This window comes from Parafrankia soli (assembly GCF_001854695.1).
In the GTDB taxonomy this organism is placed as follows: Bacteria; Actinomycetota; Actinomycetes; order Frankiales; family Frankiaceae; genus Parafrankia; species Parafrankia soli.
Genome location: NZ_MAXA01000001.1, coordinates 230,685 through 288,355, shown reverse-complemented (window position 1 = coordinate 288,355; position 57,671 = coordinate 230,685). Strand labels below are relative to the sequence as shown.

The window sequence follows — 57,671 nt, the reverse complement described above, 5'->3', positions numbered from 1 at the left end:
GTCCCCGTCCTTCGGCCACTCGACCGTGTCAAACCAGTGGGCTCCCTTGAACCGCGGGTAGCCCGGCTTCTCCCCAGCCCTGACCCTGCGGAAAAACGCGGCGAACGCCTTGTCGAGCCGGCGCAGGGTGGCCTGCTGCGAGGAGAACGACCAGCGGGCATGATCCGGATCGGCCGCGCGGATCTCCGTGAGCTGGGCGGACTGGTCGCCGTAACGCACYGTCGTCGCGCTCGGATGACGGTAGGCGTCACGGCGTTCCTGCAAGGCGGCGTTGTACAGCGCCTGGTGGTCCTCGACCATCGCGGTCAGCGCAACCGCCTGCCGGACGGTCGGGCGGAGCTGAAACCTGAAGGTCCGTCTCACCGCGCACGCTCCCYGCGCCACGGCCGCTCGTACTGGGTGTCGATGTACCGGCGGATCCTGTCCGCGGACACCACACCGACGGTGGCCACGACATACGACCCTGACCACAGGGTGGGAAGCCGGGAACGCACGTGCGGGAACTTCTCACGCGGCACATGCGAGGAGAAGCCCTTGAGCTGGTTGGCGACATACGACGGGGAGTGCTTCGGGTGGGCTTGAACGAACAGACGCACATGGTCGGGCATGACGTCCAGCGCTCCAACGGTCCAGCCGTGTTCGGCGCGCTTCTCACGAACCAGCACGTCACAGCGGTCACGAACAGGCCCGGTCAGCACAGGACGCCAGTACTTCGGGCACCGCACGACGTGATACCCCAGGTCGCAGACGCCACCCGCGCCCACCGCCACCTGCCGACCCACAAAACGATCATACAAGCGCGACCCATCCGTCACGGTCGCGTCCCGTACCCGATACCCCTGACGCCTGAAGGCGTCAGCCCCCTCAGGGATCGCTGATGGCGCTCGTCCACCATGACCCGCGGGACGGCATCCTGATCACGAAGATCGGGCAGGCGGAGATCACCGTCCGGCCGGAGCCCCCCGCGAGCACCGGCGCCGCGCCGGTCGTCCTGCTGCGGGTCGACGCCCCCATGCTGGACAGCCTGGCCGCGGCGTACCTCGACCCCGACGAGGCCCGCTCGCTGGCCCGGGCGCTGCTGCGGGCAGCCGACCAGCTCCGGCCGGCCAGCCCCTGGCGCACTCCGGAGCGCCCGACCGGCTGAGCCACGCCGCTCCTCCGACCACCGCTTCGGTGATAATTCAGGTGCGAGAATCGGAAGTCCTTGTCACGCTTCCGGGGTGACGATCACGTCCTCCCGCACGGCCGACACGTCCCGCCCCGCGGCGAGCCCGGTCGCCGCGCCAGGCTCGGCGGCGGGCCGCAGCCCGCACGCCGGCCTGCGCTCCTACCTCGCGCACCTGATGACCTTCCGGTGGCGGGCGGCGGCGGTGCTGTGCGTGTTCGTCCTCGCGAACGCGCTGCTCGCCGTCGTACCGATCTTCGTGGGCCGGTTCGTGGCCGCACTCGCCGCCGTACCGGTCGACACCGGTGCCGCCTACCAGGCCGCCGCGCTGCTGATCTGCTGCGGGATCGGCCACGACCTGTCCTGGCGCAGCGGTGAGCTGCTGTGGGTGCGGCTGATCCTCGCCCGCGGCTACGACTACGAGAACCTCGTCTTCGACAAGGTGATCACGCAGCCCTACCCGTACTTCGTCGGCGCCTTCACCGGAAAGATCAGCAGCTACGTCGGCACGCTCGGCCGGGAGTACCGCGAGTTCCTCAGCGCGGTGTACTGGGAGTTCTGCGAACAGCTGGTCAGGGTGCCGGCGCTCGCGGTGATCATGTTCACCGTGAACGTCCCGACCGGCTGCGCGTTCACCGTGTCGCTGCTGATGATGCTCGCGCTGGGGCGGCTGACGATCTCGCGGGTCGCCGCCGAGGAGCGCAACACCGCCGACACCGCCTCCGACCTGGACGGCCGGATCATCGATGTGATCGCGAACTTCGTCGCGGTGAAGTCCTTCGGCCGCGAAGGCGCCGAATCCGCGCGGGTGCGCGCCGAGCGCCGGGGCGTCCTGCGGGCGGCGACGGGGTCCTACCGGTGGAACATCGTGTACTTCGCGTCGATGAGCCTGGTCGTGCGCTACCTCGTCGGACCCGGGACGATCCTGCTGAACCTGCACCTGTTCCTGGCCGGCGATCTCACCCTGGCGCAGCTGACCACCTTCCTGGCCGCCCTCGCGGTCTTCTCTGACTACATCTGGAACACGGTCTGGCTGGTCTCACAGCTGAATCTGCGATTCGCCCGGGTCGAGGAGGCCTACCACTACCTGTTCGGCGGCCGCGACATCGTCCGGGAGGACCGGCACCAACAGCCCACCGCACACGGACGGCCTGCCGCCCTCGAACGACCCGACGTCCACGGAGCATCGCAGCTCCACAGGGCGCCCCAGCTTCCCGGGCCGGTCGGCTACACCCGGTCGCTCGGCATCCACGATCTGCGCTTCGCCTACCCGGACGAACCCGGGCGCCCGGTGCTCGACGGCATCACCCTGGAGATCGCCCGGAACGAGAAGGTCGGGATCGTCGGCCAGAGCGGCAGCGGGAAGTCGACCCTGCTGAAGCTCCTGCTCGGCTACTACCCGCTGCCCGCCGGGACTCTGGCGCTCGACGGCACCCCGATCGACGACCGCCAGCTGGCCGGCCTGATCTCCTACGTCCCGCAGGACGTCACCCTGTTCCACCGCTCGATCCGGGACAACATCGTCTACGGCAGCGCCGCCGGGGTGACCGACGAGCAGGTCATCACGGCCGCGCGCCGCGCCCACGCCCACGAGTTCGTCAGCCGCACCGGTCAGGGGTACGACACCCTGGTCGGCGAGCGGGGCATCCGGCTCTCGACCGGGCAGCGTCAGCGGATCGCGCTGGCGCGCGCGTTCCTCGGTGACGCGCCCATCCTCATCCTGGACGAGGCGACCAGCGCGCTCGACAGTGAGAGCGAACGGCTCGTTCAGGACGCCCTGGAGGATCTGTGGGCCACCCGGACGGTGATCGCCATCGCGCACCGGCTGTCGACCCTGCTGACCATGGACCGGATCGTCGTCCTGGACGGCGGGCGGATCGCCGAGCAGGGAACGCATGAGGCCCTGCTCGAGCTGGGCGGGCGGTATGACCGGCTGTGGCGCCGCCAGAGCGGCGGGTTCGTCGCGGTCGACTGACCGTCGCAGTCAACTGACCAGGACCGGCGGCGGCCAAAGCCGACGACCGGGAGAATCCCACCCAAACGCCGCCCAGTGGTCGATGGCCGACCGGTCGGGTCGGTTCCGCATCGGAAATACCCGCATAAAGAAATTCCCCCGAGAGAGTGACTCTCTCGGGGGAATTTCTTCTTTGTAGCGGGGGCAGGATTTGAACCTGCGACCTCTGGGTTATGAGCCCAGCGAGCTACCGAGCTGCTCCACCCCGCGTCGGTGTGTGTCTTTACTATACAGGGACGCGGAGCCCGGATGTCAAACGAGCGGGGAAGGAATTTTCCGTCCGCTCGCCGGGCGCCCGGGGTCTCCCGGGCGCCCGGTCTGGCTCAGCCGGGATGCGCGGTCCGCGCGACGGCCGGGCGGACCGCCGGTGGGTTCTCGGCGACGGCCGGCCGCACCGGTGGGCCCGGGTCCCCCGCCCCGTCCATGGCGGCGGGCGCGGCGGCTGGCGCCGCGCGGGTCGTCGAGGCGGGCGCCGCGGTGGCCGTCGTCGCCGGCGGTGTCGTCGGTGCCGTCGCCGGCGGTGCCGTCGTCGGCGCCGGGGTCGTCGGTGACAGCTGGCGCAGCCTGTCCAACGCCGCCTGGAGGTCCGTCTGGGCCTTGCCGTAGGCGGCGAAGTCCGGCGGGTTCTTGCCGAGAGCGTCCTGGCCCGCCTGGTAGGCGCGTTCGGCTTCGGCGACGGCGCCCGCCAGATCCCCGGCCGGCGGTGCCGACGGCGTGGGGCTCGACGGCGTCGGAGACGGCGTCCCCGGTTCGGTGCCCGGGGAGGGCGCGGCCGAGGTGCCCGCCCCGGCCGCGGACGCGCCGGCCCCGGCCCCGAAGACGGCGTCCAACGCCTCCGCGAGCGAGGAGCCGAACCCGATCCGTTCACCGAAGGCCGCCGCCACCCCCTGCAGGGTCGGATACCCCGTCGCCCCGCGGGCCTGGACGTAGTACGGCTCCACGTAGAGCAGCCCACCGGCCACGGGCAGCGTCAACAGGTTGCCCTCGATCGTCTGTGAGCCCGCGCCGCGCCAGAGGTTGAGCTGCCGGACGACGTCGCCGTTCGACTCGATGGCGGCCTGCACCTGGACAGGACCGTTGATCGTGTCGCCCGGCGGCAGCTGCAGCAGGGTGAACTGGCCGTAGTTGTCCGGATCCATCGAGACGGCCATGTAGGCCGCGAGCTTGGACGACCGCGCCGAGATCAGCGGCGAGGTCAGGTTGTAGGACGGTTCCTTGCGCCCGGGGAGCTGGCTGTAGACGTAGAACGGCGGCTGCGGCTCGCGGGTGTCGTCCGGGGACTCGGAGACCGTCCAGAAGTCCTCCTGGGAGTAGAAGTCCCGCGGGTTGGAGACGTGGTACTGCCCGAGGAGGTCCCGCTGGACCTTGAACATGTCCTCCGGGTAGCGGAAGTGCTCCATCAGCGCCGGCGGGATGTCGGCCTTGGGACGCACCGTGTCGGGGAAGGCCTTCATCCAGGTCCGCAGCACCGGGTCCTGCTCGTCCCAGGCGTAGAGCGTCACCGTGCCGTTGTAGGCGTCGACGGTCGCCTTCACCGAGTTCCGGATGTAGTTGACCTGGTTCTCCGGCTGCTGGGTGCGGTTGCGGCTCTGGGTGGTCACGGCGTCGGCCGTGACGTCACCGAAGGTCCGCCGGGCCGAGTAGGGGTAGCCGTCCGAGGTGGTGTAGCCGTCGAGGATCCAGGTGACCCGCCCGTCGACCACCGCCGGGTAGGGGTCGCCGTCCAGGGTGAGCCAGGGGGCCACCTTGCTGACCCGGTCCCGCGGGTTGCGCTCGTAGAGGATGCGCGACTGGCCGGTGATGTCGCCGGAGAGCAGGATGTTCGGCTCCCCGAAGCGCAGCGCGAACAGCGCCTGCCGGAAGGTCGAGCCGACGGAGACGCCGCCGTCGCCGGTGTAGCTGGTCGTGAGCTGGGTGTCGTTCGGCCCCGGGCCGTCGATCTCCGCCTGGCGGGTGCCGACGATCGAGTACTGCGGGGACATCTCACCGAAGTAGATCCGGCTCTCGGTGACGCCGAAGTCACCGGTCTCCGGCAGATTGCGCTCGGTGAACGCGGGGCGGCCCTCATCGGCGGTGTTGGACGGCGCCGCGACGAAGCCTCGCCCGTGGGTGTAGGTCAGGTGCTGGTTGATCCAGTTCCGCTGGTCCTCGCCGAGGCCGTCCTGGTTGAGCTCACGGACGGACACCACATAGTCCCGGGTCGTGGTCTTCCCGTCCGCGGTCGTGGTGTAGCGGTCGACGTCGAGGGTCTGCGGGAACCCGTAGTAACCGCGGATCTGCTGGAGCTGCTGGAACGTGGTGGACAGCTTGCTCGGGTCGAGCAGGCGGATGTTCGGGACGGTGCCCTTGTCGTCGGCTATCTGCTGCGCTGTCGCGCCCGTGGTCGCCGGATACGGGACCGGTCTGACGTCCTGGATGTCGTACGCGGACCTGGTCGCGGCTATGTTGCGCGCGATGTAGGGCTCCTCGCGCGACGCCTCGTTCGGCCGGACCTGGAACTGCTGGACGATCGCCGGGTAGATCCCGCCGATGACCACCGAGGACAGCACGAGGATGCCGGCACCGAGCAACGGCAGCGTCCAGCCCCGCTGGAAGATGTTGTAGATGAACAGCACGGCGCAGGCCAGCGAGATGAACAGCAGGATGAGCTTCGCCGGCAGCACCGCGTGGACGTCGGTGTAGGACGCTCCGGTCGACACGCCCCGGGCCGAGAACACCAGGCCGAAGCGGTCCAGGTAGTAGGCCCACGCCTTGAGTAGCGCGACCAGCCCGAGCAGCACGGAGATGTGCGCCTTCGCCGCCGGGGCCACCCGCTCGCCGGCGGACTGCAGCCGGATTCCGCCGAACAGGTAGTGGGTGAGCACCGCGACCAGCAGCGAGAGCATGACCGCGGTGAGCAGGAAGGCAAGCAGGAAGCGCTGGAACGGATAGCTGAAGGTGTAGTAGCTGATGTCCCGGCCGAACTGGGCGTCGGTCTGACCGAACGGCTCGCTGTTGATCCACAGCAGCCAGGTCCGCCAGCGCCCGGACGCCGACAGCCCCGCGATCAGCCCGAACAGGGTCGAGACCGCCAGCAGGACGAGCAGCATGTACGGTTCGATCGCAACGCGGTACCGCTCAAGGTTCTGCTGCTCGGTCGAGAGAGGCCGGATGGGCGGCCGCAGCTTGTAGGCGAGTACTATGTTCGTTCCCACCGCAATTGCCATGACCGCACCGAAGAGCACGAACAGAAGTATTCGTGTGAATACGACGGTGCCGAAGACGTTGCTGAAGTCCACCGAGCGGTAGAACAGAAGATCTGTGTAGAGGCGAGTGAAGACGCCGAGAAACACCACGAGCAGGACCAGAATGACCAGCACCGGCACGAGCAGGCGTGTGCGTGTCAGCAGCGGTCTGCGACTGGTTCCTGCCACAAGCTCCTCCGTCCGTTCCGGGCGCGGGTCGAGTGCCCGCCTTCAGGGCAACCTACGCCAGCCGAGTGTGGCTAGATCCGAGAGGATGGGTCGGTGACCAGTCCGAGCATCACCGAGTTGACCTCCGTCGTCCTGGAGGTCGAACGCCACGTCGCCGAGCTGGGCTGGGACCAGCCCAGCCAGGTCTACGCCCTCGCGGACACATCCGAGCTGCTGATGCGCGAACCGGGCCTCGCCCCCCACATCGGCGACGCCCCGCCAGGATCCCTAACGCCGGTGGAACAGGAACCGCTCCCGGCTGGGCGGCTCGACGAAGTCCTGTCCGGCATCGGCTGGCCGCCCGAGGTTCTCGGCTGCGTCCTGGTCACCGAGCTCGTCGTGCTGCCGCCCAGTGCCGAGGCCGAGGTGCCCTACGACGAGCGCGACATCGAGCACTGGGCCGCCAACCACCCGGAGCGCCAGGACGTCCGGCTCGCGGTCGGGGTGACCCGCGCCGGCATGCATGCCTCGTGCCTGCGGGTGCGCGGCGACGACGAGCTGGTCATCGACCCCGACCTCGCCGACAACCTCGTCGACGGCCTGCTCGAGACGTTCCGGTAGAGCCGCACCCAGGAAACCCGGAGGGGGCGGGTGGCCTCGGGGCCGCCCGCCCCCTCGCCGCTCCCGCTACACGGCCGTCCCCACATGCTGCCGCCCCTGGCGGCTGTCCCTGCTCCGCTGCGCTGCCAGCGCCTACCGAGCCGGCGTTCGTGCTACGCCGCGGAGCAGGTGGGCACGTTGGTGGCGTCGGGCTTGGCCCGCAGGGTGTTGAGCGCGTCCAGGGCTCCCGACAGGTTCGCCACCTGGACAAGCCGCAGGTCGGTGTTCATCCGGACGGCGTCCGCGCAGTTGCCCTTCGGGACCAGGAAGACCGAGGCGCCGGCCCGCTGCGCGCCGAGGATCTTCTGCTGGATGCCCCCGATGGGGCCGACCTCGCCGGCGGCGTCGATGGTCCCGGTGCCGGCGACCGTCTTCCCGCCGGTCAGCTCGCCGGGGGTGAGCAGGTCGACGATGCCCAGCGCGAACATCAGGCCGGCGCTGGGCCCGCCGATGTCGGAGATCCGAATACGGACGGTAAACGGGTATGACCGTTTCTCCGTCGTCGTCACCCCGATCATCGGCCGCGTCGGATCGTCCGTCGCCGGCCTGGTGGTGATCCGCCCGGTGCCGGCGGTGCCGTCCCGCCGGTAGGCGACCTCGACCACCTCACCGGGCTTCACCCGGCCGATCTGCTCCCGCAGGCCGTCCTGACCGGTGATGGCGACGCCGCCGACGGAGGTGATGACGTCACCGGCACGCAGCAGGCCCTGGGCCGGCGAGTCGGACAGCACCTCGTGTACGACGACCTCTGCCCCGGTCGGGGCGATGCCGAGCTCGCTCAACGCGGCCGCGGTCGCCTGGTCCTGGGAGTCGATCATCGCCTGGGTGTTCTCCTGCCGGATCTGCTCCTGGCTGGAGCCCGGCGGACGGACCAGCTCGCTGGGCACAACGGCCCGGTCGGAGGCGAACCAGTCCTGCAGGGCGCCGAGCAGGTTCAGCCGGGGCGTCTCCTCGACGGTGGTCAGCTCGAGGCTGCCGGCCGTCGGGTAGGTCTTGCGACCGTCGATCTCGATCAGCGGCGCCCCGTCGACCTTACCGAGAGTGTCGGTAACCGGACCGGGCGCAAAGGTCACAAAAGGCACCGGCAGCCACAGGCCCGCGACGGCGAGGATCAGCGTCAGCACCGACGCAACGAAGAGTGTCTGCGCGCGGCGGCCCATTCCCGCAGTCTACGTAGATCGCCGCCGGCAGTTCGGACGGCCGCCCGCCGACCGGCCCACCTGCCGGCCGCCCCGGCCGGGCGGCACCAGGGCACCGCTCGGCCGGGAGGGACCGGTCAGGCGTCGGCCGGACGGGCCAGGTCGCGGGAATCGCGGCCCTGCTCGCCGTCCGCCGGGTCGGGCTCGCTGCCAGCGGGCCGTGCCGACGGGACAGAGACGGGCATCATAGTCACCGAGGGTGACACCTTGACAGTAGTGGCCTCACGCGCGGACGGGATGGGGCGGGCGAGGGCAGCCATGCTCCGGCGGTAACCCTCGACGGTGATCATGGCTTCGGAGGTGCGGTCGGGTCGGCTGCGCAGGGTGAACCAGGCAAGAGCCAGGAGCACCGCGACAGGTGGGATCAGCAGGAACCACATGGCGGCCTCGACGTCGAGACGGGGGAAGGAAGATGACCAATATCTATCCTAGGTGCCCCGCTCAGCAGGCGCCTACCCATTCTGTCGCGCCATCGGCGAATGCCTGGCGCTTCCAGATGGGCACCTGCTCCTTCACGTCGTCGATGAGGCGCCGGCAGGCCTCCAGCGCCTCCGCGCGGTGCACGGCGCCAGCGGCCACGACGACCGCGATGTCCCCGATCGCCAGCCGACCCGTCCGGTGCAGCACTGCTATGGCGTGAACGCCCAGCTCAGCGGCCACATCGCCGGCCACCCGGGCCAGCTCGCCGGCGGCTCGGGGATGCGCGCTGTACTCGAGGTCCACCACCGACCTGCCATGATCATGATCGCGGACGGTGCCGATGAAGAGACCGATTCCACCAACCTCCGGCAACCGCACGGCAGCCAGGCATTCGTCGACAGAGAGCGRCAATTCACGCATCTCCGCAAGAACGACGACACCCCTGGCCACACCGTCGACAACGGGCACCGGATCCGAGCAGGTCACATCCACCCCCCGACGGTAACGCCCGACCGACTCCGTTTCACCGGTCGGCCGGAAAACGCACTACCGTGGGTTCATGTCCCTACGGCACGCCCACAGGCCCCACCCATGAGCGGCGGCGGCTTCCCCTTCGGCTTCGGCCCCACTCCGGGTGGCGACCCGGAGCGCCCCGCTGGCGGGGCCCCGTTCTTCGCCGAGCTCGAACGGCTGCTCTCCTGGCAGGGCGGTCCGGTCAACTGGGAGCTCGCCCGCCAGGTGGCGGTGCGGACTCTGGGCAGCGACGACCGCGCGGTGCGGGCCACCGAGACCGGTGAGGTCGAGAAGGCGCTGCGCATCGCCGACGTGTGGCTCGACCCGATGACCGCGCTGCCGGCCGGCGCGACCACCGCCGCGGCATGGTCCCGCGAGCAGTGGATCGAGGCCACGCTGCCCGTCTGGCGGACGCTGTGCGACCCGGTGGCGGGCAAGGTCGTCGAGGCCATGCGCACCGGGATCTCGTCCGGCCTGAGCCAGCTCGGCGGCGGCGACCTGCCGCCCGAGCTCGCGGGCGCGCTGCCGCCCGGCGTCGACCTCGGCCGGCTGATGGGCGCCGGCGGGCCAGTCGTGCAGATGATGAACCAGGTCGGCGGCATGCTCTTCGGCGCGCAGGTCGGCCAGGCCATCGGCAGCCTGGCGGCCGAGGTGGTCAGCTCGACCGAGGTCGGGCTGCCGCTGGGCCCCGCGGGCACGGCCGCCCTGCTGCCGGCGAACGTGGCCGCCTTCGGGCAGGGTCTGGGCGTCGAGGACGAAGAGGTCCGCATCTACCTGGCGCTGCGCGAGGCGGCGTCGAACCGGCTGTACGCGCACGTCCCCTGGCTGCGGGCGCACGTGCTGGGCGCGGTCGAGGAGTACGCGCGTGGCATCGCCGTCGACCCGGAGGCGGTCGGCCGCGTGATGCGGATGATCGACCCCACCGCGCTGATGAACCCCGAGCGGCTCACCGAGGCGCTCGGGGAAGATGTCTTCGCCGACGCGGACACCCCCGAGCAGAAGGCGGCACTGGCCCGCCTGGAGCTGATCCTGGCGCTGATCGAGGGCTGGGTGGACCACGTCGCGGACACCGCCGCGTCCCAGCACCTGCCGTCCGCGGCGAAGCTGCGCGAGATGGTCCGTCGGCGCCGCGCCGAGGGCGGCCCGGGAGAGCAGATCTTCTCGACCCTCGTCGGCCTGTCGCTGCGCCCGCGCCGGCTGCGCGAGGCCGCCGCGCTGTGGGAGGCGTTGCGCGAGGCCCGCGGGCACGACGGGCGGGACGCGGTATGGGCGCATCCGGACCTGTTGCCCGGCGGGGAGGACCTCGCGGACCCGTCCGCGTTCGTCTCCGGCGCCGGGGCGGGCTCCGACGTCGACATCATGGCGGAAATCGAGAAACTCGACGACACGGCGCCCGGAGAAGACACTCCGCCGGCCTCGGGTGACTCGCCTTCCTGAGCCGGCCTCGGGTGACTCGCCTTCCTGACCTCGGCGCTCCCGACCCAGCGTGACATGCACGGGTCTGAGGACCACACGAATTGACCGGCAAGGCGAATCAGTCGTAGCTTGACCTCGCGGCCCCCGGGTATGCGAGGCGCCTCCGGAAGGGGAAGCCGGAGGCTCCACGTTCCACCCGGGGGTTCGTCTTCCTCACCCGCCGGCCCGCGCCCGGCGTTGCGTGCCTCGCACCCGGCGTACTGTGCCCGCCCGTGGCGGCTGCCGCCGTTGCGCTGCACCCCTGTGATCGTTGGCGCCCGCCATCCGTTGCGGCCATCACTCCCGCGACTGCTCCGCGCCGCCGCCGTGACGCACGCCATGGCTCGCGCGGCGGGCCGCCAGCCTCGACCTACCGCAGGTGGGCCATATTTTCGCACCTTTTGCCCCGAATAGCCGGTGGTGAAATCCACAGCGACAAGGCCCGCCCACAGGTCAGGACCGTTCGGGAACGGGCTGTCCACAGGGCGCGATCATCCGCACTGTGGCATTTCGATCTCATGTCATCGTGGACCTGTTGTCATCGCCGCCGGCCCGCTCGGTGCCGGCTGACGCGAAGGGGGTCCCGTGCGCCCGGTCCTCAAACCCGGCCTTCGCCGCCTCTGGCGGGACAGCACCACCCTGCAGATCGGTGTCGATCCGCTTCGTGCCGTGATCATCACCGACCTGAGTCCGGCGGACGTCTCGGCACTCGACGCGCTGGACCAGCCGGGCCCTCACCTCGACCCCGGCGGCCAGGCCGACGATCCCGCCACCCAGGTGATGATCGAGATGCTGGCCCAGGCCGGGCTGCTCGACGACAGTGCCGACACCGAGCCGGCGCCCCAGGACGACGCCGACCACGGCCGCCTCGCCCCGGATGTCGCCGCCATTTCGCTCGCGACCTTCGGAGTGCGTCCGCCCAGCTCGGTCCTCGCCGCCCGTCGTCTGGCCCGGGTCGCCGTCCGCGGCGCCGGGCGGATCGGCGCCCAGATAGCGGCGCTGCTCACCGCGGCCGGCGTCGGGCAGGTCATCGTCGACGACCCCGGCTCCACCTCCGCGGCTGACGTCGCTCCCGGGGGGTTGCGGTTCGACGACATCGGGCGGCCCCGGGCCCTCGCCGCCCACTCCGCGATGGGGCGGGTCGGCGGCGGGGCGCCTCGGCCACCGCGGTCCAGCAGGCCCGCGAGGTCACCCAGGTCCCCCGAGATCGAGCCCTTTCGCCCCGATCTCGTCCTGCTGGCCCCGGTGGGGATCCCGCTGGTCCACCCGGACGAATGCCTGGGGCTGGAGCGGTCCGGGGTACCGCACCTGCTCGCCGGCATCCGCGAGACCACGGGCATAGTCGGGCCGCTCGTAGTGCCGGGGGTCAGTTCCTGCCTGCACTGCCAGCACCTGTACCGCGACGCCCGGGACCCCGACTGGCCGATCCTGGCGCTGCAGATGGTCCGACCGTCGGAGCGCGGCCCCGACCCCTGCGAGATCTCGCTGGCCACGCTCGTCGCCTCGATGGCGGCCATGCAGGCGCTCGACTACCTCGAGACCAGGCCATCGGCTGGCCGCGGATCGGCGGCAGGCCTGCCGGCCACCGCCGGCGGCACCCTCGAGGTCAGCAGATCCGAGCTACGGATCCGACGCCGCACCTGGCCGGTGCACCCGGAGTGCCCCTGCCGCACCGCGCGCGCCGCGGCGGACGGGCCGGTCCCCGGGGATCAGTCCGACCTGTCACCACCGGTGGCCGTCCCGTCCGCCCCCGCGGACGCCATCGCCCCCAGCCACGCAGTCTGAACACGGGTACGGCGCGGGCGGCGCGGCATCCGGCTTGAGAAGGCACGATGGAGCTGTGTCCGACATCCCACGGCGAGCGGTCGTCCGCACCGCCAAGCTCGCGACCCTCCCGATCGGCATCGCCGGCCGGGCGACACTCGGCGTCGGAAAGCGCCTCGGCGGCAGACCCGCCGAGGCCGTCGCGACCGAGCTGCAGCAGCGCACCGCGGCGCAGATCTTCCGGGTGCTCGGCGAGCTCAAGGGCGGGGCCATGAAGCTCGGGCAGGCGCTGTCCGTCTTCGAGGCCGCGCTGCCCGACGAGGTCGCCGGCCCCTACCGCGCCGCGCTGACGAAACTGCAGGAGGCGGCGCCACCGCTGCCCGCCGCCACGGTGCACAAGGTCCTCGCCGAGGAGCTCGGCCCCGAATGGCGGGCCCTGTTCGCCAGCTTCGACGACACACCCGCCGCCGCCGCGAGCATCGGCCAGGTGCACCGCGCCGTGTGGGCGGACGGCCGGCCCGTCGCGGTGAAGATCCAGTACCCGGGGGCGGGCGCGGCCCTGCTGGCTGATCTGAACCAGCTGGGCCGCGCCGCGCGGCTGTTCGGCGCGCTGACGCCCGGTCTCGACATCAAGCCGCTGGTCGCCGAGCTCAAGGCACGCATCACCGAGGAGCTCGACTACCGGCTCGAGGCCGCCTGGCAGCGGGCGTTCGCGCAGGCCTACGCCGACGACCCGGACATCGTCGTCCCCCGGCCGATCGCCGGGGCGGACCGGGTCCTGGTCAGCGAGTGGATCGACGGGGTGCCGCTGTCGACCATCATCGACCGGGGGACGCGGGAGGAGCGGGACCGCGCCGGCCTGCTCCTGGTCCGCTTCCTCTACTCCTGCCCCGGCCGGGCCGGGCTGCTCCACGCCGACCCGCACCCGGGCAACTTCCGGCTCCTCGCGGACGGCCGGCTCGGTGTTCTCGACTTCGGGGCGGTGAACCGTCTGCCCGGCGGGCTGCCCGAGCCGATCGGCCGGCTCGCCCGGCTGACCCTCGCCGGTGACGCCGAGGCCGTCGCCGAAGGGCTGCGGGCGGAGGGGTTCATTCCGGAGGGCGCCACCATCCCGGCGGAGGACCTGCTCGACTACCTGGCACCGATGCTCGCGCCGATCACCGACGAGGAGTTCACCTTCTCCCGCGACTGGCTGCGCGGGGAGGCGCTCCGCCTCGGTGACTGGCGCTCCGCCGCGGCGCAGCTCGGCCGCCAGCTCAACCTGCCACCGTCCTACCTGCTGATCCACCGGGTGACGCTCGGCGCGATCGGGATCCTCTGCCAGCTCGGCAGCTCCGGCCCGTTCCGGGCCGAGATGGAGCGCTGGCAGCCCGGGTTCGCCCCGCCGCGCAGCGCCGCCGCACGCCACGCGGCAGCCGCGAACCGGCCGAACCGCCGCCTTCCCAGACTCGACATCGAGGACGGCACCGGCGTCATCCGTCCGCTCCCCGGACCGGTGGTCCTCGCCACCGCCCCCGCGCAGCGCTCGGGGCGCTCGGGCCGCGCACGCAGCCGCGTCCGCCCGCCGGAGCAGGCCAGCCCGGTGGAACAAGCCGGTCCGCTGGAGCAGGGCGGGCCGGTGGAACAGGTCAGCCCGGCGAAGGCCAGCACGCCGGAGCAGGCTGGTCCACCGGAGACCAGCCGACCGTCGCGGCAGGCCCGACCAGCTCCAGGAAACCGACGCAAGTTCGAGAAGGAGGCCCAGCCCGAACCAGGGACCCAGCCCGAACCCGGCTGACTCATCCCGCCGACATGCACTATTGCCCTGACTGTCCTAAAGCAGGAGAGCCCAGGCCGAGCCCGGGGTCCAACCCGGGCCGGGCTGGCGGGCCCCGGTCCGGGCAGGAGCTCAGGTGCCTGGCGGCTGCGGCGGCAGGGAGGCCGTCGCCTGGGCCCCCGAGCCGCCCGGCCCACCCTGGCCCGCCGGGCCACCTGGCGTGGCCCGGTCTCCGAGGTTGGCCGGGCTACCCGGATCAGCGGAGTCGGCCGGGGCTTCGTCGTCGCCGGCGAGGCCCAGGTAGATGAAGCCGTAGCCCTCGTCCCGGAAGACCACCCCGGCGCGGTGCAGGGCGACGTCCCAGTCACCGCGGCAGTCGGGGTCGGCCGCCTCGAATCCGTGGTCGGCGGTGAGCAGGATGGCCGTCTGGTCGGTGAGGCCACGGCGCTCCACCAGGTCGAGGAACACCCCCAGCCGGCGGTCGGCGTCGGCCAGCGCGGCACGGGCCTCGGGTGAGTAGGGCCCGCCGCCGTGATGACCGGTGTCGGTGATGGTGGTGTTCCACCAGGTCAGCACGGGTGGTTCCCGGCCGTCGGCCCACAGGTCGATGATCTGGGTCAGCCCCAGCGCGTCCACCCTTGTCGACCAGGCGTAGTTCGGGTCGGCGGTGACCCATTCGGCGCTCGCGTGCGGGTCGCCCTCGGCGGCCGGCAGGTAGTCCTCCATCCCACCACCAGCGGCCTCAGCACCGGCACCGCCGGCGCCCGGCCCGACCCCGAGGGCTCGCACCAGGCCGAACGTCGAGTAGCTCGCCCCGCGGTCGATCGGCTCGTTCACGCAGGCCGTCTCGGTCCCGGGGCGGGAGCGGGCCACCGCCTCGAACACCGTCGACACGCCGTCCCGGAGCTGGTCGCAGGCGACGTGCCAGGTCGCGGCCTCGTTGGTGATCACCTGGCGGTCGGTCGCGCGGTCGAAGTAGACGTTGTGCAGAATGCCGTGCCGGCCGGGGCCGACGCCGGTGATCGCCGAGGTGTGGTTGGTGAGGGTCACGCTCGGGAACTCGGCCAGGGCGCCGCCGGTCAGCGCGACGCCGCGGGCCAGCAGGCGGGCGACGTTCGGGAGCTCTCCCCGGGCGGCGAGGTCGAGCAGGTCGTTGCAGTTCGTCCCGTCCCACAGCAGCCCGACCACATGCCGGGCTCCCGGCCCGGCGAGATCGTCGAGCGCGGTTCCCTCCGCCTCGGGCATCGCCGCCCCGGCGAGCGCCGCCAGGGTCGGAGCGACGTCGATCACCCGGGCGACCCGCGGCAGCAGACCACGGGCGGTCACACCTGCCCCGGACAGAACGAGCGGCGCCCGGGACTGCCCGGCGTCCAGCGAGCCGTGCTCTCCCAGATGGCCGCCCCGCTCGGGCCAGTAGTGCCGCGGGGTGTGGACGACGGCGATGTCCGGCGAGCGCGTCGGGTCGGCGAACATGGACAGCAGGCGCCGTCCCGCGAAGGGGTAGGCGTTGCGCGCGGCCGGCGGGGACGGGTCGGCGAGCGCGGCCACCAGCGGAACACCGTGCATGGGGTCCTGGTCGGCGACCGGGTCCCGGCCGCGCAGGATCTCCCACGGCCCGTCCGGATCGTCGACCGGCAGGCGCGACGCACCGTCGGCGTTCGCGACGTGCAACCAGCCGTCCTCGACCCACGCGACCAGGTCGACGACGTGGGCGAGGTCGGGCCGGGTGAGCACGGCCACCGCCTGTGCCAGCCCGGGCTCCGCGACCGCCCTGACCGACCCGGCCACCCCGGCCTCGATGGCATCCCCGGCCGCGGTGGTCGTCACGGCCGCAGTGGCCACTCCGGGCGCGGTGGTCGTCAGGGTGCCCGAGGGAGGCCCGCCGGCGGGGACGGCCTGCACGGGAGCGCCGGCCGGCGCCTCGGCGACGGTGGCAACGCGGTCGGGAGCGACACCGCTGCGGACCGGATACACGCGCTCGCTGCTGGGCACGCTCGCACACTACCGGCGCCGACCGCACCACCAGGAGAAGCACATGCCAACTCCACGGGGCGGGACGCCGACGAGTCGGCGTCCCGCCCCAGCCCCGCCTAACCAGGCCTCAGGCAGCCACCTCCTTGCGTGGGCGGCCACGCGGGCGCTTGCGGGGCACGACACGGCCCGTCACGACGAGTTCACCTCCCCAGACTCCCCACGGTTCGTTCCTGTCGATGGCGGCCGACAGGCAGGCGAGCCGCACCGGGCAGTCCACGCACACGGACTTGGCGGACTCGACGTCCGCCGGGGACTCAGCGAAGAAAAGCTCGGGGTCCACGTCCCAGCAGGGCAGGACGAGACGCTCCCGCTCGATCCGGGAAACGATCGAGGGGTCGAACACCGGGGTCACCTCCGACACTGGCGGTTTCTTCGGTTTGGTTTCTCGGTCTTGCATCCATCGACAGCGGTCAGCTCGGGTCTCGCGGTGCGGTGGCGGGTCGGCGCCGGCCCTGGAAAACACGAAGGCCGCGGACCCTGTCGGGTCCGCGGCCTCGGATTCGCTCCGTTTCGGCGCTATGCCAGGAGCGGATCTGGGACGGGGCCCCACGGGGCGAACGGGCGCAGCGAACGCGCGGCTGCCCGCGTGACGGTCGTGTTGCCGGTGGTGATGCCGGTGCCTTGCGCCGGGCCGCTGGGCAGGGTGGCGCCATGCGGAGCGGCCAGGTGCGCGCCGGTCACGCGCGCGCGGAGAACCTGATCGACACCGATGTGCGCACCGGACGCCCAGGCGCCGGGCCGCCGGGTGGCGTGGCCGACGAGGCGGGCCTGACCGGGCTGATCGCAGGAGGTGCCGAGAGAGGGTCGCGTACGCGTATAGGCCAACATGACGAGCCTCATCGAGATYCCTCCCTCACCCTGCGTAGGAGCGTGCTGCTGCCACCCCGCGAGCGCTGTTGATCGCGCCCCGGTGTTCATGGAACACGGTAGGAGCCATCGCCCACGCTGACAACTTATTTTCCATGTGATCACACAGACACCCTCAGCCACAGCGCGACTCACCCACCACCGGCGTGTCACATTCCGAGCACCAGGCGTCAGCCCGTGGACGGCGATCCAGCCGGTGGACGCCCCGTGACCAGCGCGAGGACGTCCTCGCCGTAGCGGTCGAGCTTGCTCTGGCCGATGCCGGGCAGCGCCACCAGCTCGGCGACCGTGGACGGGCGCCGCTCCGCGATCAGGCGCAGCGTCGCGTCGGTGAGGACCACGAAGGCCGGCGCGCCCTGCTCCTTCGCCCGGCGGGCGCGCCAGGCGCGCAGCCGCTCGAACAGCTCGCCGTCCACCGGCCCCCCCGGGCAGGCCTCGCACCGGCCGACGCGGGCCTCGGCGCCCGCCAGCGCGCGCCCGCAGACCCGGCAGAGCACGCTCGACCGGTTCCGTGCGCGGCCGTTGCCGCCGGTGCCGGGCTCCGCACGCGCCGAGCCCGGGCGGGCCGCGGACGAGCCGCGCCGGAAAACCGCCGCCGCGCGGCGCGGCTCGTCCAGGAACCGGGACGGCCGCCGCGAGCGGCGCGCGCCCTCCGCCCGCGCCAGCGCCCAGGACAGCGTCAGGTGGACCCGCGCCCGGGTGACCCCGACATAGAGGAGACGGCGCTCCTCGGCCAGTTGCTCGTCGGTCTGGGCGTGCACGATGGGCAGCGTCCCGTCGACGAGGCCGACCAGGAACACCGCGTCCCACTCGAGGCCCTTGGCCGCGTGCAGCGAGGCGAGCGTGACGCCCTGCACCGTCGGGGTGTGCTGGTGTGCCGCGCGCTCGGCGAGGTCGGCGGCGAAGGCGGCGAGGTCGGCCTCGGGCTCGCGCGCCTCGAGGTCGGCGGCGAGCCGGTGCAACGCGGCGAGGTTCTCCCAGCGCTCACGGTCGGCTCCGGGCCCGGCCGGCGGCGCCCCCGGCCGCCATCCGAGCCCGCTGAGGACGTCCGCGACCACGTCGGCGAGCCCGCCGGGGCGGTCGGTCTCGGCGGAGCGCAGCGCGGCGCGCAGCATCCGCACCGCCCCGGTCACCTCGGGCCGTTCGAAGAACTTCTCACCGCCGCGCACGAGATAGGGGATCTCGGCCCGGCCCAGCGCCGTCTCGTACGCCTCCGACTGGGCGTTGATCCGGTACAGCACGGCGATCTCGCTGGCCGGGACGCCTGTGCCGAGCAGGCCGCGGATCCGCCGGGCCACGGCGGCGGCCTCCTCGGGCTCGCTGTCGGACTCCAGCCACACGGGCTCCGGGCCGGACGGGCGCATCGCGACCAGCCGCCCCGCCGCGGACCGACCCTCCGCACCGCCCGGAACACCCGGGCCGGCCTGGACGGCCGATGCTCCCCGCGTATCCGGCGCGGGCCGGGCGGCGCCGTCGAGCAGCTGGTTCGCCAGCGCGACCACCTGAGGGGTGGAGCGGTAGTCCCGGACGAGGCGGACGACCGTCGCGGCCGGGAACCGACGCGGGAACTCCACCAGGTGCCGCGCGGAGGCGCCGGTGAACGAGTAGATGGTCTGGTTCGCGTCCCCGACGACGCACAGGCTGTCGCGGTCACCGAGCCAGGCGTCGAGCACGCGCTGCTGCAGCGGGTTGACGTCCTGGTACTCGTCGACGACGAAGTGGCGGTAGCGGGCGCGGAGCTCGGTGGCGACCCAGCCGTGCTCCTCGACCACGGCGGCGGTCAGCAGCAGCAGGTCGTCGAAGTCGAGAACCCCCGCCTCGCTCTTGACCTCCTCGTAGGCCTCGTAGAGGCGGGCGACGACGTCGGGCGCGAAGGAGGTCTCCCGGCCGTGGGCGGCGGCGAGGCGGACGTAGTCGGTGGGCGCCACCATCGTCGCCTTCGCCCACTCCACCTCGGAGGTGAGGTCGCGCAGCTCGGCGCGGTCCGGGCGCAGCCGGGCACGGTTCGCGGCCTTCGCCATCAGCGGAATCCGGCTCTTCTCCAGCCTCGGCAGCGCCGTCCCGGCGACGGAGGGCCAGAAGTAGGAGAGCTGACGCAGCGCGGCCGCGTGGAAGGTGCGGGCCTGGACGCCGTCCACACCCATCACCCGCAGCCGGCCGCGCAGCTCGCCGGCGGCCCGGTTGGTGAAGGTGACGGCGAGGATCTGCCCCGCCCCGACCTCCCGTTCCGTGACCATGTGCGCTATCCGGTGGGTGATGGTGCGGGTCTTGCCGGTGCCCGCGCCCGCGAGGATGCAGACCGGCCCGACGGGGGCGAGCACGGCGGCGAGCTGCTCGGGGTCGAGCCCCTGCTCCGCGCCGGCCGGGACCGGATCGGGTGACGATCGATGATCGGGCGGCGACGCCGCGCGACGGGCCTCGGAAGCGCTGGGTCCGGACATCACCGGACACGGTAACCGTGCGCGGCCCGGGGAAGCGAAGTCACCATGGCCTGGTTATGCAGTGCGTCATACGCAGAGCGCCGCCCACCGGACGTCGCTCACCGCAACCCGTCATCTGACGGATCGTCGCCAACGGAGGTCTCACCGTGCTCACGATGTACACCACCCCCTGGTGTGGCTACTGCGTCCGACTCAAGGGTCAGTTGGACCGCGCGGGGGTGGAGTACGTGACGGTCGACATCGAGCAGAACCCGACAGCAGAGCAACTTGTCCGCGATGCGAACAACGGCAACGCGACCGTGCCGACCGTCGTCTTCCCCGATGGGACGGTGATGACGAATCCGACCCTCCGCCAGGTCACCGAGAAGGTCACTTCCGCCGCATAACGGATACGCAGGGCGACGATCTTTCGGGAGTTCACTCCTTCCCGACGCACACGCGGCCGGCTCGTGGGACGGTGTCCGTCACTGCCCGTGAACTTTGTGGGAGAGTTCGGCCTGTGTCGTCAGCACCTTCAGGACTCCCGTGGAGCACGGTCGACGCCGCGCTGAGAGCCACGCACGCACTCCATCAGATGGAGCAGACGTGCCTCGTCGTGGTGTCGACGGATGTTGCCACCTACCTACGGGTGACCGGGCCGATCCCCGAGCTGGTTTCCGGGCTGAGTGTTCCGCGCGCCCGCTGTCTACCTGCCCGGATGCTCGATGGAGCGCCAGCCGCGGGCTCCCGGGCCGACCAGGATCCCGCCCTGGCCGACACCGTCGAGCCGGAGCGGTTCGGCATTCTCAGCTATGTCGCGATGCCCGTCGTCGGGCCGGACGGGACCGTTCTCGGCATTCTCACCGGCCTCGACCGCTCATCGCTCACCGTTCCCACCGAGACACTCAGTGTACTGAGGGCGATTGCGGACAGTCTGGGAGCGTCGGACGCACTCCGCGACCAACTCGTGCGGGAGGCCCTCTCGGGGGTTGCTGCCAGTAACGAGGCGGAGGGTGACGGAACGGGCTCCCGGGGCACCGAGAACGGTGCCCCGGCCGGCGAGGCACCACCCGGCGCCACCCAGACTGGCACCACCCCACCCGGCACCACGCCAGTCGGCACCACGCCAGTCGGAGCGGCCGGCGAGGCCGGCCGGACACCCACCCCGGAGACCGTCGCCCGCGCGATCAGGCCCGGCCCGCCGGGTCGGCCCGGCGCGCCACGACCCGGGCCACCCCGGTCAGGGCCGTCACGACCAGGCACCGCACGGGGGCCCGGCGGGACAGGCGCCGCCGGCGGCGCGCCCGCTCCCGGGGCCTCCGACATGCGGCTGCGCCGCGCGCCCACCGGCTGGATCGTCGAGGGGCCCGGCGCCGAGATCCGCCCGGTCGGCGATCTGATCTCCGCGATGGTCCTGGCCGACCTGCTCGCCGAGGACCTCAGCCCGCCCGGGCGGCCCCGGCGCGCCGATCGCGACCTCAACGAGACCGAGCAACTGAGGTTGTCGGTGATCCAGCTCGAGCACGCGCTGGCGTCCAGGGTGATCGTCGAGCAGGCGATCGGCGTGCTCGCCGAGCGCAACCACATCAAGCCCCGGGACGCCTTCGAGCGGCTGCGCCGCACCGCCCGCGGGATGGGCCGGCGGGTACACGACCTCGCCCGCCAGGTGGTGGAGTCGGTAGGCGACCCGCGGGTCACCCTGCCCGGGGAGCTCGGCGGCCGCGGCGGCGGACCGGGCACGGCGGGCGGGCCCGCGAGCGGTACCGGGGGCGGCCAGCCGCGCCCGACACCGCCGCGCGCCGCACCGAGCCGCCGCTGACCCCACCGCTGCCCGCCCCACTGCCGACGGCCCCACTGCCGCTGACCTCAGGCGGACTCGACGGCTCCGAGTGCCCGCACCGACTCGGTGATCTTCGAGGCGTCCCCCACCAGCACGGTCACCAGCCCCGACGGAGCCAGCAGCTGCGCGGAGACCGCCTGGACGTCCGCCGCGGTGACGGTCGCGAGCGCGCGCGGATGGTCGCGCAGGTACTCGACGCCGACCCCGGCGCCGGACAGCCCGGACAGGGTGCCGGCGAGACCGGCCGCGGTCGCGCTCGACAGCGCCAGCGTGCCGATCAGGTACTGGCGCGCGGCCTCGAGCTCCTCGGCCTCCGGCGGCAGGACGGCCATCCGGCCGAGCTCGTAGAGGATCTCGAGCAGCGCCGGGCCGGTCACGTCGGTGGAGACGTCCGCGGCGACGGTGAGGCGGGAGCCGGCCTGGTGGTGGTCGACCGAGCTGCGCGGGGAGTACGTGTACCCCTTGTCCTCGCGGATGTTGGAGACGAGCCGCGAGCTGAAGTAGCCGCCGAAGATCGTGCTCGCGAGCCGGAGCGCGGGATGGGCCGGCGCGGAGCGGTTCAGCGCGCGGCCGCCCATCCTGATGTTCGTCTGCACCGCGCCCGGGCGGTCGACGATCAGGATCGGGCCGGCGGTGGGCACGGGCGCGGGCGGGTGGCCCGGGGCGGCGGTGCCCGTCCACGACCCGAGCGCGGCCTCGACGGCGTCCAGCGCGCGCTCGGGGTCGACGTCGCCGACCAGGGTGAGGATGGCGCCGTCCGGGCAGACCCGGGCGCCGTGCAGCGACCGCACCCGCTCGGCCCCGACCTCGGAGAGCACCGACGGCGGGGTGATGGCGCTGCCGTAGGGGTGGTCGCCGAACATCCGGCGCACCAGCGCCTCACGGGCGATCACCGCCGGCTGGCTGAGCGCGCTCGTCGTCTCCTCGACGATCCGGTCGCGCTCACCGCCGAACTCGCTGTCGGGGTAGCTCGCGGTGGTCAGAACGTCGGCGATCAGCGCGAGCAGCGGCTCGAGGCTGGTCGCGAGCGCGGAGCTGACGATCGCCAGCCGGTCGGCGTCGACACCGGTCCGCAGCGACCCGCCCAGGGCGTGCACGGCGGTGGCCAGGCCGACCCGGTCGTACCGGCTCGAGCCGGTGAGGATGGTCTCCGCCAGCAGCTCGGCCTCGGCCAGGTGGACCAGCCCGGACCCGGCGAACGGGATGCGCAGCCGCAGCTCGACCAGCGGGACGCTGGAGCGGGCGACGACGTCCACGCGCAGGCCGTTGGGCAGTGTGCGCCGCACGACGGCCGGCAGCTCACGCGGAACGGTCGGGATCACCGCCGGGATCTTCGACCCGGCCTCGGCGGGCGCGGAGATCCCGGCCGTGGCCGCAGCGGTCGTCGTCACCATGCCTCCTCGTCCCCCGGACGGGGGATGCCACCGCGGATCATCTCGCTCACCGGCCCGGCGTGCGTCATCAGGCGGCTCCCGCCCGCAGCTCCAGCACGGACCGGCCCTGGGTACGCAGCGCGCCCGCGGCCGCGGCGACCGCGTCGGCGGTCACCTCGGACAGCAGCCCGGGCAGCTCGTTGAGCAGCTCGGGACGGCCGCGGTGCAGCTCGAACGTCGCCATCGCCAGCGCCCGGCCGAGCGCGTCGTCGGACTCGCGCAGGATCGCCGAGGCCACCTGGGCCTGCACCCGCTCGAGCTCGCCGGGCTCCAGGCCGTCACCGGCCAGCCGGTCGAGCTCCTCGTCGACGGCCGCGAGCACCGTGTCGGCGGTCGAGTCCCCGGCGTGCCGGGCCTCCAGCGTCAGCAGCAGCGGGTCACGCTGGTCGAACGGGTCCCCGAAGGTGCCGACGTAGCTGCTGACCGCGGTGACCGAGCGGTCCTTCTGGACGAGGCGCCGCTCCAGCCGGCTCGCGTCGCCGGTGGTGAGGACGTCCGTCAGCAGGTAGGTGGCGAGGAACGCCGGCAGGTCGGTGTCGGGGTCGGGCACCCGGTAGCCGACGGCGAGCGCGGGGCGCGGGGCCAGCTTGTCGGTGAGCGCCTCCCGGCGCTCCTCGGCGCGCACCGGCTCGGCGAAACTGCGCCGCGCCGGCACCGGGCGGGCCGGGATGGCGCCGAAGTACCGCTGGACGAGCTCGAGCGTCGTGTCGGGGTCGAACTCGCCGGCGACGGTCAGCACGGCGTTGCCCGGCGCGTAGAACTTGTCGAAGAAGTCAGCGGCGTCGTCGAGGCTGGCCGCCTCGAGCTCGGAGAAGTCACCGTAGCCGTTGTGGGCGTTCGGGAAGGTGTCGAAGGCGACCGGCGGGAGGGTGATCCACGGGAACCCGCCGTACGGCCGGTTCAGCACGTTGACCCGGATCTCCTCCTGCACCACCGCGATCTGGTTGTCCAGGTTCTCCCGGGTGATCCTCGGCGCGCGCATCCGGTCGGCCTCGAGGAACAGCGCCAGCTCCAGCGCGCCGGAGGGCAGCAGCTCGAAGTAGTCCGTGTGGTCGGGGTGTGTCGACCCGTTGAAGATGCCGCCGGCGGCCTGCACGTACTTCGGGTGCTCCGCCTTGCCCACGTTCTCGCTGCCCTGGAACATCAGGTGCTCGAACAGGTGGGCGAAACCCGTCCGCCCCTCCGGCTCCGAGCGGAAGCCCACGTCGTAGTGGACGGCGACAGCCACCACCGGGGCCGTCCGGTCCGGGGCGAGCAGCACCCGCAGGCCGTTGTCGAGCGTCACTCGCTGAACCGGGTACGAGGGGGCCGCCACGGTGGCCCTCACCGCGCTGGACGCGGGCGGGCCGGCGGCTGGGCGTGAGGACACATCGCCACGCTACTGCCCTCGCCGTCCGGCCGGCGACCTTCGGCGGGCTCCGTCGCCCCGCCAGGTCCCCCCACGCGGACCAGAGGACTACGAAAGGGCAACCCGAGCACCGTCAGGGATGACGGCGCCCACCACTGCCCGCGGCCGAGACCAGAAAGACGAGCACCGCGGCCACCGCCACCTGCAACAACAGTGTCAACAACCAGCCGCCGTCGACACTGGTGGCAACGACGAGACCGAGCGCCGCGCCCAGCAGACCGATCAGAACCGTCATGAGACAACCGATCGGCGCCCTGCGCCGCGCCGGGACGACCGCCCGACCCAGCAGGCCGACCACGGCACCGGTGAGCAGCACGCTGACGATGCCGGTAGGCGTGTCCACGGCACCGATTGTGCTCCCCGGGCCAGCCGGCACCCCCACCGACGGGCCGTGGGCGCAGACTGTCCCGGTGGGACAATTTCCGCCCGGGCTGGGCGGCTGCCTCGCCGGTGAGCTGCGCGAACTTGGTGACGAGATCATCGCCGCCATCGCGGGTGAGGTGCCCGCCTACGCCCGCCCACTCGAGGGGACGTTCGGGCAGGGCGTACGGCGCGGCGTGGACGAGGCGCTGGCCCGTTTCCTCGCCATCGTCGAGGCGGGCCCGGACGCGGCCCCCGACCTGGCGGCCGGGCGCGACGTCTACGTGCGGCTCGGGCGCGGTGAGGTGCGGGCCGGCCGCTCCCTGGACAACCTGCTCAGCGCCTACCGGGTGGGTGCGCGGATCTCCTGGCGCCGGCTCGGTGAGGCCGCGCGCCACGCCGGCCTGGACGCCGCCGGCCTCGTGTCGCTCGCCGAGATGATGTTCGCCTACATCGACGGGATCTCGGCCGCCTCTGCGGAGGGCTACGCGCTGGCCCAGTTCGAGGTCGCCGGCCAGCGGGAACGGCTGTGGGACCGGCTCGGCGAGCTGCTGCTCTCCGGCGCCGACACCGTCACCATCGAGCAGGCCGCCGCCGCGGGGGCGTTCCGGCTGCCCGACCGGATGGCGGCCGTCCTGGTGCCGACCGGGCCCGACGGGCAGCTCCCCCCGCGGCTGCCCACCGGCTGCCCGCGCACCGGCCACGGCGTCGACTTCTGGCTGTTCGTCGGGGACGCCGACGAGCCGGCCCGGCGCGGCTGGCTGGCCGACCGCCTCGACGGCACGGGGGCGGTGGTGGGCCCGACCGTCCCCTGGCAGGAGGTGACAGGCAGCGTGGAGCGCGCCGGACTCGCCCGAACCGCCCGGCTGGCCGGTCGGCTGCCCACCACGGCCGGGCAGGACCCACTGTTCACCGACGACCACCTGACCGCCCTGCTGCTGGCCCGCGACCCGGGGCTGCTCGACGACCTCACCCGCCGCCGGGTCGCCCCGCTCGCCGGGCTGCCCGAACGCACCCGGGCCAGGCTGGCCGAGACCCTGCTCTACTGGCTCGCCCTGCACGGGCAGCGCCGGCTGGTGGCCGAGCGGCTGCACATCCACCCGCAGACCGTCCGCTACCGGGTCAGCCAGCTGCGCGAGCTGTACGGCGACGCGCTGGACGACCCCGACACCCGCTTCGAGCTTGAGCTCGTCCTGCGCGCCCTGACCGGCCAGCGCCCGGGCGACCCGACAGCGGCGCCCCGGCCGGGGCCGCCGTCAATGCCACGCCAGGGCGTCCCCGCGGCCGCGAGGCAGGACGTCCCGACGGTGGCGCGGCAGGGCCCGGCGGGCACGGGAAAGCCGGTTCGGGCCGGCTGACGGGCGGTTCACGCTACCGTCCGTACTGTGCGGGTGGGCTCGTTCAACGTGATGCACGGCCTGTCTCTCGCCGACGGACGGGTCGAGGTGGACCGCTTCGCCGCGGCCGTCGCCGACCTCGACTGCGACGTCCTCGGCCTGCAGGAGGTCGACCTGGCACAGCCCCGCTCGGGCGGCGGGGACCTCGCCGCCGCCGCCGCGACGGCGCTCGGCGCCCCCGACACCGGATGGCGCTTCGCCCCCACCGTGTACGGCACCCCCGGGCACCACTGGCGCCCGGCGGAGGGCGAGCGCCGCGGCGACGAGCCCGCCTACGGAATCGCGCTGGTCAGCAGGTTGCCGGTGCACCGGTGGTGGGTGGTTCCGCTCGGCCGCGCCCCGGTGCGCTCCCCGATCCTCGCCCCGGGGGCGAACCGCCGGGCCCGACTCATCCTGCTCGACGACGAACCGCGGGTCGCGCTCGCCGCCATCGTCGAGACCACAAGCGGACCACTGACGGTGGTGACCACCCACCTGTCCTTCGCCCCGGGGTGGAACGCCTTCCAGCTTCYCCGGCTGGTGCGGAGGCTGCGCGGCGTCGACGGGCCGGTCGTGCTGCTCGGCGACCTGAACCTGCCGGGCCGGCTGCCGACCGCCCTCACCGGATGGCGCCGGCTGGCCGCCCACCGCACCTACCCCGCGCACGCCCCCCGGGTGCAGCTCGACCACGTGCTCGCCCGCGGCGCGGTGGGCACCGTCGCCGCCAGCGAGGCCCGCCGGACCCAGATCTCCGACCACCTCGCGCTCCTCACCGACATCCGCCGATAGCCGCGCGGGACCGAGCCGGACCAGGCCGGGCTAGCGGCGGCGGTCGGCGGTGCTGTCGGAAGACCACGCGCGGCCCGAGAGCAGGGCGGTGATCTCGTCCTCGCCAAGCAGCGGCGGGCGCACGACTCGCCCGGACGCGACGTAGAAGTAGGCCGCGTCGACGTCCGCCACGGCCACGCCGCGGACCCGCGCCCAGGCGACCCGGTAGACCGCGAGCTGGACGGGATCGGCGGCCTCCGAGCCGGTCTTCCAGTCGACGACCTCCCAGCGCCCACCGCCGAGCTCGTAGACGGCGTCGATGCGCCCCCGCACCGCGCGCCCGCCGATCATCACCTCGAACGGCGCTTCCAGGGCGAACGGGCGGCGGGCGCCGTACGGGCTGGCCAGGAAGGCCGCCTGCAGGCCGGAGAGGTCGCGGTCGTCCGTGAGGACGGCGGCATCTGCGGCATCGGCAAGGTCCTCGACGTCGATGAGCGGCCGCTGGTCGAACATCTCCTCCACCCAGGCGTGGAAGCGGGTTCCCCGCCGGGCCTGCGGCACCGGCCGGCGCGGCACCGGCCGGGCCAGGTCGCGGGCGAACTCGACCGGGTCGGCCCGCATCCGCACGATCTCGGAGGCGGTCAGGCTCGCCGGGATCGGGACGTCCCGGAACGGGGCCCGGGCCACGCGCTCCTCGGCGAGCAGCAGCGCGGCTTCGCGGTCGAGCTCGGCGAGCAGGGCCCGCTCGCGGGCGGTCATCCCGCCCGGCTCGTCGACCAACGGGGCCTGGCCGGAGCGGATCATCGCCAGGGCCTCGGCGACGCCCGCCGCCGCCTCCCGCCGGCGGGCGAACGCCACCGGCTCGTAGGGCGCCGGCCACGCGAACTCCACCGGGACGGCCAGCGCGGGGTTGCCGCCCCGCCCCGGTTCGGAGGTCCACACGTCCACCCGCCCGTTCCCCTCGGCCGCGTGGTCGTGCAGCTCGGTGAGGAACACCGAGGGGCCACGCCTGGTGCGCTGGGTCGGCCCCCACCAGTGGCCGCTGCCGAGCAGCACCGACTTCGCCCGGGTGAACGCGACGTAGGCCAGCCGCCGCTCCTCGCGCTCCTGGTACTCCCGGCAGTCCTCGGTGTAGGCCTCCAGGGCCGCCTTCGAGTCGTCGAGCTCGTAGGACGGCAGCTCGGCCACGTCGCCGCGCAGCGGGGTCGGCAGCACCCCGGTCGTGGTCGGCCACCTGTCCCGCACCGTCAGGTCGGGAAAGACCCCACGACTCAGGTTGGGCACGGCCACGACCTCCCATTCGAGGCCCTTCGCCCGGTGCATGGTCATCAGCGCGACGGCGTCCGCGCCGGACGGCCCGGTGATGTCCAGCCCGCGTTCGTGCTCGCGGGCCGCCCGTAGGAAGCCGAGGAAGGACGTCAGCGAGTTCGGCCCGTCGGGGTCGTCGAAGTCGGCCGCCGCGTCGAGGAAGGAGGCCAGGTTCTCCCGGCGGCGCGCCGCCACGGCACGCGGGCTGGCGGCGAGCTCGACATCCAGCCCGATCGTGGAGATCACCCGGTGGAGCAGGTCGAGCAGCCCGTCGCCGACGTGCGCGCGCAGCGCCGCCAGCTCCGCGCCGAGCCGGGCGGCCCGCTCCCGTCCCTGGGCCGAGATCTCCTCGCCGGGGTCGGTGAGGGCGTCGGCGAGGGCGACGACGTCGCACGGGTCGACCCCGGCGACGGCCTCCGCCAGCGCGCTCCCGTCGCCGTCCCCGCCGGCGGCCGTGGGTGCGGTCGTGCCGGTGGTGCGCAGCAGCGCCCGCGCGCGGCGGCCCAGCGCGGCCAGGTCGCGCGGGCCGAGGCGGACCCGCGGCCCGGTGAGCAGCCGGACGAGCGCCGCGTTGGCGACCGGCGAGTCCAGCACCTCCAGCACGGCGACGACGTCGGCGACCTCGGGCAGGTCCAGCAGGCCGGCGAGGCCCACCACCTCGACCGGCAGCCCGGCGGCCGTCAGCGCCGTGTGCAGCGCGCGGACGTCCGAGCGGGCCCGCACGAGCACGGCCATGTTCCCGGGCCGCTCCCCCGCCGCGACCAGCTCGGCCAGCCGGGCGGCGACCCAGGTGACCTCCTGCGCCCAGCTCTCGTGCAGCGCCACCAGGGTCCGCCCGGCGGCGACGACGTCTGCCCGGGGACGCAGCTCGACGACGTGGTGGCGGGCCCGCAGCGGGGCCGCCACCGCGTTGGCCAGCGTCAGCAGCCGGCCGCCGCTGCGCTGGTTCACCGACAGCAGGTACCGCGCGGACGGGGTGCCGTCCGCGTGCGGGAAGTGATCGGGGAAGTTGTCCAGGTTGGCCACCGACGCGCCCCGCCACCCGTAGATCGCCTGGCAGGGGTCACCGACGGCGGTCACCGGATGGCCGCCGCCGAACAGCCCGGCCAGCATCGTGCGCTGGGCGACGGAGGTGTCCTGGTACTCGTCGAGGAGCACCACGCCGAACCGTGTCCGCTCGGCGGCGCCGACCTCCGGGGAGTAGCAGGCCAGCCGGGCGGCGAAGGTGACCTGGTCGCCGAAGTCGAGGACGTCCCGGCCGCGCCGGGCCGCCCGGTAGTCGGCGACGAGGCCGGCGAGCTCACGCCGCCCCCGGGCCGTGGCCGCCATCCGGCGCAGCTCCTTGCGCAGACCCTTCGTGCCCGGTCGCAGCGCCGCGCTCGCCAGGGCCGCCATCGCCCGGTCGAACAGGTCCGCGTCGAAGGCCATCAGGTCGTCGGCGGAGACGAGGTGCTCGCTCATCTCCCCGTCGAGCGCGACGAGGTCGGCGACGAGCGCGGGCATCGACTTCGTCAGCGCCTCGACGCGGCCGCGGTGGGCGCGGGCGACGCGGGCCGCGAGCTGGTAGCGCGCGGCCGCGACGAGCATCCGGGTGTCGGGCTCGAGGCCGAGCCGCAGCGCGTGCTCGCTGACGAGACGCCCGGCGTAGGCGTGGTAGGTGCCGATCGTCGGCTCGTCGGCGTCGTCCGCGGCCGGCTGGCCGGGGACGTTCTCGCGGGCGCGGCGCAGCGCCGTCCGCACCCGACCGGCCAGCTCGGCGGCGGCCTTGTTCGTGAACGTCAGGCCCAGTACCCGCCCCGGCTCGACCTGACGGGTGGCCACCAACCAGACCACACGGGCGGCCATCACGGACGTCTTGCCCGACCCGGCGCCGGCGATGACGACAGCCGGCTCCAGCGGCGCGGTGGCCACGGCCAGCTGTTCGTCGGTGTACGGGACGCCGAGCAGCTCCCGCAGGTACTCCGGCTCCGGCACCGGGCCGGTCATGGCACCGCCCGCGCCTGCCGGCTCCGGGTCGAGACCGGGAAGCACCTGCTCGGCGGCCCCCGCCACGCCGGTCAATCGATCACCTGCTCCCCCTCCGGCCGCCCCGGGCAGCACCGACGGAACGAACACATGGTGCACCCCTCGCCGGGGGTGGGCCGGAAGGACTCGGTCGTCACGGTCCGCACCGCGTTCTCGACCATGTCGTCGATCCACGCCCGGCCGCCGGGGAGCGCGTCCTGACGCTGCACCTCGGGCGGCCCCGGTTCCTCCGCCGGCAGGCGCGGGCCGGTGTTGTCGCCGCCCGCGTCCCGCCGGAGCTGCACCAGCTCCGCCCCGCCGGGCACCGCCGCCGGCCGCTCACCGGCGGTGGACGGCGCCCCGCCGGTGGACGGCTCCCCGCCCCAGGACGGGTCCCCAGCCCCGGGCACCTCGCCGGGCGCGGGCACCTCGCCGGGCGCGGTCGGATCGCGGCGGCGGGCGGCCTCGTCCAGTACCGGGTCGAGGGCGCCCTCGCGGACGGCGAGCTGGTAGCTGCCCAGCTGTGCGTGGGTCGCCAGGTCACGCCGGCTCGGCGGCGTCCGGCCGGTCTTGAAGTCGACGACGTGCACCCGGCCGGTGTCGTCGAGCTCGACCCGGTCGATGAAGCCGCGCAGCCGCACGACCCGGCCCGCCACCTCGATGTCGCAGGAGAAACGCACCTCGGACGCGACGACCTCGCGGCCGCGCTGCGCGGCGTGCCACTCGAGGAACCGGCCGAGCGCCTCCCGCGCCGCCGCGCGTTCCTGCTCGGAGCGCCACCGCGAGTCGAACTCCAGATGCCGCCAGACCAGGTCGAGCCGCGCGTCGAGGGCCTCGAGCCGCGCCTGCGTCCGGCCCGTCGTCACCTCGTCGGCCAGCGCGTGCACGACCTTGCCGAAGCCCTGCGCGGGCGACGCCGGCTCGGCCGCGTTCGCCTCGTGCTCCAGGAACCAGCGCAGCCCGCAGGAGCTCAGGCCCGACAGCGAGGACCCCGAGAGCCGGATCGGCGCGTCGGGCGCGACGACCGGGACGTCCGAGCTCGTCACGTCCAGCAGGCCCCACCAGCGGTCCGGATGGGCGGCGGGGACCAGCGCCCGGCCGGTCTCGTCGGAGGCGGCGGCCAGGGCCGCGAGCCGGACCCCCGCGGCTTCCCGCATCGCCGCCGAGGCCTCCGGGTCGACTGTCAGCCGCCGCAGCGCGGCGACCAGGCCGACCAGGGTGAGCGGACGCGGCGGGCGGGCCCGGACGCTCTCCACCTGTACCCCGAGCTCGGCCAGGAACCGACTGGGCTGCTCCCCGTCGTCGTCGGCGCCGTCCACCGCGGTCACCACCAGGCGGCGGCGCGCCCGGGTGAGCGCCACATAGAACAGGCGACGCTCGTCGGCGAGCAGCTCCTCCCTGGTCCGCGGCGGGCGGACGCCGCCGTTGCGCGGCGAGTCGAGCTGCTCGGCCCCGAGCAGGGTGTGCCGCTGGCGCAGGTCCGGCCAGACGCCGTCCTGCACGCCGCAGACGACCACGACCTCCCACTCCAGTCCCTTGGAGCGGTGCGCGGTGAGCAGCCGGACGGTGGCCGGGCGACCGGCCCGGGCCTGCGCCGTCTCCGGCGCGATCTGCTGGCGGGTCAGCTCCTCGACGACGGAGCTCACCCCGAAGCCCGGCCCGCGCCGCTCACCGAGACGCCCGACGGCGTCGAACAGCGCGACGACGGCGTCGAGGTCACGGTCGGCCGACCGCCCGGCCGGCCCGCCGACCGCGGACGCCCGCTCCAGCCTGGGGCCCCACTCGCTGGCCGTCCACAGTGTCCACAGCGCGTCCTCCGGGGCCGCCCCCCGCCGCAGCTCGGCGCGCACGGTTCGCAGCAACCGCCCGAGCCGGCGCGCGGGCGCGGCGAGCTCGTCCGGGACGGCGAGCAGAACCCGCTCCGGATCGGCGACCGCCTCGCGCAGCAGCTCGGCCGAGGACGCGGGCAGACCGAGCACCGACCCGTCCGCCTCCGGTGCCGAGCGCGGCTCCGGCAGGGCGATCGGGCCGACGGCGTCGTGGGCAGTGCTGTCGCGGGCAGTGCTGTCGCGGGCAGTGCTGTTTCTGGCAGTGGTGCTCCGGGCAGCTGTGTCCCGGGCAGCGGCGCGGGCGGCGGCGTCGTGGGCGCGCAGCTCGCGGCCGAGGGCGCGCAGGCCGGCCGGGTCCGCGCCGCCCAGCGGGGAGGTCAGCAGCGCACGCGCCGTCTCCGGCGTCAGCTGGACCGCCGGGTCGTCCGCGCAGCGCAGGGCCGTGAGGAGCAGCGCCGCCGCCGGCTCCCGCGCCGGCGGGAGCTCCCCACCCGCCACGCTCACCGGGACGCCCGCCGCCGTCAGCACCCGGCGCAGCAGCCCGAGCGGCGCGGTGGAGCGGACCAGGACGGCCATGTCGTCCCAGTCGACGCCGTTCTCGAGATGCTCGCGGCGCAGCAGCTCGGCGATCGCCTCCGCCTCGGCGCCGGCCGTCGGATAGGTGCGGGCCGCGACCTGGCCCGGCCCGACGGCCCCCACGGAGACAAGATCGCGGTGCGCGCGGACGTGGCGGACCGGCAGGCCCGCCGAGGGAAGCGACGCCGCGACGCGGCGGGAGGCGGCCAGCGGCGCCGGGGCCATCCGACGGCACCGCCGCAGCGCGGCGACGGGCGCCGGTGAGCCGTCGGCGCGGGGGAACCGGTTCGGGAAGTCGAGCAGGCCCCGGACCTCCGCCCCGCGGAAGGCGTAGATCGACTGGTCCGGGTCACCGAAGACGACCAGGTCCCCCCCGCCGCCGGCGACGGCGGTCAGCAGCCGCTCCTGCGCCGGGTCGGTGTCCTGGTACTCGTCGACGAACACCGCCCGGTACCGCTGCCGCAGCTGGGCGAGGACGTCCGGCTCGGCGGCGAGGTTCGCCGCGGCGTGCACCAGGTCGGCGTAGTCGAGGGCTCCCTCCGCGCCGAGCGCGTCGAGGTAGTCGCCGTAGAACTCGGCGACGGCCGCCCAGTCGGAGCGGCCCACCCGCCGGGCGATGCGCGCCAGCGCCGGCGGATCGACGCCGATCTCCCGGGCCCGCGTGAGCAGCATCCTGATCTCCTCGGCGAAGCCGCGGGTGTTCAGACAGCCGGCGAGTGGATCAGGCCAGACCGGACGTCCCAGCTCGCGGGAGCCTTCGATGAGGTCGCGCAGCCGGGCGTCCTGCTCGGGGCCCGACAGCAGGCGGAAGCCGCCGAGCGGGGTGGCGGCGCCGTACGCGCGCAGCAGCCCGAGGCACCAGGCGTGGAACGTCCACGCCGCCGGCCCGACGGCGGCCGCCCCGAGCCGGACGGCGAACCGTTCGCGCAGGTGGCGGGCGGCCCGCCGACTGAACGTGAGCACCAGCAGGGACGCCGGATCCGCCCCGGCCTCGATCCGCCGGGCGACGGCCTCGACCAGGGTTGTGGTCTTTCCCGTTCCCGGACCGGCGAGGACTAGTAGCGGACCACCGGCGTGTCCCACCACGTCGGTCTGCGCCGTGTCCAACACGATGGGTCCGGCCACCGGGACGAAGGGCGACACCAGGCGAAACGACGGCCGCCGGGCAGGGCGGGCAGGCGTCGGCACGGTGACCACGCCGCACAGCACATCACGACACTCTGACAAGATCGCCAAAGCACGGACGAGGTCGGCGCCGATGGCACGGAAGTGCTGTCAGCGCGACGACACCGGCACCCTTTGGAGCAGCACAAAGATGAGTACGAATACCACCAAAAGTGTCGAAACAGCTGCGAGTCGACGTCGGAACGTGGCAGTTTCACCGAGCATGACGGACGACGACGTCCCGGCCGGTCATTCCACGCGGACCGCGCCGGAGGCCCAGGGGGCATCCACCGGACGACGGGCACGACGGCCACAGGCCGACGCCTCGGCCCCGGCGCGGGCGGTCACGGCACCACGCCCACGAGCCGGCACGGCGGACGGCCCCGGCGATGACGGTAGCGTCGCGACGGTGACCGGCCCGTTCGCCAGGACGGCCGGCGACGCCGTCGCGGGCGGCGGCGAGTACGCCGGCCGGGTCGCCTTCGTGACCGGATCCGGCTCGGGAATCGGCGCCGCCTGTGCCCGCCGGCTGGCCGCGGCCGGCGCCTTCGTCGTCCTGGCCGACCGGGACACCGTCGCGGCCAAGGAGGTCGCCGGCGAGATCGAGGCGGCCGGCGGCACCGCACTGGCGGTGGCGGTCGACGTCGCCGACCCGGAGTCGGTCGCCCAGGCCGTCGCCACGGCGATCGAGGCCGGTGGACGGCTCGACCTCGCGGTCAACAACGCGGGCATCGCCACCGACCGGGCCCCGCTGGAGGACATCTCCCTCGCCGACTGGGACCGGGTTCTCGCGGTCAACCTCTCCGGCGTCTTCTACAGCATGCGCGCCGAGATCCCGGCGATGCTCGCGGCCGGCGGCGGCTCGATCGTCAACATGGCCTCCGTGCTGGGCACGGTCGGCCTACAGGGCACACCGGCCTACGTCGCCGCCAAGCACGGCGTGATCGGACTCACCAGGGTGGCCGCGCTGGACAACGCGACGCGCGGAATCCGGGTCAACGCGGTGGCACCCGGGTTCATCGACACCACGATGGTCAGCTCACACCGCGGGGCGCGCTTCTTCCAGCCGATGAACCGGCTGGGGACCGCCGACGAGGTCGCCGAGGTCGTCCACTTCCTGCTCTCCGACCGCGCGTCCCTGGTGACCGGCAGCGTCTACTCAGCTGACGGAGGGTTCACCGCCCGCTGATCGCACAGGCGGGCCCCAGCCGACCGGAGTCGGTACCGGCCCGGGCCCCAACGCCGACTGAACCCCGACGTCGACCGGGGATCAGCGCAGGTGGAGGCCCAGCGGCTGGTGGAGATCGGCGCCAGCCGAGGATCAGGCTGGCGCAGAATCAGGGCCGGCACGGAATCAGGGCCGGTCAGGGCGGGTGACGCCGTCCCAGCGGGCTGCCGCGAGATCGACCCGATCACCGCCGGGCCGCAACGGGGTGCTGTCCGCGCGCAGGCGTCGCAGTGCCTCGGCGGGCGCGGCGGGGTTCGGCTCCCCGGACGCGCGAATCACCCGGTGCCACGGGACGTCGTCCTCGTGACCGTGCCGTGAAAGCACCGCGCCCACGGTGCGCCCGGTGCCGGCGCCGACGAACTCGGCGACGTCACCGTAGGTCATGACCTTGCCGGCCGGTATCCGGGTGACGGCCTCGAGGACGGCCATCGCGTGGGGGCTCGGCCTTCCCCCGATGTGGATCCGCGTCGCGACACCCGCCGAAACGGTGTCGGGAGACCGCCCCCGCCGAGGCCCGCCGGGCCCATCCGTCGCCCGCGCCATGCCCACCGACCTCCCCAACGCGTTTTCTCCGGGGCTCGCCCTTCCCCGTGCTCGGCCAGCCTCCCCGAGGCTGGTCTCGCACAGCCCAGATTCCTCTCAGCCCGGAACCACGGATTCCCACCCGCACCACCAGATCGCCATCTAGCGGACAAACACCCCATCCGGCGGGGTTGCCTGCTCGCCCTTTGGCATCCTTCTCGCCCTTCGGGAGCGGAATCCGCCGAGATCGACCCCCGAAACAGCGAGGACGGAATCAAAGGGCGAGGACACGATGGTCCGCAAGGCCTCCGGCACGACCGTGGCGGGTGAGTGCGGCTGTGCCGACGCACTCACCCGCCACAGATCTTCCGGGCGCACGCCCACCCAGGAGACGCGGGGGCTGACGGTTGGGGAGACGGATCAGTAGACGGGGAGGGTCTTGTCCACCTGGGTGGCCCAGGCGGTCACGCCGCCCTGGACGTGGACGGCGGTGGCGAAGCCGGCGCCCTTGAGGGTCGCGAGGGCCTCGGCTGAGCGCACCCCGCTCTTGCAGTAGACGACGACCCGCCGGTCCTGGGGCAGCTCGGCCAGGTGCGCCGGCAGCTCCCCCTTCGGGATGAGGCGCGCGCCGGGGATCCGCACGATCTCCCACTCCGCGGGCTCACGGACGTCGATCAGCTCGATCGGCTCGCCGCCGTCCAGCATGGTCCTCAGCTCGGCGGCGGTGATCGTGGAGCCGGCCGCCGCGAGCTGGGCCTCCTCGGAGACCACGCCGCAGAACGCCTCGTAGTCGATGAGCTCGGTGATCGACGGGTTCTTCCCGCACAGCGGGCACTCCGGGTCCTTGCGCACCTTGATCGTCCGGTAGGACATCTCCAGGGCGTCGTAGACCATCAGCCGGCCGACGAGCGGGTCGCCCACCCCGGTCAGCACCTTGATGGCCTCCGTGGTCTGGATCGACCCGATGGAGGCGCAGAGCACACCGAGGACACCGCCCTCGGCGCACGAGGGGACCATGCCCGGCGGAGGCGGCTCGGGGTAGAGGCACCGGTAGCACGGGCCGTGCTCGGCCCAGAAGACGCTCGCCTGACCGTCGAACCGGTAGATGGAACCCCACACGTAGGGCTTGCCGAGCAGCACGCAGGCGTCGTTGACCAGGTAGCGGGTCGCGAAGTTGTCGGTGCCGTCGACGATCAGGTCGTACTGGGCGAAGATCTCCATCACGTTGGAGGTGTCCAGCCGGGTCTCGTGGATCACCACGTTGACCAGCGGGTTGATCTCCCGGACGGAGTCGCGGGCGGACTCGGCCTTGCTCCGGCCGACGTCGGACTGCCCGTGGATGATCTGACGCTGCAGGTTCGACTCGTCCACCACGTCGAACTCGACGATGCCCAGCGTCCCCACCCCGGCCGCGGCCAGGTACATCAGGGTCGGCGAGCCCAGGCCACCCGCACCGACGGCGAGGACCCTCGCGTTCTTCAGGCGCTTCTGCCCGTCCATCGCGACGTCGGGAATGATCAGGTGCCGCGAGTACCGGCGGACCTCGTCGACGGTCAGCCCCTCGGCGGGGGAGACCAGGGGCGGTAGTGACACGTTGCTCCTCGCCTTCTCTGTCGTACCACCCGACGATGCCACAGCCGCCCGGTCCGGCAGCCGTGATCGGCGGTTCGCGCGACCGCCGACAGCCCACCGATCTCCGGACGGGCCGCCGCAGCGGGCGCTCCACATGGTGCAGCGCGTCCCCGGGCCCGGGTGTTCCCCACCCCGCCCGGGACGTCCGGCACCCGCGCGGGGGTCAGGCCGAGCGGCGGGTGGGCCGGGAGCTGACGACCTCGTCGGCCGCCGTGTCCGCCTTCTCCTTCCGGCTCCGGCTCGGCTGGCCCTTCCGGGCCCCGGCCCGGGCGGAGCCAGCCCCGGCCCGGGCGGAGCCAGCCTCGGCCGGGGCCGCCTGCGCGGAGCCGGAGCTCTGGCCGTCACGGCCGGTCCGGGCCACCTCGATGCTTGCTCGCAGCGCCGCCATCAGGTCACCGGCCGCGTCGACGCCGGGCTGCTCGGAGGGAGGTGCGACGACGTCCCGGCCGGCGATCTTGGCGTCGATCACGGCCTGGAGCGCCTCGCGGTACCCGTCGCGGAACTTCGTGGGGTCGAAGTCGGCGGCGAGGGTGTCGATCAGTGAGCTCGCCATCGCCAGCTCCTGCGGCCGGACGTCCACCTGCTCGTCGAGGACGTCGAACTCGGGCTCGCGGACCTCGTCCGGCCACAGCATTGTTTCCAGGACGAAGACGTCGTCGCGGACCCGCAGCGTCGCGAGCTGCTCGCGCTGGCGCAGCGCGATCTTGACCAGTGCGACCCGCCCCGAGCCGGCGAGCGCGTCGCGCAGCAGGACGTACGGCTTGAGGCCGGTGCGGTCCGGCTCGAGGTAGTAGCTCTTCGCGAAGTAGATCGGATCGACCTGCTCGAGGGGGACGAACCCCAGCACGTTGATCGAGCGGGACGTCGTCAGCGGCAGGTTCGTGAAGTCGTCGTCGGTGAGGACGACCATCTCCCCGTCGGGGAGCTCGTAGCCTTTCGCGATGTCGGCGTAGGCGACCTCTTCGCCGTCGGTCGCGGCGACCCGCCGGTACCTGACCCGAGCGCCGTCCGAACGCCTGACCTGGTGGAACGAGACGTCACGCTCCTGTGCCGCGGGGTAGAGCCGGATCGGGATCGACACCAGACCGAAAGAGATCACACCCTTCCAAATCGAACGCATGTTCACCCCTCACGTCGACTCAACTCAATAGTGACCCACCAGAAGCCCACTGGGAAGCCACGCGGACGAAACGTCACCAGCGGCCCCGCCGACGGGAATCGACGCGGTCGGTGGGGGTATCGGTGACACGCACCATCGGAAGACACCAACCATCGGAAGACACCGACCAGCCCAAGAGACCGACCAGCCCGAGAGACCGACCAACGCCGAGGGAGACACCCGATGAGGTCACCGACCGACCCCCCGCTGGACGTCCCGGACGCCGACGCCGCCGAGCAGTCCCGGGAGCTTCGCCCGTCGGGGACGACGCAGGCGGGGCTCGTCGAGGGCGCTCAGGGCACCCAGGCCCGCGAGGTCGACGAGTTCGACGCGGTCGAGCAGAGCATCGTGGTCGACCAGGACGACGAGGAGGAATACAGGTAGGCCCCGGTCGGAGCCGGCATCCGGGGGGCGGCCGACCATCGCGGGTACTGTTGGCCACATGTCTGCGCGGCCGCGCACCGACGGCTCGCGCCTGATCGACCTAGCGTCTGATCGACCTAGCGTCTGATCGACGATGCCGGTGACCGACGGGGAGGTACGCCGGTGACAGCCGAGCCCGCGGCGCCACAGTCGCGGCCGGGCCGAACTCCTCGGCTCCCCCGCACAGCGCGCCGCTTCCAGCTGCTTGGGGCCGCCCGCGAGGTGTTCGTCGCCCAGGGCTACCACGCGGCCGCGATGGACGAGATCGCCGAGCGGGCCGGGGTGAGCAAGCCGGTGCTCTACCAGCACTTCCCCGGCAAGCTCGACCTCTATCTCGCGCTGCTCGACGAGCACTCCGAGAAGCTGGTCTCGGCCGTGCGCGCGGCGCTCGCCTCGACCACGGACAACCACATCCGGATCGAACGCTCGATCCGGGCCTACTTCGACTTCGTCGCCGACCCCAGCGGCGCGCACCAGCTCGTCCTGGAGTCCGACCTGCGCAGCGAGCCGGCCGTCCGGCAGCGGGTGGAGAACACCTCGGCGCAGTGCGTGCGCGCGATCGCCGCCACCATCGTCGCGGACACCGGGCTCCCCCAGGAGGAGGCCGACCTGCTGGCGATGGGGCTGGTCGGGCTGGCCGAGTCGGGCGCGCGCTGGTGGCTGCTGCGCGAGGGGCGGGTGTCGAAGGAACGTGCCGTGGAGTCGCTGGTCGAGCTCGCCTGGCGTGGCATCGCCGGCTACCCACAGCAGCCCGCCACCGAGGCGCCCTGACCCGGCCGCCGGCGCGGACGTGTGCCGGCAGCGAACAGCGCTCCACAGCACCCGAACGACGGCCCGCAGGCCATAGTGTGGGCGCTGATCGTCCGTCGGCGGCGGTGGTCGTCGCGGAGAAGTGCCCCTGGAAACTCGACCACGCGGAGGTTATCGAGTGGAGGTCAAGATCGGGATCAAGCACGTCGGTCGTGAGCTGGTACTGGAGAGCACCCAGTCACCGGACACGGTCGCCGCGCTGATCAGCGAGGCGGTCGACGGCAAGACCGGACTTCTCACCCTCGTGGACGAGAAGGGGCGTCGGGTCGTCGTACCCGTCGACGCGCTCGCCTACGTCGAGATCGCGGAGTCCGAATCGCGTCGGGTCGGCTTCGGCACCGCCTGACAGACCAGCAGACCGGCGCGGCGTCGGCCCCTCGAGGTGAGATGTGCCCTCACCGTCACACCTCACCTCGACGGCCGGCGTCCGCATCCGGGCGGCCCCATCCCGGCAGCCCGGTCAGGTCCCCGCTCCCGCGTTGGTCAGGTCTCCCCTAGGCGGAGAGGCCGAGCGCCGACATCCGCCGGCCGTGCGCGGCCATGATGCGGTTGAAGATGCCGGCGATCTCCTGCAGGTCCCCGACGCCGGCGAGCAGGCCGGTCAGCGCGTCCCGGTCCACCGCGACCCGCTGGGCCTGTGTCAGCGCCTCCCCCACCAGCCGGCGCGCCCACAGCGCGAGCCGGCCCGCCACCACCGGGTTGGTCGCGATGGCGGCCCGCACCCGCTCGACGGCGAACGCCGCGTGGCCGGTGTCGGCGAGCACGCTGAGCACCAGGGCACGCGCCTGCGGAGCGAGCCGGCCGGCGATCTCCCGGTAGAAGTCCGCCGCGATGTTGTCTCCCACGTACGCCTTGACCAGGCTCTCCAGCCAGTCCGACGGCGCGGTCAGGTTGTGGAACGCGGTCAGCGCCGGCACGAACGGCCCCATGGCCTGCTCCAGGTCGACCCCGAGCCGGGTCAGCTCGCGCTCGATGGCCTCGAAGTGCGCGAACTCGGCCGCGGCCATCCGGCCGAGCGCGATCTTGTCCGCGAGCGTGGGGGACATACGGGCGTCCGTCGCCATCCGCTCGAAGGCGGTCAGCTCGCCGTACGCGAGCAGGCCGAGCAGGTCGACGAGCGCCGGGTCGGCGGTGCCGGGCACGGCGAGCGCGGGGTCCGCGGCGACCGGCGCGCCGGTCGCCTCAGTTGCGTCGGTCACATCGGTCGCATCGATCGCCCCGTTCACATCAGCGGGAAGGGTTCCGGTCCGGGTCTGCGAGGTCTGCGCCACAGCGCGATTCTGGCACCCCGCGGCCCGCGCACCGCGGCGCGAGCCCGGCCCGGCGCTTGGTGCCACGGCTCGGCAACCGCACCCCAACAGCGTCGAGCGCCCTGGTAGCGGCTCCGGCGGCGGCCCGGAGTGCGGCCCGCGCGACGGCGCCGCCCGGTGCCCGCGCAGGGCGGCGCCGGCACCTGTGAGCCCCTCGACGAACCCCTTGGACGTCAGCGTTCGCGGAGGCTGTGGGCGAGAACGTTGCAATATCACACCCGCTCGGGGCGAGACACGGGTTATCCTGGGGCTAGCCGGTGGTCATCACACCACCCAGCCATCAGGCCGCTGATCGACTGGCGCCGCCCCGACACCGGGCCGCAGGCGCCGCGCGGCACATCGCGAGCGGGTTCAGCGTAGGACACCGCTCAGAGCAGACCAGGAGCGTCCCGCTGTCCGTCACAAGCACACAAACGCCCGACAACGAACCCATCAGCGACGGCTCTGACACCGCGAGCCCGGCCGAGACCCCGAGTTTGGCCGACACCCCGCGTCTGGCCCCCACCTTCGCCGAGATCGGCGTGCGGGCCGAGACAGTCGCCGCCCTGGCGGAGGTCGGCATCATCCGGCCGTTCGCCATCCAGGAGCTCACCCTCCCCCTCGCTCTCGAGCGCACCGACATCATCGGGCAGGCGCGGACGGGTACCGGCAAGACCCTCGCCTTCGGCATCCCCATCGTCCAGGTCGTCACGGCGCCGGACGAGGGCGCGGACGGCCGCCCGCAGGCGCTCGTCGTCGTCCCCACCCGTGAGCTGTGCGTGCAGGTCACCGCGGACATCGCCCGCGCCGGCCTCGGCCGCGGGCTGCGCGTGCTGTCGGTGTACGGCGGCCGCGCCTACGAACCCCAGCTCAGCGCGCTGCGCGCCGGCGTCGACATCGTCGTCGGCACGCCCGGGCGCCTGCTCGACCTCGCCCGTCAGAAGGCGCTCGACCTCGCGGGCGTGCGCGCCCTCGTGCTCGACGAGGCAGACGAGATGCTCGACCTCGGCTTCCTGCCCGACGTCGAGCGCATCCTCGCGTTCCTGCCGGAGCAGCGGCACACGATGCTGTTCTCCGCGACGATGCCCGGGCCCGTCATCTCGCTCGCCCGCAGGTTCATGACCCGTCCGGTGCACGTCCGCGCGGAGCAGCCCGACGAGGGCCGCACCGTCCCGAACACGCAGCAGCACGTCTTCCGTGCGCACGCGCTGGACAAGATGGAGGTGCTCGCGCGCGTCCTGCAGGCGGAGAGCCGCGGGCTGGCGATGGTGTTCGTCCGCACCCGGCGCACCGCCGACAAGGTCGCCGAGGACCTGGCCCGCCGTGGCTTCGCCGCGGCGCCGGTGCACGGCGACCTCGGCCAGGGCCAGCGTGAGCAGGCGCTGCGCGCGTTCCGCGCCGGCAAGGTGGACGTCCTCGTCGCCACCGATGTCGCCGCGCGCGGCATCGACGTCGGCGGCGTCACCCACGTCGTGAACTATCAGTGCCCCGAGGACGAGCACGCCTACCTGCACCGAATCGGCCGTACCGGCCGGGCCGGCGGCAGCGGTGTCGCGGTCACCTTCGTCGACTGGGACGACCTGCCCCGGTGGACGCTGGTCAACCGGGCGCTGGCGCTCCCGTTCGAGGAGCCGCTGGAGACCTACTCCACCTCGGAGCACCTGTTCGAACTGCTGGCCATCCCGGCCGGGGTGAAGGGCACGCTGCCGCACTCGGCGCGGACCCGGGCCGGCCTGGCCGCCGAGGAGATCGAGGACCTCGGTGAGAAGGGCCGCGGCACCCGCCGCCGCACCCGCGAGCGGGAGGACGAGCGTCCCGCCCGCCCGGCCCGCGCCCGGGTCCGGCAGCGCACCCGGGGTGCCGGGGCGGCCGCGGCTGCCACCGGCCTCACCGTCGCCGACGACTCGCAGGCCGACGGCCCGGCGCTCGACGGCCAGGCCGGCCTCGACGACGGCCTCACCGGCACTGTGGACGTACCCGTCGCGCCGGTCCGCGCCATCAGTGGCGACACGGCCCGCGGCGACGCCGTCCTGAGCGAGTCCGACGAGGACACCGCCACCGACCCGACAGCCGAGCCCGCCCGACGCCGGCGGCGTAGGCGCGGCGGCCGGGGGCGCGGCACGGGCACCGTGCGCGACACCGACGTGGAGTCGATGGACGACGACGCGGCCGGTCCCGGCGCCGACCACACTCCCCGGGCCGAGTCGGCCTGACCCGCCAGCCCGCCAGGGCCCGCGCGGCATGCTTCGGCGTGCCGCGCGCTGGTCACGGGTGGGACCGCAGTGTGAGCCGCACCCAGCTCGGCCGCCCGCAGGCGGGGCAGCGCAGCAGCGACGGGTGCCCTAGCGGCAGCGGGAGATGCACACTCGGCATCAGCACCCACAGCGCCCGCCGCAGGCCGATCGTGCTCGTCCGGCCGCAGCGGGAGCAGGTGACCGCGAGGCTCGTGCCGCGCGGGCCGGGCGGGCCGGGCGGGCGCACCCCGCTGTAAAGGGCCCGCTTGCCGTGCGCGTCCCGGCCGATCGCCGTCGTCGGCCGGCCGGAGGAGCCGGGGCCGCCGACCGGCGCCGGCCCGGACGGCCGGCCACCCGCCGGCTCCGGCCCGGCCAGTCCGGAGGCGCTGCGCAGGCCGCTTTTCGCCGTCCCACGGTGGCGGAGCCGGTCGAAGCCCGCAGACGCGCCCGCGCTCACACCGCCGCGCCCGAGACGGCGGTGTCCGGCCCGACGGCAGCAGAAGCGGCGGGAGCGGCGGGAGGTACCGGCACGCCCGCGATCGCCCGGGCGTGCGTGCGGTACGCCTCCGCTCCCTTGGAACGGCCGGCGGTGGTGAGAATCGACCGCCCCAGGCCCGGCGCCTCGGCGAACCGCACCGACCGCACCACCGGCGGCTCGAGGATCTTCACCTCGTAGCGGGAGGCGACGTCCACGACCACGGCCCGGCTGTGCGCCGTGCGCCCGTCGAACAGCGTGGGCAGGACCCCGCGAACCCGCAGCCGCGGGTTCGTCAGCCGCTGAACGTCCGCGACGGTGTCGAGGAGCTGACCGACCCCGCGGTGCGAGAGCGTCTCGCACTGCATCGGGATGACGACCTCGTCCGCCGCGGTCAGGCCGTTGATGGTCAGCACGCCGAGCGAGGGCGGGCAGTCGACGAGCACGAAGTCGTACCCGGCGGCGATCTCGACGAGGGCCAGCCGCAGCGCGTGCTCGCGCCCGGTGCGCGAGGGCAGGATGGCCTCGCAGCCGGCGAGTTCGATGGTGGCGGGCAGCAGGTCGCTGCCGTCAGGGGTGGACCGGATCACGATGCCCGCGGGCAGCCGTCCGAGCAGCACGTCGTGGACGGACAGCTCGAGGGAGTCCGGGTCGAGCCCGAGGGAGAACGTCAGGCAGGCCTGCGGGTCCAGGTCGACGAGCAGGACGCGGCGGCCGAGCTCGCACAGCGCGGCGCCGAGGCTGGCCACCGAGGTCGTCTTGGCGACGCCACCCTTCTGGTTGGCGACAGCGAGAACCCGGGCCACACCGAGCAGTGTGCCTACTTTGCCCGGCTGATCACAACACCCTGCGTGACCGAGTCGCGCGCCGGCGGTGACCTCCGGGGCGAACCCCCGCAAGCGGGCGGCATTTTCGCCCACCGAAGCCGACATGTCCGCCAGCCGGCGGTGCCCGGGCCGTGTTCTGGGCGTGTCGCGCGGGCAGGGCGTACCCGGGGCGAGGCGGACCCGCGTTGTACCGCGCGCGGCCGCCCGACCAGCCGGACCATGGACCGGATACGCCGGGCACCAGTGCGGCCGCGCCGACCAGAAGGAGTCACCTGAATGCTCGAGGCCGCCGGTTACCTGCTCGTGGCCGTCCTGCTGATCGCCGGTAACGCGCTCTTCGTCGCCGCCGAATTCGCGCTCGTCGCCGTCGAGCCGCACCAGGTCGAGGAGGCGGCGAACACGGGCGACCGCCGCGCCGGAATCGTCCTGCGGGCGGTGCGCTCGCTGTCGTTCCAGCTCTCGGGCGCGCAGCTCGGCATCACGGTGACCTCGCTGGTCGTGGGCTACATCGCCGAGCCCGCCGTCGCCACGCTGCTCGAACCGCTACTGGACGTCGCCCACATCCCTCCGTCGCCGCGCGAGGTCACCGCGATCGTGCTGGGGCTGGTAGTGGCCACCGTGACGCAGATGGTCTTCGGTGAGCTCGTCCCGAAGAACTGGGCGATCTCCGAGCCGGTGCGGGTCGCCCGGGCGGTCGCGCCGGCACAGGTCATGTTCTCGCGGGTGTTCCGGCCGCTGATCACCGTCCTGAACGGTTCGGCGAACGCCCTGCTGCGGGCGATGGGTGTGGAGCCCCAGGACGAGCTGCGCAGCGGCCGGTCGTCGGACGAACTGAGCTCGATCGTGGCGTCCTCGGCCGAGCACGGCACCCTGCCCGTCACCACCGCGGCCCTGCTGAGCAGGTCGCTGCGCTTCGGCGACCGGCGGGCGTCCGACGTGATGACCCCGCGGGTGCGGACGGTCTTCGCCGGGGCGGGCACCTCGCTGGCGGAACTGCTGCGCCTCGCCGAGCACACCGGGCACTCGCGCTTCCCCGTCCTGCGCGAGGACGACGAGATCGGCGAGGACGGGTACGACGTGGTCGGCGTCGTCCACGTCAAGGACGCGTTCGGAGTCCCGGCGCCGGAGCGGGCGCGGCGGACGGTGCCGGAGATCATGGTCGAGCCGCTGCTGGTGCCCGCGTCGCTGCACTGCGAGGTCCTGCTGCGCCGGCTGCGGCGCGGCGGCCTCCAGCTCGCCGTCGTCATCGACGAGTACGGCGGCACGGACGGCATCGTGACGATGGAGGACCTCGTCGAGGAGCTCGTCGGCGACGTCGACGACGAGCACGACCGCCCGGCACCACCCGATGTGGTGGCCCTCGGCGCCGGCCAGTGGATGTTGTCCGGGCTGCTCCGCCTCGACGAGGTAAGCGAGGCGACCGGAGCCCGCCTGCCCGCCGGCCCCTACGAGACAATCGGCGGGCTCGTCCTGGCCCGCCTCGGCCGGTTGGGAAGGCCATGTGACGTCGTCCAGGTCGAGGGCCATGAGCTCGTTGTGGCCTCGGTCGACGGCCACCGGATCGACCGGGTACGCCTCAGCCCCACGGAAGCCACGGACGGGACACCCGCCCGGGCGGACGCACCCGGGCATGCTGGTACGTCCGGGCATGCTGGTACGTCCGAGCGGGCGGGCGACCGATGAACCTGCTGGCTGTTCTCGCCGGCGTGCTGCTGCTCGCCGGGAACGCGTTCTTCGTCGGCGCCGAGTTCGCGCTGATCTCGGCCCGCCGCGACCGGGTCGAGCCGATGGTGGAGGACGGCGACAAGCGGGCGGCGGCCGTCCTGTCGCACATGGAGCACCTCTCCCCCATGCTCGCCGCCACCCAGCTCGGCATCACCGTGTGCTCGCTGGCCCTGGGCGCGGTCGCCGAGCCGGCGGTCGCCCACCTCCTCGAGACCGGGCTCGAGGCGGCGAACGTCCCCGTCGGCGCCCAGCACGCCATCGCCTTCGTGATCGCGCTGTGCATCGTGGTGTCGCTGCACATGGTGCTGGGCGAGATGGTCCCGAAGAACCTCTCGATCGCCGGCCCGGAGCGCGCGGCACTCTGGCTGGGCCCGCCGCTGTTCGCGTTCGCCCGGTTCACCCGGCCGTTCATCGCCTTCCTGAACCACTTCGCGAACGCGGTGCTGCGGCTGCTGCGGGTCACCCCGTCGGACGAGCTGGCCTCCGCCTACACCCCGGAGGAACTGGGGGCGCTGATCGGGCAGTCCCGACAGGAGGGCCTGCTGCCCGCCGGTGAACACGAGCTGCTCACGCACGCGCTCGAACTGTCCGGACGGACCGTCCGCTCAGTGATGATCCCGCTGCCGGAGATCGCCACCGTGCCGTGGACGGTCACCGCCGCCCAGCTGGAGGAGGCCGTGGCCGAAACGGGCTACTCCCGGTTCCCCGTCCGCGCCCCGGGCCAGGACGCCGGTGGCGAGCCAGGCCGTGGCGTGGGGCCCGTGGCGGAGCTGGCCGGCTTCCTGCACGCCAAGGACGTCCTCGGTGTTCCCGAGCAGGAGCGCGACGAGCCGCTGCCGCACCGCCGGCTGCGCCGGATGGCCGAGATCGGGGTCGACCTGCACTTGGACGAGGCGCTCCGCCTCATGCAGCGCACCAACAGCCACCTGGGCCGGGCGGTGGACGCAACCGGCACCACCCTGGGCGTCGTCGCCATGGAGGACGTCGTCGAGGAGTTCGTCGGCGAGGTGGAGGACGCGAGCCATCGCGAGACGGCCGACCCCCGACCATGAACGGTCGGTCCCGCGGGAACGCGGAGCGCCGGGGGCGCGGCCGCGCCCCCACGGGACCGAGCGGCGGGACGAGCGGTCAGCCGGCAGCCGGCGCGGCGGTCTGGATGACCTCGAACGACCAGAGCGTGGCGCCGGACGCGGCCGGCCCACCCGGAGCACCGTGCCCACCCGGGGCGCCGTGGCCGGCGGGAGCACCATGGCCGGCGGGAGCGGCACCCGAACCGCCGGGCTGGCCGCCGGGGTGGCCCTGGCCGGACGACGCCTCCACCCCGGCCGCCCGGTGGCCCTCACTGAACGCCATCGAGGACTGCCACTTCTGGAAGTCCTCCTCGCTGCGCCACCGGGTGTAGACGAGGTAGGTGTCGGTTCCCTCGAGCGGGCGCAGGAGCTCGAACCACTCGAACCCGTCCGCCTTCTCGACCATCCCGGCCCGCCCGGCGAACCGCGACTCCAGGGTCTCCCGCATCGCCGGGGGGACCGTGAGGACATTGATCTTCACGACGCTCATGACCGTCACGGTAGTGCGCCGTGCCGCGCCGTGACACGGTCGATCCCCACGTGTGGCGCATGGCCGCGGCCGGGGCCGGGGCCTCGGCACCATCCCCCACCCGGACGGGTACTACAGTCGGCGAGCGTGTCCCGACTTCCCCGGCTGGCCGTGGTCATCGACGCCGGTTCCGGTCCCGGCGCACCGCCCCCCGGTGCCGGCACAGCCGCGCTCATCGCCCTGGTGGACGGCGGACTGGACGGCATCGGCGTGATCGCGGGTGACCCGTCCTCCCCGCCGGCCCGGGAGGCCGCCCGCACGCTCGGCGAGTTCGGCATGGCCGACCGCCTCACCATCGTCCCCGGCCCACTGGTGCTACGCACCGGCCCGGACGGCGGTCGCCCGTTCGCACTGGACATTCCCGACCCAGCCGGTGTTGGCCTGGCTGGTGTCGGCCTGGGGCTCGCCCGCCAGGACGCGGTCGTGTTCGTCGGCGCTCCGCCGCCGGCCGTCCCGCCGGCAGGCGATGAAGGCGAGCCGGGCCAGGTGAGCGCCCCGCGGTCCTGGAGTGAGGAGTACTTCTTCGCCGGGGTGTTCCACCAGGAGGTGGAGGGGCTGTACCGGGTCTCGGCCGAACCTGAGCTGGCCGCCGCGCAGGGCCGCTGGATCGGTGAGTACCTGCGCGGGCGCTACCTGCTGCCCTCCCGCCCGGCGATGGTGAGCGCGTCGGGACGGTCCGCCGGCGGACCGCCGGCGGACCGCGCCGGACAGTTGCGCCGCCGTCTGTACCTGCGCGCGCTCACCCGGGAGGTGCGCCGGGGACACGCCCGCGCCGCGTCCGCCGGCTACCCGCTGCCGGTGCCAGCCCACCGGGACTAACGCGGACCAGTGCCACACCTGCGAGGGGTCGGAGTGGCACGGGCTTGATCCGTGTTACGGGTGGGCCGCCCGGGTGCGCTCGAGCAGTCGCAGGCGGTCCGTCGCCGCCCGCAGCGTCTCCAGCCGCTTCGGGAAACCGAACCGGACGATGTGCCGACCGTCGGCCGGATCGGCGTAGAAGGACGATCCCGGGACGGCTGCGACCCCGAGCTCGCTCACCAGCCGCCGCGCGAAGGCGACGTCGTCGCCGGCCGGATCCAGGTCGGTGGTGTCGCACATCACGTAGTAGGCGCCGTCCGGTGGACGGAGGGCGAACCCGGTGTTCTCCAGCGCGCCGCACAGGAGGTCACGGCGCACCCGGTACTCCTGCGCGAGCCCGGCGTAGTACTCGGGCGGCAGTCCCATCGCGGCGACGCCGGCGGCCTGCAGCGGCGCGGCGGCGCCGACGGTGAGGAAGTCGTGCACCTTGCGGATCGCCTCGGTGTAGGGAGCGGGGGCGACGGTCCACCCGACCCTCCAGCCGGTGACCGCGTACGTCTTCGACAGCGCGTTCACGGTGACCGTGCGGTCCTCCAGGCCCGGGACGGTCGCCGGCGGGATGTGCCCGCCCGGCCCCAGGTAGTGGATGTGTTCGTAGATCTCGTCGGTGAACACCAGGATGTCGTGCCGCTGGCAGAGCTCCGCGATGAGGGCGAGCTCGTCGGCGCTGAACACCTTGCCGGTCGGGTTGTGCGGGGTGTTGACGACGATCGCGCGGGTCCGGTCCGAGCAGGCCGCGCGCAGCTCCGCCGGGTCGATGGACCAGTCCGGGCCGTGCAGGCGTACCAGGCGGGGGACCGCGCCGGACAGGATCGAGTCGGGGCCGTAGTTCTCGTAGAACGGCTCGAAGAACACGACCTCCTCGCCGGGGTCGACCAGCGCCAGCATCGCGGCGATCATCGCCTCGGTGGAGCCGCAGGTCACGCAGATCTCGGTGTCCGGGTCGACGGTCCAGCCGGGATAGGTGCGGCCGATCTTCGCGGCGATCGCGGCCCGGAAGTCGGCCGCTCCCCAGGTGATCGCGTACTGGTTGACGTCGGCGTCGATGGCCGCCTTCGCGGCTTCCTTCAGCTCGGTCGGGCAGGCGAAGTCCGGGAAGCCCTGCGCCAGGTTCACCGCCCCGTGCCGCAGCGCGAGCCTGGTCATGTCCCGGATCACGGACTCGGTGAAGGTCTGCGCCCTCCCCGAGATCCGCATCGCCGGGCCGGACGCCCCGGCGGTCACGTCCCGCTCGCGGCCCACCCGCGGCGGCTGGTCTGTCGTCTCCTCGGCCACGGACACATGATGGCGCGCGGCCTCAGCGCGCAGCGCCCTCGGCCACGCCACGCAGCGCTGAGGCCGCAGCCGCCTGCGCCGGCCAGCTGGCCTGGCCGACGGGCGGCGGCACAGACGGCGACACAAGCGACGTCGCCCCGGTCCCCACCCCCCTTCCCGCCCCTGCCGCGGCCATGGCCGCGGCCGCCGCGGGGAAGAAGGCCGCGCCGAGCGGGAACGCCGGGTCGGACAGGATTGCCGGGTCGAGCGCGATGGCTGTGCCGGGCATGACAGCCGAGCCGAGCGACGCGGCCGGACCGGACGAGAAAGCCGAGCCGGACAAGAAAGCCGAGCCGGACGAGAAAGCCGGACCGGACGAGAAAGCCGGACCGGGCGGGGAACCGCCGGGGCCGGAGTGCGGGTCGGCCCCGGCCGCCCCCGGGCGCGCCGGGTCGGGCGCGGGGGCGCCGGGCGGCGGGCACACGCGGAACTCGGAGTGCCGCCGCCACACGGTGAGTTGGCACAGACCCGGCTCCACCGTCCAGGTGCGCCGGTCGAGATGGTCCTCGATGCGGACGGGCAGCCTGGTCACCGGCTCGGCGGCGCGCCAGTGACTCCAGGCGTGCGCGGCCTCCCAGCTCGCGAAGACGCCGACAAACCGGCCGTCGCCGTCGAAGACCTGGAAGCGACTGGCCTCCGCGGCGGTGCCACCGACGCCGGCGTGAGCGCCTCCCGCGGTCCCACCAGCGTGGATCTCCTCCCGGGCAGGGCCGCCGTGGCCGCCCGCGAACGCGGCTCCGGCCGGAGCCGGACCGTTCGGGCTCGCGGCGCGCGAGCTCGGATCACCCACCATCACGATCACCCCGTCCGATGGTTCGCCACCCGCCACGATCATCGGCGAGCCCGACACCCAAAGCAAGATACCGGACACTTAGTGTCAGACAGGGACGCGAGCGCCGCACATGCATTCACGATGATTGTGCATCCATTGTTCCCGCCCTCCGTCCACTTATGCTGAGATCATGACGCTCAGGCTACATTGCCACGCGAAAAGTTATATTTAGCGAACTACTTTAGTGAATACAAGCGCCACGTAGTGGTCCGGCCGCGAAAGCAGGCATCCTGCCCCGCGCGCACGCCGCCGGCCGAACGGTTCGGTGAACAGGCGGTCACAACGCGGACAGTGACCGCGAACGGTAACCGCGCGCGGCGACGACGCGCACCGCACCCACGCAAACAGTGACAGAGAGGCACCATGTCCGAGCACACCAGCGGGGGAAGCCCCACAGTGCGCCGTCGGCGGCTCGGCGCCGAGCTCCGCCGACTTCGGGAACAGGCCGGCCTGTCGGCGGACGACGCCGCGCGCCATCTCGAATGCTCGCCCTCGAAGATCAGCCGGGTCGAGACCGGGCGGACACCCGCTCGCCTTCGCGATGTGCGCGACCTGCTTGACCTGTACAAGCTGCAGGACACGCCCCGGCGGCAGGCGCTGCTCGACCTGGTGCGCCAGTCGAAGGAACAGGGGTGGTGGCAGTCCTTCGGCGACGCGGTGCCGGAGTGGCTGGAGACCCTGATCGGCCTCGAGGGGGACGCGCAGGCCATCCTCACCTACGAGTCGGCACTCGTCCCCGGCCTGCTGCAGACCGAGGAGTACACCCGGGCACTGGCCATGGACTTCGACCGTGACGGMTCGCCGTCCGAGGCCGAGCGGACGGTCGCACTCAAGCGGGAGCGCCAGAAGCGGCTGAGCCAGAGCGGCTGGCCGCAGGTCCGGGTGATCCTCGACGAGGCGGTGCTGCGCCGGCCGGTCGGCGGGCCTGACGTGCTGCGCGGCCAGTTGGAGCACCTGCTGGCCGAGGCGGACCGCGGCCGGGTCACCATCCAGGTGATCCCTTTCGAAGCCGGCGGCTACCAGGCTCAGGGCTTTCCGTTCACCCTCTTCGAGTTCCCGGACGCCCGAGACCAACCCGTGGTCTATCTCGAAGAACTTGCCGGCGCGATGTACTTGGAAAAGGCGCACGAGGTTCAGCGCTATAAGGTCGCCTTCGAGAAACTGCGGGCCTGCGCTCTCGGTCCTGACGAGGCAGGCGCCATGATCATGCGCATAGTCGAGAAGGTGAAACAGGAGTGAAGGCTTACACGGGCGGCATCGCTGCAGGCGACGTCGAGACCCTCCATTGGCGGACCAGCAGCTACAGCCAGCCGCGTGGCAACTGTGTCGAATGGGCGCCCGGAACCGGCTCGGCATACGTACGCGACTCCAAGGACCGCGCCGGCGGAACACTGGAGTTCTCCGAGCAGTCCTGGTCGTCGTTCGTCAGCGCTGTCCGCACCGGAACGCTGAACTGACCGCACGGACATCCCACGGGGTCGCCGCGCGGTGATCCCGGATTCGGTCGGAGGGACCGGCACCAATCTGTCCGGTTGGCGCCGGTCCCTCCTGCTGTTCAAAGGACAGGCCCTGAGTCAGGCAGGCCCTGAGTTCAGACAGGCCCAGTGTCAGGACGTCAGATCGAACTCGCCGTCGGTGAGCCCCGCGGTGAAGGCGCCCCACTCGTCGTCGGTGAACAGCAGGACGGGCCCGACCGGCTGGTCGGAGTCCCGCATGGCCATGCCGCCGGGGATCCTCGCCACCTCCACCCGGTTGGCCTCGCCGCCGTCGGCCTGGGCGGAGCGCCACGAGGCGGTGGCGAGATCGTGCTCGGAGAGGGCTAGTTTGCGCGGCACCATTACGGCTCCCGAACTGGTCAGAGCGGATGGGACGCACGGCCGTCAGGGCAGGCGACAGCACTGCCCCAGCCGCGCCACCCCCATCGGAAGCTTAGAAGCCACAGCCCCGGGCCAGCACTCAGAGACTACGGCGAGTCACCAAGATTGCAGCAAACTGCCAGCCTCCGGCCTGCCCTACTCGGCCAACGCCGCCCAGGGCTCCCGGTCAGGTGAGACCGCCCGCCCCTGCGGGCAGTGCCGCCGGAAGTCACACCAGGAGCACAGCGGCCCGGGGCTGGGTGGGAAGGCGGTGTCCCCGTCCGCGCCGGCGCGCAGCCGTTCGGTCGCCTCGGCCGCGTCCCGCGCGACGGACTCGGCGCGCCGCACGTGCCGGGCCGTCGACTCCTCGGTGTGCTCGGCGACGGCGACCGTTCCGGTCGGGAGATGGTGCAGCTCGACCCGCCGGCACGGCCGGCGCAGCATCCGCCCCGCGGCCAGGGCGTAGAGGGCCAGGGCCGAGGACCCGCGCGCGTCATCGTCCGTCGGCGCCCGCCGCCCGGTCTTGTAGTCGACCACAACGAGCTCACCGCCGCGCTCGTCCAGGCGGTCGACCCGGCCATGGAAGGCCAGCATGTCTGTCCGGGTGGCTACCTGGCGTTCCACCGCCCGGGGCTCCGCAGCCGGGTCGATACCGGCGGTGTAGGCCTCGACCATCCCCGCGGCCCGCTCCCGCCAGGCCGCGGACTGCGCACCGTCGCGAAAGCCGTCCTCGACCCAGCTGGTGCGCAGCAGCGTCCCGGCCCGCTCGGGGGTGCGCGCCGGCAGGGGGACGTCCCACCAGCGGTGCAGCGCGTTGTGCACGCTGACGCCGACCGAGGTGTGCGCCCACGGCGGCCCCTTCGGCGGCGCCGGCCGGTCAAGGTAGGTCATCCGGTACCGGCGCGGGCAGTCCTCGAAACTCGCCAGACGTGACGGGGTGCAGGAGAACAAGCGGCGGGGCATCTCGGCCAGCTCCATCTGGTCCATTCGGCGATCATCTCACCGCGCCGGCTCACGCCTGGCCTCACATCCGCCCGTTCTGGACTCCGCGGCCCCCGCGGTGGCATGCTCGACACATGGAGTGCGGTGGGCCACACGTGCGCACGGCTCAGCTGGCGAGGGTCGCCCGGCTGGCCGGGGTCGCGCGGCCGTGTCTCGGCCTGGTCGGCCTTCTTCCACCGCGACCCTTTTACGGGGGCCGGGTTCGGTCCCCGCTCGGCCGCTGATCCCACGCGGCTCCGCGCCAGACCACAGCCCGGCAACACCCGGGCCCCTAGTGGCGCGGGCTGCCGGGCCCGACCGAAGGGCCCACCTGTGACGAACGCCGTCGACGCCGCTTCCGGCTCCGCCGCTTCCAGCTCGGCCGCCGCACCCGCTGACGCCCAGGCCGCCATCCCCCAACCCGGCACCGACCCGTCCGCGCCGCTGACGATCGCCTCCATCGACGAGGGACGTCAGCTGATCGACGACATCGACGCCAAGCTGCGGGCGCTCGTGGCGGCCCGCAAGGAGCTGTCCCGGCAGGTCCAGGCGCTGCGCGCCGAGGAGGGCGGGCCGCGCATCCAGCACGGACGGGAGAACGAGATCATCGCCAGCTGGGCGGACGGCCTCGGCCCCCGCGGCGTCGAGATCGCCGTCGCCGTGCTGACCCTCTGCCGCGGCAACCTCCCCTAGCCTCCGGGCGGCGGGTCACCGCCGGGCGGTCGGGCTGGCGGGCTCAAGTGGTTGGCGCCGGCAGGCCCGACCGCTCCGTTCGGCACGGTGCCCAGGTCCTCGCGCCGGCGCCGGCGGTCCCGCCTGTCCCGCCGGCCGCTGTCGGCGCGGGTGCCGTCGAGGTCCGCGAGCAGCATCTTCAGCTCGGCCCGGAGGAAGTCCCGGGTGGCGAGGTCGCCGATGGAGACCCGCATCGCGGCCAGCTCGCGGGCCAGGTACTCCGTGTCGTCCTGGATGCGCACCGAGGCCTCGCGGTCCTGCGCGAGGTTCGCGCGGTCCCGGTCGTCCTGCCGGTTCTGCGCCAGCAGGATCAGCGGCGCGGCGTACGCGGCCTGCAACGACAGCGCCAGCGTCAGGAAGATGAACGGGTAGTTGTCGAACCGCAGCGACGGCGGCGCCGCGAAGTTGTAGACCAGCCACAGCACGACCACGACGGTCTGCACGGCGATGAACCGCGCGGTGCCCAGGAACCGCGCGATCCGCTCGGCGGCGCGGCCGAACGCGTCCGGCTCGTAGCTCGGCCGGATGTGCGCCCGGCGCGACGCCCGCGGCTGGTCGAGCCGCTCCCCCCGACGCCGCAGCAGCCCGCTCATGTGGCCGCGGGAGCGGTACCCACCTCACCGCGCCCGCCCGGCTCCGGGTCGCCGGCCGGCGGAGCGCTCATCGCCCCCGGCGGCATCTCCTCCTCGCCGTCCGGGTTGGGCTGGCTCTCCCGCCAGTCGGACGGCAGCAGGTGGTCCAGCACGTCGTCCACGGTCACCACCCCCACCAGCCGTCCCGCGTCGTCGAGGACGGGCGCCGCCACCAGGTTGTACGAGGCCAGGTGGCGCGTCACCTCGGGCAGAGGGGTATCCGGCCGCAGCGGGGTGATGTCGACGTCGATCACCCCGCCGACCAGGGTGCTCGGGGGCTCGCGCAGCAGCCGCTGGAAGTGCGCGAGGCCCAGGTACCGCCCCGTCGGCGTCTCGTGGGGGGGGCGCACGACGTACACCTGGGCGGCCAGCGCCGGCGAGAGCTCCGGCTCGCGGACGCGGGCCAACGCCTCGGCGACGGTCGCGTTCGGGGCGAGCACCACCGGTTCGCTGGTCATCATGCCGCCCGCGGTGTCGTCCGCGTAGACGAGCAGGCGGCGCACGGGTGCCGCCTCCTCGGGTTCCATCAGGCGCAGCAGCCGCTCGGCCTCGTCGGCGGGCAGCTCCCCCAGCAGGTCGGCGGCGTCGTCGGGGCCCATCGCCTCGAGCACGTCCGCGGCGCGCTCGGCGGCGAGGCCACCGAGCAGCTCGACCTGCTCGTCCTCGGGGAGCTCCTCGAGGACGTCCGCGAGCCGCTCGTCGTCGAGCGCGGCGGCGACCTCGGCGCGGCGCTTGCGGGACAGGTCGTGCAGCAGCGAGGCGAGGTCGGCGGGCCGCAGCTTCTCGAACGCGGCGAGCAGGTTCGCCGCGCCCTGGCCCTCCTCCGGCAGCGAGAAGCCGGTCACCTCGTCCCAGCCGACGGTGCGGACCTCGCCACGCCGGCCCCGGCCGACCCGTACCGCCACCTGGTCGAGGACCCAGTCGCCGGTGCGGGTGGGCTCGATCGCCGCGTCGACGACGGTCACCTCACGGCCGGGCGGGCTCGCAGCGCCGGAATCGGCCGGGGCTCCCCCGCCGCCCGCGGCACCCTGGCCGCGGGCGGTCGAGTCGGCGTGGGGCTGCAGGAGCGTGACCCGGCGGTCGAGCAGCTCGGCGAGCACGCGCGTCTCGTTCGGCCGCTGCGCGAAGCGGCGCCAGCTCAGCCGGGCGGACGACAGCACCACCGCCCCGGACTCGACGCCCGTCACCCGGGAGATCGGCACGAAGATCGGCCGGCGCTGCACCTCGACGGCCAGCCCGAGCACGCGCGGCGGCTCGTGCCCCAGGCGCAGCGTGACGATCACATCGTGGACCCGGCCGACCTGGTCGCCGTTCGGGTCGAGCACCAGCAGCCCCGCGAGGCGACGGCAGTACACCCGGGCCGGCCCCGGCCGGGCGGTCATCGGGCGGCCTCGGCCGGGACGGCCCGGGTGGTGGTCGGCGGAACCGGGACGGAGGCAGCGCGGAGGGTCAGCGGAGCAGGAAGGGCCGGAGGGGTCACGGGCGGAGGCTACCCGCGCGCCGGCCGGCCGCAACCAGCGAGGACAGTCAGCGGCGCCACACCCGCATCACACCGTGCCGCTACCGGGCCTGGCACCACACCGGCACTTCGCCGGTACTGCCGCCGGGCCCGGCGGCAGTACCGGTTCAGAGGTACTGGCGGGACGGCCCGACCATCGCACGCACGGTGCGCCCGTCATGGAACTCGCCGATCGCGGTCATCACCCAGGTTGGCGCCCCCGGCTCCCGCTGGAGACGGCACATCACCAGTCCCGTCGCCGGCTTCGACTCGGACAGGTCGAACCGCACCAGCTCCTGGTTGGTCTGGTCGTCGACGAGCCGGCAGAAGGCATTGCGGATGTCGGTGAAGGACTGCCCCTGGAAGCTGTTCACCGTGAAGATCAGACTGACGACGTTCTGCGGCAGCGCGCCGAGATCGACGAAGATGGTCTCGTCATCGCCCCCGCCCTGGCCGGTGAGGTTGTCCCCCGAGTGGCGGACGGCGCCACGCGCCCCCTTCTTCGACATGAACCAGACCTTGTCGACGTCCTTCCCGCGGTCGTCGAACAGGATGCAGGACGCGTCGAGGTCGATGGAGCGGCCCTGCTGCGCGGGATCCCAGCCGAGACCCATCCGGACCCGGACCAGCGGCGGGGCGCCGGTCTTGACCAGGGACACGCTCTGGCCCTTGCGCAGCGAGACCCGGCCCTTGTCCAGGTTCACCCGGCCGGGCACCGCGCCGGCGGGAGCACCCGGGCCGGGCGGGCCGGCGGGCGGCGGACCCCACTGCTGGCCCGGCGGCGGGCCCCACTGCTGCGGGTTCGGCGGCGGCGGAGCCTGCGGCGGCGCGCCAGGCGGCGGACCCCACTGCTGACCGGGCGGGGGACCCCACTGCTGGCCCGGCGGCGGGCCCCACTGCTGCGGGTTCGGCGGCGGCGGGCCCCACTGCTGGCCGGGCGGGGGCGAGACGACCTGCGTCGGGGCGTCGTACTGCGACGGTGGCGGGGCCCCCGTTCCGGCTCCGGGGCCCGCGGACGCTGGTGCCGCCGCGGTGTTCCCGGAGCCCGGGTCGTCGACGGTGATCCCGAAGTCGGTGGCGATCCCGGCCAGGCCGGAGGCGTAGCCCTGGCCGACGGCACGCACCTTCCAGCTCCCGGCACGGCGGTACAGCTCGACCAGCACGAGGGCCGTCTCGCTGCTCATCCCGGCCGGGTCGAACCGGACGACCTCCTGACCGCGCGCGTCCCGCACGACCACGGCCAGGCCGCGCACGCCGGCGAAGGTCGGCGGGCCGGCGCCGTCCAGGCTGCCCGTGACCACGACCTTGTCGATGTCGGGC

50 protein-coding genes and 1 tRNA gene (2 of these 51 cut by a window edge) are annotated in these 57,671 nt (G+C 73.5%); 21 read left to right on the top strand and 30 right to left on the bottom strand.

Annotation, left to right across the window (positions count from 1 at the left end; genetic code table 11):
- Together BBK14_RS01205 and tnpA are read right to left on the bottom strand one after the other, a co-directional pair.
- Positions 1-363, bottom strand: partial view of an RNA-guided endonuclease InsQ/TnpB family protein gene (locus BBK14_RS01205; protein ID WP_071059456.1) — the start only. 837 nt of this gene lie to the left of the window's left edge; 363 of the gene's 1,200 nt are visible here — the first part of the coding sequence; its start codon is at positions 361-363; its stop codon lies beyond the left edge, outside the window.
- Complete coding sequence (tnpA, locus tag BBK14_RS01200; protein WP_071059367.1) at positions 360-782, bottom strand: IS200/IS605 family transposase; 423 nt, start codon at positions 780-782, stop codon at positions 360-362. Before tnpA ends, BBK14_RS01205 begins: the two co-directional genes overlap by 4 nt.
- 95 nt (positions 783-877) lie before the next feature.
- On the opposite strand from tnpA, the gene BBK14_RS01195 reads away from it, so the two are divergent.
- Together BBK14_RS01195 and BBK14_RS01190 are read left to right on the top strand one after the other, a co-directional pair.
- Positions 878-1,144: a DUF6907 domain-containing protein gene (locus tag BBK14_RS01195; protein ID WP_041253688.1), complete on the top strand. Its 267-nt coding sequence runs from the start codon at positions 878-880 to the stop codon at positions 1,142-1,144.
- Between the two features lie 76 nt (positions 1,145-1,220).
- Complete coding sequence (locus BBK14_RS01190) at positions 1,221-3,140, top strand: ABC transporter ATP-binding protein (protein ID WP_071059366.1); 1,920 nt, start codon at positions 1,221-1,223, stop codon at positions 3,138-3,140.
- A 175-nt stretch (positions 3,141-3,315) separates the two neighbouring features.
- Here BBK14_RS01190 and BBK14_RS01185 read toward each other — a convergent pair.
- Positions 3,316-3,389, bottom strand: a tRNA-Met gene (locus BBK14_RS01185).
- Between the two features lie 113 nt (positions 3,390-3,502).
- The gene (locus BBK14_RS01180) at positions 3,503-6,592 is read right to left on the bottom strand and encodes a UPF0182 family membrane protein (protein ID WP_071059365.1); all 3,090 of its coding nucleotides are present in this window, start codon (positions 6,590-6,592) and stop codon (positions 3,503-3,505) included.
- Positions 6,593-6,685: 93 nt separating this feature from the next.
- On the opposite strand from BBK14_RS01180, the gene BBK14_RS01175 reads away from it, so the two are divergent.
- Positions 6,686-7,192 carry a PPA1309 family protein gene (locus BBK14_RS01175; RefSeq protein WP_018502257.1) on the top strand — a complete coding sequence of 169 codons (507 nt, stop codon included), beginning with the start codon at positions 6,686-6,688 and terminating at the stop codon, positions 7,190-7,192.
- Between the two features lie 152 nt (positions 7,193-7,344).
- On the opposite strand, the gene BBK14_RS01170 is transcribed toward BBK14_RS01175, so the two are convergent.
- From BBK14_RS01170 to BBK14_RS01160, 3 genes are all read right to left on the bottom strand, one after another.
- A complete protein-coding gene (locus BBK14_RS01170; protein WP_071059364.1) occupies positions 7,345-8,391 on the bottom strand; it encodes a YlbL family protein in 1,047 nt (348 codons plus the stop codon).
- A gap of 116 nt (positions 8,392-8,507) precedes the next feature.
- Positions 8,508-8,810, bottom strand: coding sequence for a hypothetical protein (locus BBK14_RS01165; protein WP_071059363.1), 303 nt, complete (start codon positions 8,808-8,810; stop codon positions 8,508-8,510).
- Between the two features lie 61 nt (positions 8,811-8,871).
- Positions 8,872-9,342 (bottom strand): molybdenum cofactor biosynthesis protein MoaE, encoded by a 471-nt coding sequence (locus BBK14_RS01160; protein ID WP_071059362.1) that lies wholly within the window; start codon positions 9,340-9,342, stop codon positions 8,872-8,874.
- A 99-nt stretch (positions 9,343-9,441) separates the two neighbouring features.
- Between BBK14_RS01160 and BBK14_RS01155 the strand changes: the two genes are divergently transcribed.
- The 3 genes from BBK14_RS01155 (at position 9,442) to BBK14_RS01145 (ending at position 14,359) form a co-directional block, all read left to right on the top strand.
- Positions 9,442-10,800 carry a zinc-dependent metalloprotease gene (locus tag BBK14_RS01155; RefSeq protein WP_071059361.1) on the top strand — a complete coding sequence of 453 codons (1,359 nt, stop codon included), beginning with the start codon at positions 9,442-9,444 and terminating at the stop codon, positions 10,798-10,800.
- A 603-nt stretch (positions 10,801-11,403) separates the two neighbouring features.
- The gene (locus tag BBK14_RS01150) at positions 11,404-12,603 is read left to right on the top strand and encodes a ThiF family adenylyltransferase (RefSeq protein WP_071059360.1); all 1,200 of its coding nucleotides are present in this window, start codon (positions 11,404-11,406) and stop codon (positions 12,601-12,603) included.
- Positions 12,604-12,658: 55 nt separating this feature from the next.
- Positions 12,659-14,359, top strand: coding sequence for an ABC1 kinase family protein (locus BBK14_RS01145; protein ID WP_071059359.1), 1,701 nt, complete (start codon positions 12,659-12,661; stop codon positions 14,357-14,359).
- Between the two features lie 111 nt (positions 14,360-14,470).
- Here BBK14_RS01145 and BBK14_RS01140 read toward each other — a convergent pair whose 3' ends face one another.
- The 4 genes from BBK14_RS01140 to BBK14_RS01125 form a co-directional block, all read right to left on the bottom strand.
- Complete coding sequence (locus BBK14_RS01140) at positions 14,471-16,330, bottom strand: alkaline phosphatase family protein (protein ID WP_071059358.1); 1,860 nt, start codon at positions 16,328-16,330, stop codon at positions 14,471-14,473.
- Between the two features lie 109 nt (positions 16,331-16,439).
- On the bottom strand, positions 16,440-16,715 hold the full coding sequence (locus BBK14_RS01135; RefSeq protein ID WP_198145593.1) for a WhiB family transcriptional regulator: 276 nt from the start codon (positions 16,713-16,715) through the stop codon (positions 16,440-16,442).
- Between the two features lie 173 nt (positions 16,716-16,888).
- Complete coding sequence (locus tag BBK14_RS01130) at positions 16,889-17,212, bottom strand: hypothetical protein (RefSeq protein WP_131802133.1); 324 nt, start codon at positions 17,210-17,212, stop codon at positions 16,889-16,891.
- Between the two features lie 197 nt (positions 17,213-17,409).
- On the bottom strand, positions 17,410-19,680 hold the full coding sequence (locus BBK14_RS01125; RefSeq protein WP_071059356.1) for an ATP-dependent DNA helicase UvrD2: 2,271 nt from the start codon (positions 19,678-19,680) through the stop codon (positions 17,410-17,412).
- Positions 19,681-19,826: 146 nt separating this feature from the next.
- Between BBK14_RS01125 and BBK14_RS01120 the strand changes: the two genes are divergently transcribed.
- Together BBK14_RS01120 and BBK14_RS01115 are read left to right on the top strand one after the other, a co-directional pair.
- On the top strand, positions 19,827-20,066 hold the full coding sequence (locus tag BBK14_RS01120; RefSeq protein WP_071059355.1) for a mycoredoxin: 240 nt from the start codon (positions 19,827-19,829) through the stop codon (positions 20,064-20,066).
- Positions 20,067-20,254: 188 nt separating this feature from the next.
- Entirely contained in the window at positions 20,255-21,478 is a 1,224-nt protein-coding gene (locus tag BBK14_RS01115; protein WP_241831025.1) for an ANTAR domain-containing protein, read from the top strand.
- A 47-nt stretch (positions 21,479-21,525) separates the two neighbouring features.
- Here the strand turns inward: BBK14_RS01115 and BBK14_RS01110 are convergent, their stop codons facing one another.
- The 3 genes from BBK14_RS01110 to BBK14_RS01100 form a co-directional block, all read right to left on the bottom strand.
- Positions 21,526-22,893 carry a M16 family metallopeptidase gene (locus BBK14_RS01110; RefSeq protein ID WP_071059353.1) on the bottom strand — a complete coding sequence of 456 codons (1,368 nt, stop codon included), beginning with the start codon at positions 22,891-22,893 and terminating at the stop codon, positions 21,526-21,528.
- Between the two features lie 67 nt (positions 22,894-22,960).
- Positions 22,961-24,217: a M16 family metallopeptidase gene (locus BBK14_RS01105; RefSeq protein WP_420849111.1), complete on the bottom strand. Its 1,257-nt coding sequence runs from the start codon at positions 24,215-24,217 to the stop codon at positions 22,961-22,963.
- A 196-nt stretch (positions 24,218-24,413) separates the two neighbouring features.
- The gene (locus BBK14_RS01100; RefSeq protein ID WP_071059352.1) at positions 24,414-24,683 is read right to left on the bottom strand and encodes a hypothetical protein; all 270 of its coding nucleotides are present in this window, start codon (positions 24,681-24,683) and stop codon (positions 24,414-24,416) included.
- Between the two features lie 67 nt (positions 24,684-24,750).
- Here BBK14_RS01100 and BBK14_RS01095 point away from each other — a divergent pair, with 67 nt between their 5' ends.
- On the top strand, positions 24,751-26,058 hold the full coding sequence (locus tag BBK14_RS01095; RefSeq protein WP_241831024.1) for a PucR family transcriptional regulator: 1,308 nt from the start codon (positions 24,751-24,753) through the stop codon (positions 26,056-26,058).
- Positions 26,059-26,085: 27 nt separating this feature from the next.
- The gene (locus BBK14_RS01090; protein ID WP_071059350.1) at positions 26,086-26,865 is read left to right on the top strand and encodes an endonuclease/exonuclease/phosphatase family protein; all 780 of its coding nucleotides are present in this window, start codon (positions 26,086-26,088) and stop codon (positions 26,863-26,865) included.
- 30 nt (positions 26,866-26,895) lie between these two features.
- Here BBK14_RS01090 and BBK14_RS01085 read toward each other — a convergent pair whose 3' ends face one another.
- On the bottom strand, positions 26,896-30,213 hold the full coding sequence (locus tag BBK14_RS01085) for an ATP-dependent DNA helicase (RefSeq protein ID WP_198541132.1): 3,318 nt from the start codon (positions 30,211-30,213) through the stop codon (positions 26,896-26,898).
- The gene (locus BBK14_RS01080) at positions 30,210-33,671 is read right to left on the bottom strand and encodes an ATP-dependent helicase (RefSeq protein ID WP_116429954.1); all 3,462 of its coding nucleotides are present in this window, start codon (positions 33,669-33,671) and stop codon (positions 30,210-30,212) included. Before BBK14_RS01080 ends, BBK14_RS01085 begins: the two co-directional genes overlap by 4 nt.
- Positions 33,672-33,930: 259 nt before the next feature.
- On the opposite strand from BBK14_RS01080, the gene BBK14_RS01075 reads away from it, so the two are divergent.
- Positions 33,931-34,914, top strand: coding sequence for an SDR family NAD(P)-dependent oxidoreductase (locus BBK14_RS01075; RefSeq protein ID WP_241831023.1), 984 nt, complete (start codon positions 33,931-33,933; stop codon positions 34,912-34,914).
- A 165-nt stretch (positions 34,915-35,079) separates the two neighbouring features.
- Here the strand turns inward: BBK14_RS01075 and BBK14_RS01070 are convergent, their stop codons facing one another.
- The 3 genes from BBK14_RS01070 to ku all read right to left on the bottom strand — a co-directional run bounded on the left by BBK14_RS01070 (position 35,080) and on the right by ku (position 38,206).
- Entirely contained in the window at positions 35,080-35,496 is a 417-nt protein-coding gene (locus tag BBK14_RS01070) for an MGMT family protein (protein WP_071059348.1), read from the bottom strand.
- Between the two features lie 399 nt (positions 35,497-35,895).
- The gene (gene moeZ, locus BBK14_RS01065; protein ID WP_071059347.1) at positions 35,896-37,068 is read right to left on the bottom strand and encodes an adenylyltransferase/sulfurtransferase MoeZ; all 1,173 of its coding nucleotides are present in this window, start codon (positions 37,066-37,068) and stop codon (positions 35,896-35,898) included.
- A 202-nt stretch (positions 37,069-37,270) separates the two neighbouring features.
- A complete protein-coding gene (gene ku / locus BBK14_RS01060) occupies positions 37,271-38,206 on the bottom strand; it encodes a non-homologous end joining protein Ku (protein ID WP_420849110.1) in 936 nt (311 codons plus the stop codon).
- 243 nt (positions 38,207-38,449) lie between these two features.
- Between ku and BBK14_RS01055 the strand changes: the two genes are divergently transcribed.
- The 3 genes from BBK14_RS01055 to BBK14_RS01045 all read left to right on the top strand — a co-directional run bounded on the left by BBK14_RS01055 (position 38,450) and on the right by BBK14_RS01045 (position 39,845).
- Positions 38,450-38,650 (top strand): hypothetical protein, encoded by a 201-nt coding sequence (locus BBK14_RS01055; RefSeq protein ID WP_071059346.1) that lies wholly within the window; start codon positions 38,450-38,452, stop codon positions 38,648-38,650.
- A 162-nt stretch (positions 38,651-38,812) separates the two neighbouring features.
- Complete coding sequence (locus BBK14_RS01050) at positions 38,813-39,460, top strand: TetR/AcrR family transcriptional regulator (RefSeq protein ID WP_071059345.1); 648 nt, start codon at positions 38,813-38,815, stop codon at positions 39,458-39,460.
- A gap of 157 nt (positions 39,461-39,617) precedes the next feature.
- The gene (locus tag BBK14_RS01045; RefSeq protein WP_020458563.1) at positions 39,618-39,845 is read left to right on the top strand and encodes a DUF3107 domain-containing protein; all 228 of its coding nucleotides are present in this window, start codon (positions 39,618-39,620) and stop codon (positions 39,843-39,845) included.
- Between the two features lie 148 nt (positions 39,846-39,993).
- On the opposite strand, the gene BBK14_RS01040 is transcribed toward BBK14_RS01045, so the two are convergent.
- Complete coding sequence (locus BBK14_RS01040; protein ID WP_083390620.1) at positions 39,994-40,770, bottom strand: ferritin-like fold-containing protein; 777 nt, start codon at positions 40,768-40,770, stop codon at positions 39,994-39,996.
- A 515-nt stretch (positions 40,771-41,285) separates the two neighbouring features.
- On the opposite strand from BBK14_RS01040, the gene BBK14_RS01035 reads away from it, so the two are divergent.
- A complete protein-coding gene (locus tag BBK14_RS01035) occupies positions 41,286-43,001 on the top strand; it encodes a DEAD/DEAH box helicase (protein WP_241831022.1) in 1,716 nt (571 codons plus the stop codon).
- 52 nt (positions 43,002-43,053) lie between these two features.
- Here BBK14_RS01035 and BBK14_RS39360 read toward each other — a convergent pair whose 3' ends face one another.
- Positions 43,054-43,479 carry a hypothetical protein gene (locus tag BBK14_RS39360; RefSeq protein ID WP_241831021.1) on the bottom strand — a complete coding sequence of 142 codons (426 nt, stop codon included), beginning with the start codon at positions 43,477-43,479 and terminating at the stop codon, positions 43,054-43,056.
- Complete coding sequence (locus tag BBK14_RS01025; protein WP_071059343.1) at positions 43,476-44,303, bottom strand: ParA family protein; 828 nt, start codon at positions 44,301-44,303, stop codon at positions 43,476-43,478. The genes BBK14_RS39360 and BBK14_RS01025 overlap by 4 nt, the downstream gene beginning before the upstream one ends.
- A 297-nt stretch (positions 44,304-44,600) precedes the next feature.
- Between BBK14_RS01025 and BBK14_RS01020 the strand changes: the two genes are divergently transcribed.
- Positions 44,601-46,007: a hemolysin family protein gene (locus BBK14_RS01020; RefSeq protein ID WP_071059342.1), complete on the top strand. Its 1,407-nt coding sequence runs from the start codon at positions 44,601-44,603 to the stop codon at positions 46,005-46,007.
- Entirely contained in the window at positions 46,004-47,101 is a 1,098-nt protein-coding gene (locus tag BBK14_RS01015) for a hemolysin family protein (protein ID WP_071059341.1), read from the top strand. Before BBK14_RS01020 ends, BBK14_RS01015 begins: the two co-directional genes overlap by 4 nt.
- A gap of 76 nt (positions 47,102-47,177) precedes the next feature.
- Here BBK14_RS01015 and BBK14_RS01010 read toward each other — a convergent pair whose 3' ends face one another.
- The gene (locus BBK14_RS01010; protein ID WP_071059449.1) at positions 47,178-47,609 is read right to left on the bottom strand and encodes an antibiotic biosynthesis monooxygenase family protein; all 432 of its coding nucleotides are present in this window, start codon (positions 47,607-47,609) and stop codon (positions 47,178-47,180) included.
- Between the two features lie 126 nt (positions 47,610-47,735).
- On the opposite strand from BBK14_RS01010, the gene BBK14_RS01005 reads away from it, so the two are divergent.
- Complete coding sequence (locus tag BBK14_RS01005) at positions 47,736-48,467, top strand: hypothetical protein (RefSeq protein ID WP_071059340.1); 732 nt, start codon at positions 47,736-47,738, stop codon at positions 48,465-48,467.
- 54 nt (positions 48,468-48,521) lie between these two features.
- On the opposite strand, the gene BBK14_RS01000 is transcribed toward BBK14_RS01005, so the two are convergent.
- Positions 48,522-49,787 (bottom strand): pyridoxal phosphate-dependent aminotransferase, encoded by a 1,266-nt coding sequence (locus BBK14_RS01000; RefSeq protein ID WP_083390632.1) that lies wholly within the window; start codon positions 49,785-49,787, stop codon positions 48,522-48,524.
- A 16-nt stretch (positions 49,788-49,803) separates the two neighbouring features.
- Positions 49,804-50,679 carry a hypothetical protein gene (locus BBK14_RS38655; protein ID WP_198541131.1) on the bottom strand — a complete coding sequence of 292 codons (876 nt, stop codon included), beginning with the start codon at positions 50,677-50,679 and terminating at the stop codon, positions 49,804-49,806.
- 336 nt (positions 50,680-51,015) lie between these two features.
- Here BBK14_RS38655 and BBK14_RS00990 point away from each other — a divergent pair, with 336 nt between their 5' ends.
- The gene (locus tag BBK14_RS00990; RefSeq protein WP_071059338.1) at positions 51,016-51,891 is read left to right on the top strand and encodes a helix-turn-helix domain-containing protein; all 876 of its coding nucleotides are present in this window, start codon (positions 51,016-51,018) and stop codon (positions 51,889-51,891) included.
- On the top strand, positions 51,888-52,109 hold the full coding sequence (locus BBK14_RS00985; protein WP_020458551.1) for a DUF397 domain-containing protein: 222 nt from the start codon (positions 51,888-51,890) through the stop codon (positions 52,107-52,109). The genes BBK14_RS00990 and BBK14_RS00985 overlap by 4 nt, the downstream gene beginning before the upstream one ends.
- A 150-nt stretch (positions 52,110-52,259) precedes the next feature.
- Here the strand turns inward: BBK14_RS00985 and BBK14_RS00980 are convergent, their stop codons facing one another.
- A complete protein-coding gene (locus tag BBK14_RS00980; RefSeq protein ID WP_071059337.1) occupies positions 52,260-52,490 on the bottom strand; it encodes a DUF397 domain-containing protein in 231 nt (76 codons plus the stop codon).
- Between the two features lie 174 nt (positions 52,491-52,664).
- Positions 52,665-53,495: a RecB family exonuclease gene (locus tag BBK14_RS00975; protein ID WP_020458549.1), complete on the bottom strand. Its 831-nt coding sequence runs from the start codon at positions 53,493-53,495 to the stop codon at positions 52,665-52,667.
- A 327-nt stretch (positions 53,496-53,822) separates the two neighbouring features.
- On the opposite strand from BBK14_RS00975, the gene BBK14_RS00970 reads away from it, so the two are divergent.
- Positions 53,823-54,182, top strand: a complete 360-nt coding sequence (locus tag BBK14_RS00970; RefSeq protein WP_071059336.1) for a chorismate mutase — start codon at positions 53,823-53,825, stop codon at positions 54,180-54,182.
- Here the strand turns inward: BBK14_RS00970 and BBK14_RS00965 are convergent.
- The 3 genes from BBK14_RS00965 to BBK14_RS00955 all read right to left on the bottom strand — a co-directional run.
- Positions 54,179-54,814, bottom strand: coding sequence for a DUF1003 domain-containing protein (locus tag BBK14_RS00965; protein ID WP_071059335.1), 636 nt, complete (start codon positions 54,812-54,814; stop codon positions 54,179-54,181). The genes BBK14_RS00970 and BBK14_RS00965 overlap by 4 nt on opposite strands.
- The gene (locus BBK14_RS00960; protein WP_071059334.1) at positions 54,811-56,235 is read right to left on the bottom strand and encodes a magnesium transporter MgtE N-terminal domain-containing protein; all 1,425 of its coding nucleotides are present in this window, start codon (positions 56,233-56,235) and stop codon (positions 54,811-54,813) included. Before BBK14_RS00960 ends, BBK14_RS00965 begins: the two co-directional genes overlap by 4 nt.
- Positions 56,236-56,479: 244 nt before the next feature.
- Positions 56,480-57,671, bottom strand: partial view of a TerD family protein gene (locus BBK14_RS00955; RefSeq protein ID WP_071059333.1) — the 3' portion only. Its footprint extends 221 nt past the window's final position; 1,192 of the gene's 1,413 nt are visible here — the last part of the coding sequence; its start codon lies off the right edge, out of view — the gene reads right to left on this strand; it ends in the stop codon at positions 56,480-56,482.

Bases quoted from the DNA above. Each gene is read 5' to 3' on its own strand.
- BBK14_RS00960 (WP_071059334.1), bottom strand. From the start codon at position 56,235: ATGACCGCCCGGCCGGGGCCGGCCCGGGTGTACTGCCGTCGCCTCGCG.
- BBK14_RS00965 (WP_071059335.1), bottom strand. From the start codon at position 54,814: ATGAGCGGGCTGCTGCGGCGTCGGGGGGAGCGGCTCGACCAGCCGCGG.
- BBK14_RS01055 (WP_071059346.1), top strand. From the start codon at position 38,450: ATGAGGTCACCGACCGACCCCCCGCTGGACGTCCCGGACGCCGACGCC.
- BBK14_RS01010 (WP_071059449.1), bottom strand. From the start codon at position 47,609: ATGAGCGTCGTGAAGATCAATGTCCTCACGGTCCCCCCGGCGATGCGG.
- BBK14_RS01020 (WP_071059342.1), top strand. From the start codon at position 44,601: ATGCTCGAGGCCGCCGGTTACCTGCTCGTGGCCGTCCTGCTGATCGCC.
- BBK14_RS01125 (WP_071059356.1), bottom strand. From the start codon at position 19,680: ATGTCCGGACCCAGCGCTTCCGAGGCCCGTCGCGCGGCGTCGCCGCCC.
- BBK14_RS00975 (WP_020458549.1), bottom strand. From the start codon at position 53,495: ATGGACCAGATGGAGCTGGCCGAGATGCCCCGCCGCTTGTTCTCCTGC.
- BBK14_RS01130 (WP_131802133.1), bottom strand. From the start codon at position 17,212: ATGAGGCTCGTCATGTTGGCCTATACGCGTACGCGACCCTCTCTCGGC.
- BBK14_RS01015 (WP_071059341.1), top strand. From the start codon at position 46,004: ATGAACCTGCTGGCTGTTCTCGCCGGCGTGCTGCTGCTCGCCGGGAAC.
- BBK14_RS01170 (WP_071059364.1), bottom strand. From the start codon at position 8,391: ATGGGCCGCCGCGCGCAGACACTCTTCGTTGCGTCGGTGCTGACGCTG.
- BBK14_RS01070 (WP_071059348.1), bottom strand. From the start codon at position 35,496: ATGGCGCGGGCGACGGATGGGCCCGGCGGGCCTCGGCGGGGGCGGTCT.
- BBK14_RS01155 (WP_071059361.1), top strand. From the start codon at position 9,442: ATGAGCGGCGGCGGCTTCCCCTTCGGCTTCGGCCCCACTCCGGGTGGC.
- BBK14_RS01195 (WP_041253688.1), top strand. From the start codon at position 878: ATGGCGCTCGTCCACCATGACCCGCGGGACGGCATCCTGATCACGAAG.
- BBK14_RS01115 (WP_241831025.1), top strand. From the start codon at position 20,255: ATGGAGCAGACGTGCCTCGTCGTGGTGTCGACGGATGTTGCCACCTAC.
- BBK14_RS01165 (WP_071059363.1), bottom strand. From the start codon at position 8,810: ATGTGGTTCCTGCTGATCCCACCTGTCGCGGTGCTCCTGGCTCTTGCC.
- BBK14_RS01110 (WP_071059353.1), bottom strand. From the start codon at position 22,893: ATGGTGACGACGACCGCTGCGGCCACGGCCGGGATCTCCGCGCCCGCC.
- BBK14_RS00980 (WP_071059337.1), bottom strand. From the start codon at position 52,490: ATGGTGCCGCGCAAACTAGCCCTCTCCGAGCACGATCTCGCCACCGCC.